Raw genomic sequence first — 57,048 nt, 5'->3', positions numbered from 1 at the left:
ACCGAACTGAACCCGCCCGAGCGCCAGGTGGCGAGCAGTTGGAGCAGTTGCGTGGACGAGGCGATGTACATCGTCACCGAGCTGACGAGGGCGCCCAGCATGATGCCCACGATCGGCACGATGACCTGCGACTTCAGTGCGATCCGGCCGAGGACGACCAGGAAGACGAGTGCACCGGTGAAGGCGAAGAGGCTGGCGGCGCCCATCTTCACCAAGGGGGACGCACCCGGGATGAGGATGGTGAGCAGCAGCACCCCCAACGCGGCCCATTCGCTGGTGCCGGTGGTGGTCGGCTCGACGAAGCGGTTCTGTACGAGCATCTGCATGATCACACCGGAGACGGCCATGGCCGCCGCGGCGAGGATCAGCGCGAGCGTGCGCGGCACCCGGGAGATGAAGAACATTTCACGGGCATCGGGATCCGTGAACAGGGAGCGCAGGTCGATGTCGTAGCCGCCGACGAAGAGGGAGGCGATGACCAGGGCCAGCACGACGAGGGCTGCCGGCACGAGCGTGAATCGGCGCATGGGACTTCCGGGACGGATGGGACGTGCGGCCCCGGCTCACGCCGGGGCCGGACGGAGGTGGAAGTGTCAGCCGGCCGCGGTGAAGGCGGTCGCAACCGCGCTGAAGGCGTCGGTGTACGCCTGTGCGCCCTCGGTCAGGTAGAAGTCGTTGGCCAGGTAGATGACCTGGTCCTGCTGGCGGAAGGTGGTCTTCTCCCACGCTTCCATGCCATTCACGATCTTCTTGGCGGCGACGGGCTCGGAACCGTCCTCGGTGCCCACGGCGGCGTCCCGGTCCAGCAGGATCACCCAGTCGGGGTTGAGCTTGGCGATCGTCTCGGGAGCGAGGCCCGAGTTGTCGTGGACGGACGTGCTCTTCTCGCCCTCGGCGCTGAGCACGTTCTTCAGGTTCAGGGGTTCGGTGAGGCGCCCGATCCGGCTCGCGCCGTTGGCGATCTTCCCGGCGCTGGAGACGCCGAGGAACACCTTCTCGCCCTGAGTCGCGGCAGCCGCCGAGGCCTTGGCCTTCTCCAGGGCGTCGACGATCCCCTTGGCCTTCTCCTCCTGGCCGAAGATCTTGCCGAGCGTCTCGGTCTGCGACTTCAGGGCGTTGACGTATCCACCCGCGGCCTCGTCGGACGGGGCGACGTCGATCGTGTCAGCGATCTTGGCCAGCTTGTCGTGGTGCTCGGCGAACCGGTAGCCACCGATGATCAGGTCGGGCTCACTGGCATTGACCGATTCGAGCTTGGGCTCGTGGTGGGTGCCCGCATCCTTGATTGAAGAATCGTTTTTCCAATCGTCGAAGCCCTCATTCGGCAACAGACCCTTGGGCACCGCGACCGGCTTGACGCCGAACGCCTTCAACGTCACGAAGGAGGTGCTGTCGAGCGCGACGACCCGAGCGGGCTCCTTGGGGACCGCAACATCACCCTTGGCCGTGGCGACCGTGATCTCACCCTTGCTCTTGGCCTTGCCCGCATCCGAGGCGGAACCGGACTCCCCGCAGGCACTCAGCAGGAGACCCGCACCCAGGACCGCACTGGTCGCAATGACGGCTTGACGAAAACGGACGGAACGCACGGCGGATGACTCCTAGGACTTGCGGGCGCACACCACCGCAGGGCGATGAGGCGCGAAGAACTCGAACTTTGCTTAGCCTAACCTAACCCGCTTCTCGCCCTTCCTCTGCGGGCCCCATGACCCCGCGGTTCGCTGAAGCCGGATCGGCAGCCCTGGGATAGCGTTTCTCGTGGCGGGTCGGCATCCGAACCCGCCACTATCCGCACCGGCATGCGCGGTGGCCATCGCGCACGGGTGGGGTGGGATCGGACGACACCCCAGCACAGGAGGCACGCCATGGGGTCGGCTCCCGAGTTCCGTGTGCGCCGCGTCTACGACCCGCCGGAACCGGCCGACGGCCAACGGATCCTGGTGGACCGTCTCTGGCCGCGCGGCCTGTCCAAAGAACGGGCCGCCGTGGACGCATGGCTGAAGGACCTGACGCCCTCGGGTGACCTCCGCTCCGCCTACCACGCAGGGCAGTTGGACTTCGCCACCTTCCGGGCCCGCTACCAGGAGGAACTGGCCGAGCCCGAGGCCGTAGCGGCGGTCGAGCGACTCCTCGGCCTCGCCCGCACATTCACCGTCACCCTCGTCACCGCCGTCAAGGAACCGGAACACAGCCACGTCCCGGTCCTCGTCGACCACCTCCAACGGCAACCACACGAACCGGGCCGCTGAACCCGGGCGTCACACCGGCCCGGCTCCGGACTCACGCACGCTCCGTCATGGCTATCCCTCCCGCAGTGGCACCCACATCCCACCGCACCTGTGACGACGACAGCCACTGCCTGGGCACAACTCCAGGATCATTTGCCGGACATCCCTTAACCTCACCCCATGTCTCTCACCGTTGATCAATTGACCGGGTATGTGGATCGCGATCTCCGCGGCGACCTGGCGCGTTGGTTCCCCAACGAGTCGCAGGTCGACATTCCGGCGTCGACCCGCCCAGTTGAACCATTCCTCACCAGACTCCCGGCCAACGCCGCAACCGCGTTGGCGGGCTTCGACCGCATGGTTCGCTCGGGATGCTTGCCGCAGTGCCTCGACATCTACGACTGGTCGTACGCCTTCGACTTCGAGGCCAACGACTGCCAAATCCTCGACTCCGACTACGAGACAGAGCTGTCCGACAGCGATGTGTGGTCCATAGGCGCCGACGGAGGAGGCAACTACTACGTGGTACTCACCAACGGTCGGGTGGCGGTGTGGTTCCACGAGGAAGAGGTCATCGAAGCGGGCACGCAGTTCGACAATCTGGACGTGTTCCTCTGGTCGATCGTCCGCTACCACGCCATACGCGCCGGCGTCCTCGACCTGGCAACGGTCGAGGCAGACTTCCACTCCCTCGGGCAACCCGGGATGCTGGCCCCGGAGGTCGGACTGCTCGCCACACTGACCTGACCCCGGAAGCCGGGTACTCAACCCCGGTACGTCTCCAGCAGCCGCAACCAAACCTCGCTGATCGTGGGATAGGCGGGCACGGCGTGCCAGAGGCGGTCGATGGGCACTTCCGCGACGACGGCCACCGTCGCCGAGTGGAGAAGTTCGCCCACGCCGGGACCGACGAACGTGACACCGAGCAGGATCTCCCGGTCCAGGTCCACGATCATGCGGGCCCGGCCTCGGTAACCGTCCGCGTAGAGTGCGGCGCCTGCCACCGAGCCGATCTCGTAGTCGACAGCGCGCACCCGATGACCTGCGGCTTCCGCCTCCGCGAGGGAGAGGCCCACGGCAGCTGCCTCCGGTTCGGTGAAGACCACCTGCGGTACGGCGAACCGGTCGGCGCTCGCGCTGTGCGCGCCCCAACGGTCGGTTTCCAGCAGGGGCACGCCCTGGGCCCGCGCGAGGATGGCCGCTCCTGCGATCCGGGCCTGGTACTTGCCCTGATGGGTGAGGAGGGCACGGTGGTTGACGTCGCCCACCGCATAGAGCCAGTCGCTGCCCTCCACTCGGCAACTGTCGTCCACCGACAGCCAGGAGCCCGGCTCCAGGCCCACGGTGTCCAGTCCCAGGTCCTCGGTACGCGGTGCCCTGCCGGTGGCGAAGAGGACCTCGTCGGCCTCGATGCGTTCACCGCCCTCGACCACGACGGTCACCGGGCCGGTGCCGCCCTCGCGCTCCACCGCGATCACCCCGGTGTTCATCAGCACACGCGCGCCGGCCTCGCTCAGCGCGTCCGCGACATGCGCCCCCACGAAGGGTTCCATCCGGGGAAGCAGCAGGTCACCGCGCGCCACCACGGTGACCTGGGAGCCGAGTGCCTGCCAGGCGGTCGCCATCTCGACGCCCACGACCCCGCCACCCACGACGACCAGGCGGGCCGGCACCTCGGTGGCGCTCGTCGCCTCGCGGCTGGTCCAGGGCTTGGCGGCCACCAGACCCGGTAGGTCGGGCAGCAGGGCTCGACTGCCCGTGCACACCGCCACGGCGTGTCGCGCCGTGAGCACGCGGCGCTGCGAGTCGGGCCCTTCGACCACGACCTGCTTGGGGCCCTGGAGCCGGCCCTGGCCGCGATAGAGATGGGCTCCGGTGGATTCCAGCCAGGAAACCTGGCCGTCGTCCTTCCAGTGGGACACCTCCTCGTCACGGTGAGCCAGGACCGCAGCCGCGTCGAGCGGTCCCTGCACCGACTGTCGCAGTCCTGGCACCCGGCGGGCCTCCGCCCGGGCGATCACCGGCCGTAGCAGCGCCTTGCTGGGCATGCACGCCCAGTACGAGCACTCGCCCCCGACCAGCTCGCTCTCCACGACCGCCGTGCTCAGGCCCCCGGCCCGTAGCCGGTCCGCCACGTTCTCCCCGGTGGGCCCTGCGCCCAGCACCACGACGTCGTACTCCACAGGTTCGGTCGTCATAGGGACAGTCTGGTGCCGGGTGTGGCTCCTGGCCACACGGGCAGGGGGTGGAATAGCGCGCCCCCGGGATCGGTTGTGCGGGGCGAGCCCACCGTATCCATCCGAGAGGTAAGAAATCATGAGCACTGTCGAGCTCACCAAGGAGAACTTCGACCAGGTGGTGTCGGAGAACGACTTCGTCCTGATCGATTTCTGGGCTTCGTGGTGCGGCCCTTGCCGGCAGTTCGCGCCCGTGTACGAGGGGGCGGCCGAGCGTCACCCCGACCTGGTCTTCGCCAAGGTCGACACCGAGGCGCAGCAGGAGTTGGCAGCGGCCTTCGACATCCGTTCCATCCCGACGCTGATGATCGTGCGCGAGAACATCGCGGTCTTCGCCCAGCCGGGCGCGCTGCCCGAGGCTGCGCTGGAGGACGTGATCGGTCAGGCACGCGGGCTTGACATGGATGAGGTGCGCAAGTCCGTGGAGGACGCGCAGGCCAAGGCGGCGGCTGCGGGCGAGGGCTCCGGCGCCACTGCGTGAGGCCGGTTGGGCGGCTGCGGGCTCGGGTCCGCAGCCGCCCACGCGCGGGTCACCGCAGTCAGGGTCGTCAGTGCCGCGTCGTGGGGATTGCCCGTGCGGACAGGCCGTAGTCCAACTCGGCACCGTCCACCAGCAGGGCCTCGACCGTTTGGGTGGCGGGGTCGATGTCGGCGACGACACCGTGGCCGGCGTACCGCGGATACCCGGAGGCTCCCCGCTCGCCGGTGACGGTGACGACAGCGGCACGGATCGCGGCCGTGGCGAGGTCGGCGTTCGCCAGGCCGGTGACGTGTTCCGGCACGATCAGGATCTCAAAGCGTTGCGGATGTGCTCCGCTGTCAGCCGCGTTCATGGAGCCGACGCTAGGCACCCGGGCGCGGCTGCGCATGTCGTCCTTCCGGCCGTCGATCTTCCTCCTGGCCCTGCTGGACGTGCCGGGCCTCGTCCGACCTCGTTTCGGTAGGTGCTAGCTGGACTCCCGATGGACCGCTCGTGCTCCCATCACCCAGTGCGTCCCCGGTCGGGAATCCGGCTCGCGGACGGCCCGGTCGACGAGTTCGGCCAATTGATGTCCTGTGATCATGTCGAGGTGCACCGTGCTGAGCCGCGGTCTGAGCAGCCTCCCGAGCAGGAGGTCGTCCGCTCCGATGACCGCGGTTTCGCGGGGGATGTCGATGCCCCGGTCCTGGAGCGCACGCATCAGCAGCATGGCGTAGTCGTCGTTGTAGGCGTACACCGCGTCGAGATCAAGCGTGCGCCAGCGGGCGGCCAGTTCGGTCGCCGATTCCTCGTCGTACGACAGTGGCAGCGGCTCGATCCGTGCCCCGCTGCCCGCTATCGCCTCGCGGGCGCCCTCGATGCGGTGTCGGGCGAGGGCGTCGAGCCCGGGTTCGCGCGGGAGCACGACGCCGATGGCGCGCCGGCCTCGTTGGAGGAGATGGGTCGCCGCGCAACGGCCGATGCCGCTCTGGTCGATGACGAGTGAGTGCGCACCGTCGACGGTTGCGGGGGCGAGGGTGATGACCGCCTTGGCGCCCGAACGACGGAGCAGCCCGACGCCCTGTGGTGTGAGTCCCGCCTCCCCCAGGGCCACCACCGCGACGGGTCGCAACTCCGCCCAGGCCCGGACCGCTTCGCCACCGTCGAGACCGAGACTGTCGTACTGGACCACCGTGTAGTCCAGGCGCCGCAACGCCCCTTGGAGTTCCTGGAGGAACCGACCGTGCAAGGGCCCCGCCGGAAAGGCGGCCGTGGGCAGCAGGACCATTCGGGTGTGACCGGCCCGCAGACTGCGCGCGGCGGCATGGGGGACGTAACCCAACTCTTCGGCTGCCGCACGGACCCGGCGTCGGGTCGCGTCGCTGATGCGCACGGCCGAGGCGTTGTTGAGGACGTAGGAGACGGTGGCCCGGGAGACTCCCGCTAACCGGGCGACATCGGCGCTGGTGGGAACGGAGTGCTCTGCGGACTGCTTGGGTGTCTGGCTCATCGCCCTGGGCATCTTTCCAGAACATCCTTTCAGATGTGACGGCGGATGGCTGGAATCAAACTCCCCGCGGAGTGCGGTCGGGGTGGGCCCGGACGGGGTGCTGGTGCGGCGTGAGGGCCCGGTGCCACTCGACGGGCCATCGGTCGGACTCAACGGCGACGGGTCCGGGGGGCGGTCCCTTCGGCAGCAGGGCGTCACGGAGTCGTCGAGCGGTGGGGGCGGTTGCCATGGCTAAGCGAAGGGGGGTGACGGTCGTCTCTTCCGCCTCTTCGAAGCGGTGTCGGCCGCCGGGCCCGTCCCCGGCGGGCCTACCGTGGCGGGGTGAGTCTTCTTCCGCGTCTCGTCCGTTGGTTCCGTTCGTCCACCGCCTCACGGCCGGTGCCTCCCGTTGCATCGGCGCCCCCGTCGGTACCGGGTCGAACGGGTCGGTCGGCCACCACGGAGGCCGATCCGGCTTCCGTCGGTCGGGTCCGTACCGCGTACGCACCCGATCGTGACGGCGATCCCGACCCGGGGGAGGTCGTCTGGACGTGGGTGCCCTATGAGGAGGGCGACGGGCGGGGCAAGGACCGTCCCGTGCTGATCGTGGCGCGGGAGCGGACCGGCACTCTCCTGGCGGTACAACTGTCCAGCAAACCGCACGATCGGGACCGGGACTGGGTGCCGATCGGTGCGGGCCCGTGGGACGGTGCGGGACGACCGTCCTGGGTCGGTTTGGAGCGGGTGCTCAGGGTGCATCCGGACGGGATGCGCCGTGAGGCGTCCGCGTTGGACCGGTCGCGGTTCGATCGGGTGGTGGCCGAACTGCGCGAGCGCTACGGCTGGAGCTGACGGCGGGGTGGGAAAGGTCCCGGCGAAGGTCGCGGGATCGTTGCGCAGGCCGCCCCCGGCTCGCCACACCGACCGTTGATGTCCGGCCACCGGCGCTGGTGACGTGGTGACCTGCCGCGACGATCTCGCTCGTTCGTTGGGCAACGGCCCGGGACCGAGCACCGTGGTGCCAGGCGTGGAGGACCCGTAACGCGGGAAGAATCATTTCTTCCAGGGAGGGGCAGGGCTGCACAACCGTCCCAGCGTTCACATATGCACTCTTGTGCGAAGCGGCGACCGTGGCTTTAGGTTGGGAGAGCCTTCGAAAGAGGAGCGGATCATGCAACCACCTGATGCCAGCGGATACGGCCGGCCGATCGAGGAACAGGAAGCAGAAGACCTCCTGCGGTGCATCTGCTTCAAGAACGGCCCGCCCCGCACGGTAGGAGTGGAACTGGAATGGCTTATTCATGATCAGCGCAACCCTCGGCAGCCCGTCGCCGCGGACCGTCTCGCCGCCGCCCACGACCGGGTGCGCACCCTGGCGCTGAACTCGGCGCTCACCTTCGAACCCGGTGGCCAACTGGAGCTCAGCTCCCCGCCCGCCGGCTCGCTGATGGAGTGTGTGGACTCCGTCGCCGCCGATCTCCACACCGTGCGCAGCGCACTGCGACGGGTCGACCTCACCCTGACCGGACTGGGCCTCGACCCCTGGCAGACCCCGCGCCGGGTGCTGCGGGCTCCCCGCTACGACGCCATGGAGGCGTACCTGGATCGCACGGGGCCGTCCGGACGGGCCATGATGTGCAACTCCGCGTCGGTCCAGGTGTGTCTGGACTCCGGCGAGGAGGAGCCGGGTCCGTTGGGACACGGCCGACGTTGGCAGTTGGCCCACCTCCTCGGTGCGGTGCTCATCGCAGCCTTCGCCAACTCTCCGGCCCGGGAGGGCCGCTGGACCGGCTGGCGCTCCACCCGACAGGCGGTCTGGGCCGATCTCGATGCGGTGCGTCCCGTCTCACCTCCCCTGCATCGGGAACCGCGGGCGGCCTGGGCCTCCCACGCCCTGGACGCACCGGTGATGTGCGTACGGGAGGATGGCGTGCCCTGGCACCGTCCCGCGGCACTCAGCTTCCGGGAGTGGATACGCACCGGTGCGCATCGACCACCGACCCGGGACGATCTCGACTACCATCTGACCACCCTCTTCCCACCGGTTCGGCCCCGCGGACATCTCGAACTGCGGATGATCGACGCCCAGTCGGGTCCTGACGGCTGGGTCGTGCCCCTCGCCGTGGTCACCGCACTGTTCGACGATCCGGAAGCCGCCGAGACGGTCTACCGCACCGTCAAGCCCCTGGCGGAGTACGCGGGTACGCAGCCGGCGCCGACCAATCCGTTGTGGCAGAACGCCGCACGGCTGGGTCTTGCCGATCCCGAGCTGCACGCGACCGCTGTGAGTTGTTTCGACACCGCGCTGGAGGCACTGCCGCGCATCGGCGCCTCCACCGCCGTGTGCGATGCGGTCGCCGCCTTCCACGAACGCTATGTCCGCCGGGGTCGATGTCCCGCGGACGATCTACGCATTCCCTCGTTGCGACCCGCCGCGGGGGTCTGCGGGAAGGAGCCGGGCCGATGACCGACGAACTGCGGCAGCGCGCACTCATCGCACTGACCGAGGCCAGGGCCCGCACCGCGACCCTGGTGGACTGCGTCGACGACGACGAGCTGACCGCCCAGCACTCGCCCCTGATGTCCCCCCTGGTCTGGGATCTGGCGCACATCGGCAACCAGGAGGAGCAGTGGTTGCTGCGCACGGTGGGCAAGCGGGAAGCGCTCCGCCCCGAGATCGACTCCATCTACGACGCCTTCGAGCATCCCCGTGCGTCCCGTCCCACCCTCCCACTGCTACCGCCATCGGAGGCCCGCGGATATGCCGCGGACGTGCGCGGCCGGGTGCTGGACGTGCTGGAGCGCACCCCGTTGGAGGGCGCACCGCTGACCGCGGCGGGTTTTGCGTTCGGGATGATCGCCCAACACGAGCAACAACACGACGAGACCATGCTGATCACCCATCAGCTGCGCACCGGACCTGCCGCGCTGATGGCTCCCGCGCCACCGAGTGACAACGCCGACGGGCTGCCACGCGAAGTGCTGGTGGCTTCGGGGCCCTTCACCATGGGCACCTCAACGGAGCCTTGGGCCCTGGACAACGAACGGCCGGCGCACCTGCGTGACCTGCCGGCCTTCTGGCTGGACACCACCCCTGTGACCTGCGGCGACTATCTCGCCTTCATGGCGGACGGCGGTTACGGCGATCCTCGTTGGTGGGCGGCCGAGGGGTTCGACCAGATCCAACGCCACCGCATCGACGCACCGCTGTTCTGGCGGTGTGAGGGCGGGCAGTGGTTGCGCCGCCGCTTCGGTGTGACCGAGCCGGTGCCCCACGACGAACCGGTGCTGCACGTGAGTTGGTACGAGGCCGACGCCTATGCCCGTTGGGCGGGGCGCCGGCTCCCCACCGAGGCGGAGTGGGAGAAGGCGGCCCGTCACGACGGGGCAGCAAACCGCTCACGCCGCTTCCCCTGGGGCGACGAGGACCCCACCCCCCTCCATGCCAATCTAGGACAGCGGCATTTGCGGCCGGCATCCGTCGGCAGCTATCCGAACGGCGCGTCCCCGCTCGGAGTGCGGCAGTTGATGGGCGACGTGTGGGAGTGGACGGCCAGCGATTTCCTCCCCTATCCCGGTTTTGTCGCCTTCCCCTACCGCGAGTACTCCGAGGTGTTCTTCGGACCGGAGCACAAGGTGCTGCGGGGAGGGTCCTTCGCGGTCGGCCCGGTGGCATGTCGGGGCACTTTCCGCAATTGGGACCTACCGGTCCGGCGCCAGATCTTCGCCGGTTTCCGCACCGCACGGGATGCGGGGCACGGGAGGGCGGGCACCTGATGTGTCGACACATCGCCTATCTCGGGCCGCCGATCGCCTGGGAGGAGCTCCTGATCCGACCGCCCCACGGACTGTTTCGCCAGTCCTGGGCGCCGCGCCGGCAGCGGTACGGAACGGTCAACGCGGACGGCTTCGGCGTGGGCTGGTACGCCGCCGACGATCCGACCCCCGCCCGTTATCGACGCCCTGGCCCGATCTGGGCCGATCTGTCCTTCGCCGATCTCGCGCGGGTGGTCCGCTCCGAAGCACTGCTCGCAGCCGTCCGCGATGCGACCGAAGCCGGAGCCGACGGAGAGGCGGCTGCGGCCCCCTTCGCGTCCGGCCCGTGGCTCTTCAGCCACAACGGGGTGGCCCGGGGGTGGCCGGACTCCCTGGCACCGCTCGCGGCGACGCTTCCGCCACGGGAACTGCTCCAGTTGGAGGCACGCTGTGACGCCGCCCTGCTCTGGGCACTCGTCCTCCACCGGCTGCGGGACGGGGATGAACTCGGCCAGGCCCTGGGCGACACCGTCACCGAAGTGGCGGAAGCAGCCCCCTCATCCCGGCTGAACTTCCTCCTCACCGACGGTACGGCGATCGCGGCAACCGCCTGGGGGGACTCACTGTGGTACCGGACCGGGCCGCAGCAGGGCACGGTGGTGGCTTCGGAGCCGTACGACGACGATCCTCGGTGGCGCGAGGTCTCCGACCGCACCCTGCTGGTCGCCACCCGTGCCGACGTCCTCCTCTCCCCCCTCAAGGAGCGCCCTGCGTGAGTCCGTTCCGGCTGACCCGAACCCTGCCCGAGGACGCGACCGGTGCCGCCCTGCGCGCCGACGTGCTCCACGGCCTGACCCGTACCCCCAAGGAGTTGCCGCCGAAGTGGTTCTACGACGCCCGCGGCAGCGAGCTGTTCGAAGAGATCACCCGGTTGCCCGAGTACTACCCCACCCGGGCCGAACGCGAGATCCTCATCGACCGGGCACCCGCCATCGCCTCGGCGACCGGCGCGAGGACCCTCGTCGAGCTGGGGTCCGGCTCCTCCGAGAAGACGCGCCACCTCCTGGACGCACTGCCCGACGTGCAGAGCTACGTTCCGGTCGACGTGAGCGAGAGCGCACTGACCGGAGCCGCCGAGTCGCTGCTGGCCCAGCGTCCGGGACTGCGGGTGCATGCGCTGATCGCGGACTTCACCCGGGGCCTGGCCCTGCCCGATGCGCCCGGACCACGGCTGGTCGCCTTCCTGGGCGGCACGATTGGCAATCTCCTCCCGGCGGAGCGGGCCCTGTTCCTCCGGGCGGTGCGCGCCCTCCTCGACCCGGGTGACGCCTTGCTGCTCGGCACGGACCTGGTCAAGGACGAAGAGGTGCTGGTGCGCGCGTACGACGACGCAGCCGGGGTGACCGCCGAGTTCAACAAGAACGTCCTACGGGTGTTGGCCCGGGAACTGGGCGCTGACGCCGACCCCGACGACTTCGACCACGTGGCGCTGTGGAACCGGGAGGAGGAGTGGATCGAAATGCGTCTGCGGGCGCGCTCCGATCTGACGGTGAAGATTCCGGAGCTGAACCTCGCGGTCTCCTTCGAGGAGGGCGAGGAACTGCGCACCGAGGTGTCCGCGAAGTTCCGACGGGAGGGGGTGCGGCGGGAGCTGGCGGCGGCGGGCATGGAACTGACCGAGTGGTGGACTGACTCCGCCGGCAGATTCGCCCTCTCCCTGGCCACCGCAACGGCCTGACACGGCACCGGGGAGGGTGCGCCCGTCAGGCCCGCCCTCCCCGTCTCTCCATGAGGTTCATGGAGTTGTCGACCCCTTCACCACGGCGCCTGACGGTCAGCCGGGCGTCAGCAGCGCAGTGATGGACTTCGATGCCTTCTCAGCCGCTTCCTTGGGGTCGCTGCCCGTGAGCACCGCCGTCATATACGCCTTGATCGGGTTATTCCCCTCGACATCGGCCCACTGCGGGGAGTTGGGAGTGGCCTTGCTGCCCCCTGCCCGCGCTCCGGCCGCCATGGCGGCGGCGCTCTCGGGACCGTCCGCCACCATCGCACCCAGCGACTTCTTGTTGGGCACGTAGTTCATCGTGCGAGCGAGGTCCTTCTGCCAGTGCTCGCTCGCCAGCGCGGCGACCACGTCGATGGCCGTGCCCCGCTCCTTGGACCGCTCCGGGATGATCAGGTCGGAGCCGCCGATGAACACCGCACTCGGTTTGTTGGCCTTGATGCCCGGAATGGAGAAGTAGCCGAGCTTGCCCTTCAGCTGAGGGTTGTTCTTCTCGATGACGGCCGCCGAACTCGGCGTCGAGATCATCTGGGCGACCTTGCCCGTGGCGAAGACACCCTCCTGCGCGGGCGTGCGCTCGTCCGAGGCCTTCGGGCCCTTGCCGTGGGACTGGAGCTTCTTGTAGAAGCTCATCGCCTTGAGCGCCTGCGGGGTGTGGAGCGTGCCCTCCCAGGAACCGGCGGTCTCCTCGGCGAGTTCCCCGCCGTCCTCCCAGATGAAGCCGGTCAGCGTGTACCAGTCCTGACCGGAGAGGTAGATGCCCTGGTTGCCGTCGCGGTTGAGGTTCTTGGAGAGCGTCAGCCACTCCTCACGGGTCTTGGGCAGCTTCTTGACGCCCGCCTCCGCGAAGATGTCCTTGTTGTAGATCACCACGCGATTGGCCGCGTACCAGGGAATACCGAACTGCGAGCCGTTGATGTTGCCCGGGGCGGCGAGACCCTCCAACCAGTCCTCGCTGCCGAGGTCGCGCACGGACTCCAACGTGAGGTCGGTGAGCGCCTTGCTCTCCGCGTACTGCGCGACCTGCGTGTTGCCGACCTCGATGATCTCCGGAGCGTCCTTGCTCTTGAGCGCGGCGTTGACCTTCTCACCGATGCCGTTCCACCCCTGGAAGGTGACTTCCAACTTCACCGAGGGGTGGTCCTTCTTGTACTGCTTGGTGAAGCGGTCCAGGAACTCGTCCGTGACGCTGTCCTTCATCAACCAGATCCGGACGGTGCGTGTATCAGATCCCGTGCCCGGTATGAGCCCGCAGCCAGTGAGCGCAGCGGCGCACAGCAGCGCGACGGACGGTTGGAGTGGGCGGATTTTCACAGCGTTCACCTAACGAAGGGCATGGAATCTGTACCCGGTGGGGGAAGCGTGCTCCAGGCTCGCACGGGTGTGGCTGGATTTTGGTCGTCCACCAAAGTGCCGGTCAAGCCCCGAGCTATTGACATCTCGCGCACACCCTCCAGGTGGGGCACGGTGGAGAGCGTGTGCAGAGAGTGTAGCGAGAGGAGAGAGAACGTCTATGTCGGATCACATCTATCGGGTAACAGAGATTGTCGGCACCTCTCACGAAGGGATCGATCAGGCCATCCGCAACGGGATCAGTCGGGCGAACCAGACAGTTCGCGGTCTCGACTGGTTTGAGGTCACACAGGTCAGGGGCCACATCGTCGACGGTCAGATCGAGCATTACCAGGTGGGTCTGAAGGTCGGCTTCCGACTGGAGGACGGCTCCTAGCGAGAAGGGCCCCGCCGAACACCACCGCTCGAAGAGCCGTCCTGACGACAGGGCGGTCGCGCACCACAGTCGGACAGTGGCCGTATGCCATGGGCATACGGCCGGGCGGAGCACCGGCCCTGTCGAACGCGAACACCAGGCGCCGGAACCGCAGCGGCTCACCGCGCCGTGCGGGCGCCTGCGCGCCGCGCCGAGACCGGAGTTGCCCGATCCCAACGTTCGGGTGGCTCAGGTGCGGCCCTGCTCACCCTGGGCCTGCCGCATGGCGTCGCCCGTGGCTCCGGGGGCCCAGGTGACGGGGACGACACGGAAACCGGCGCGCCGGGCGGCGATGCACACCAACACGTCGTCGTCCACGAGCATCCGCACCTCACGCCGACGGCCCAACCGGGTGAGGACCTCCAGTTTGGTGGTACGGGCGGGCCTGCGATCGCCGTTGCGGCGCATGTGGACCGCGCCCGTCGGCAGGCCCTGGGCAGCGAGCCAGACCACAGTGTCCTCGCGGCACCGATCCGGCCTGCCCGTGAGATACACCACCTCGCACTCCTCCGCGGCAGCGAGACAGAGCCGAACACCTTCGTCGAGCGGTGGGTCATCGGGTGCGGCGGCGAAGAAGGCGTCCCAGTCGCGCGGGGCGCGTTCCAGGAAGTGCTGCCGGTGCGCCGAGTCCGCAAGGGTGCCGTCGAGGTCGAAGATGGCCAGGGGTCTGCGGTCGTGTGTCACACCGACAGCCTAAGCACCCGGATTTCTCTGCTGCCCGCGCCGTACGCCCGGGGTGCCGGGGGACCCGCGGGCACCGACGCCCACCCGTGCGGGGGCTTCGACCGGGCCCGTCCCCGCATCGCCCCTCCATGCACGACCCCCGATCCGACCTGACCAGGGGCAACAACTAGAATGGGGCGATATGCACAACCCTTCTGGTGCGCCCGAGCCCTTGGACCCGTACGTCCGGGTACGCGGCGCCCGGGAGCACAACCTCCGCAACGTCGATGTGGACATTCCCCGCAACGCACTGGTCGTCTTCACCGGTGTCTCCGGATCGGGGAAGTCGTCGCTCGCCTTCGGCACGGTGTACGCGGAGGCCCAGCGCCGCTACTTCGAGTCCGTCGCGCCCTATGCACGTCGGCTGATCCACCAGGTGGGCGCGCCCGCGGTCGGGGAGATCTCCGGGCTTCCCCCGGCCGTCTCCCTGGAGCAGCGCCGCTCCTCCCCCACGTCCCGTTCGTCGGTGGGTACGGTCACCACGATCTCCAACTCGCTGCGCATGTTGTTCTCGCGGGCGGGCGACTACCCACCGGGCGCCGAACGACTGGACTCGGACGCCTTCTCCCCCAACACCGCCGCCGGCGCCTGCCCCGAGTGCCACGGGCTCGGCGTGGTCCACGACACCACCGAGGAGTTGTTGGTCCCGGACCCCTCGCTCTCCATCCGGGAGGGGGCCATCGCCGCATGGCCCGGTGCGTGGCAGGGCAAGAACCTGCGCGATGTGTTGGACGCGTTGGGGTACGACGTCGACCTGCCCTGGCACCGCTTGGACCGGAAGGACCGGGAGTGGATCCTCTTCACCCCGGAACAACCGGTGGTGACCGTGCACCCGGTTCGGGACGCCGGCCGCATCCAGCGCCCCTACCAGGGCACGTACACGAGCGCCCGTCGTCATGTGCTGCACACCTTCGCGGATTCGCGGAGCACGGCCCTACGGGCCCGTGCCGAGCGGTTCCTGAGCAGTTCACCGTGTCCCGGGTGCGGCGGTGCGCGGTTGCGTCCCGAATCGCTCGCCGTCACCGTCTCGGGGCGGACCATCACCGAACTGGCGGGGCTGCCGCTGACCGAACTGGCCGAGGTGCTCAAGGCCGCGGACGGCGGTGCGGCCGTGCGCGTCCTCACGGCGGACCTCCTTTCACGGATCGACCCGGTGGTCGAACTGGGACTCGACTACCTGAGTCTGGACCGCGCCGCCCCCACGCTCTCCAACGGGGAGCTCCAACGGCTACGGCTGGCGACCCAGTTGCGCTCGGGGCTGTTCGGGGTGGTGTACGTACTGGACGAGCCTTCCGCGGGGCTGCACCCCGCGGACACACGGGCGCTGCTGACGGTTCTGGAGCGGCTGAAGGCCGCGGGCAACTCGGTGTTCGTCGTGGAACACCACCTGGACGTGATGCGCGGCACGGACTGGCTCGTCGACGTGGGCCCCGGGGCCGGTGAGCACGGCGGGCGGGTGGTGCACAGCGGGCCGCCCGGGCAGTTGGCGGCCGTGGCCGATTCGGTGACCCGACGCTTCCTCTTCGACGACCACCCGGGGGTGGTCCCGGGTGCGCGGGCGCGCCGACCGTCGAAGTGGCTGCGGATCGGGCCGGTGACCCGACACAATCTGCGCTCGGTCACGGCCGGGCTGCCGCTGGGCACGCTGACGGCCATCACCGGTGTCTCCGGTTCGGGAAAGTCCACCCTGGTGTCGGCGATCACTGCGGACCTGCCCGGTGTCGGCAGGCTGGTGTTCGTGGACCAGAAGCCCATCGGGCGGACCCCGCGCTCCAATCTGGCGACCTACACCGGTCTGTTCGACGTGGTGCGCAAGCTCTTCGCCCAGACGGACGAGGCCCGCCGACGCGGCTACCGGGCGGGGCGCTTCTCGTTCAACGTGTCGGGCGGACGGTGCGAGACATGTCAGGGCGAGGGCTTCATCTCGGTCGAGTTGCTCTTCCTCCCCAGCACCTACGCGCCCTGCCCCGACTGCCGGGGAGCCCGGTACGCCCCGTCGACGTTGGAGGTCCGGTACCGGGGGCTGAGCATTGCGGACGTGTTGGACCTCTCCGTGGAGGAGGCGGCGGAGTTCTTCGGCGAGGTGCCCGCGGCAGCGCGCGCCCTCACCACCCTGCTGGACGTGGGACTCGGTCATCTGCGGTTGGGACAGCCCGCGACCGAACTGTCGGGCGGGGAGGCACAACGCATCAAACTGGCCACGGAGCTCCAACGGCTCCGGGGTGAGCACACCCTGTACGTACTGGACGAACCGACCACCGGACTGCATCCGGCCGATGTGTTGGTGTTGATGCGCCAGCTGAACGGGCTGGTCGACGCGGGGCATTCGGTCGTCGTGGTCGAACACGACATGGACGTGGTCGCCGGTGCCGACTGGGTCATCGATCTGGGGCCCGGCGGCGGTGACGCCGGCGGGCGGATCGTCGCCGAGGGGACGCCGGAGCAGGTGGCTGCCACCGACAGCCGCACCGCACCCCATCTCGCGGCCAGGTTGCGCACCTGACACCGTTCGGGCGACGAGCGGTGCCCGGCCGCGGGACGGGCGCCCATGCACCATCGGCCCGCTCCCGGCACCACGGCGACGGCTGCCGTTAGCGGCTACGAGCGGCGGCTCGCCCTGCGGTTGGCCCGCAACCACTCCTTGTTCATGGCGGCGATCGACGGCAGCGGAATGCCCTTGGGGCACGCCGTGGCGCACTCGCCGGTGAGGGTGCAGCCACCGAAGCCCTCCGCGTCCATGGTGGCCACCATGTCGAGGACGCGCGTCTCCCGTTCGGGCGCACCCTGCGGGAGGACGTTGAGGTGGTTGACCTTGGCGGAGGTGAAGAGCATCGCGGAGCCGTTGGGACAGGCGGCGACGCAGGCCCCGCACCCGATGCACTCCGCGTGCTCGAAGGCGAAGTCGGCATCGGGCTTGGGCACGGGCGTGGCGTGGGCGTCCGGTGCGGCGCCGGTGGGGACGCTGATGTAGCCGCCGGCCTGGATGATCCGGTCGAAGGCGGACCGGTCCACCACCAGGTCCTTGATCACGGGGAACGCCGATGCGCGCCAGGGCTCGACGTCGATGGTGTCGCCGTCCGCGAACGAGCGCATATGGAGTTGGCAGGTGGTGGTGCGCTCGGGGCCGTGCGCATCGCCGTTGATGACCAGGCTGCACGCACCGCAGATGCCTTCGCGGCAGTCGTGGTCGAAGGCCACCGGGTCCTCACCGCGCAGGATGAGTTCCTCGTTGAGGGTGTCGAGCATCTCCAGGAAGGACATGTCCTCGGAGATGTTGTCGACCTCGTACGTGGCCATGGCGCCGGGGTCATCGGCGCCGCGCTGGCGCCAGACGCGCAGATTGAGCTTCATGCGTAGCTCCGCTGGGTGGGGTGGACGTACTCGAAGACCAGGTCTTCCTTGTGCAGGACGGGCGGTTCGGCGGTGCCGGTGAACTCCCAGGCGGCGGCGTAGCCGAACTCCTCGTCCCTGCGGGCGGCCTCGCCGTCGGGGGTCTGGGACTCCTCGCGGAAGTGACCGCCGCAGGACTCGCTGCGGTGCAGGGCGTCGAGGCACATCAGCTCGGCGAGCTCCAGGTAGTCGACGATCCGGTTGGCCTTCTCCAACGACTGGTTGAACTCTTCGCCGACGCCGGGGACCTTGATGCGCCGCCAGAACTCCTCGCGGATCTGCGGAATGCGCTCCAGGGCCTTGCGCAACCCCTGCTCGGTGCGGGCCATGCCGCAGAACTCCCACATCACTTCGCCCAACTCGCGGTGGAACGAGTCGGGGGTGCGGTCGCCGTCGACGGCGAGCAGCAGATTGATGCGGTCCTCGGTTTCGGCGATGACCTCGGCCGCCTCGGGGTGGGAGGCGTCGGGTTGGTCGCTCAGGGGTGCCCGGGCCAGATAGTCGTTGATGGTGGACGGCAGCACGAAGTAGCCGTCGCCCAGGCCCTGCATCAGCGCGGAGGCTCCGAGGCGGTTGGCGCCGTGGTCGGAGAAGTTGGCCTCGCCGATGGCGAAGAGGCCCGGCACGGTGGTCTGGAGGTCGTAGTCGACCCAGAGGCCGCCCATGGTGTAGTGCACGGCGGGGTAGATCCGCATCGGCACTTCGTAGGGGTTCTCCGCGGTGATGCGCTCGTACATGTCGAAGAGGTTGCCGTACTTCTCCTCCACCTTGGCCCGGCCCAGGCGACGGATGGCATCGGCGAAGTCGAGGTAGACGCCCTGTCCGCCGGGGCCGACGCCGCGGCCCTCGTCGCAGACGTTCTTCGCCGCGCGGGAGGCGATGTCCCGGGGCACGAGGTTGCCGAAGGAGGGGTAGATGCGCTCCAGGTAGTAGTCGCGCTCCTCCTCGGGGATCTCGTTGGCCGGCCGCTGGTCACCGTGTGCCTTCGGCACCCAGATCCGTCCGTCGTTGCGGAGGGATTCGCTCATCAGGGTCAGCTTGGACTGGTGCTCGCCGGTGCGCGGGATGCACGTGGGGTGGATCTGGGTGAAGCAGGGGTTGGCGAAGTACGCACCGCGGCGGTGGGCCCGCCAGATCGCGGTGGCGTTGGAGTTCATGGCGTTGGTCGACAGGTAGAAGACATTGCCGTAGCCGCCGCTGGCCAGCACCACCGCATCGGCGAAGTGGCTGGAGATCTCGCCGGTCACCAGGTCGCGGGCGACGATCCCGCGGGCCCTGCCGTCGATGACGATCAGGTCCAGCATTTCGGTGCGCGGGTGGATGTTGACGTTGCCGGCGGCGATCTGCCGGGACAGCGCCTGGTAGGCACCGAGGAGCAGTTGCTGCCCCGTCTGGCCGCGGGCGTAGAAGGTGCGGGAGACCTGGACTCCGCCGAATGATCGAGTGTCGAGGAGCCCGCCATACTCCCGGGCGAAGGGCACGCCCTGGGCGACGCACTGGTCGATGATCTCGACGGAGATCTGGGCGAGCCGGTGGACATTGGACTCGCGGGCCCGGAAGTCGCCGCCCTTGACGGTGTCGTAGAAGAGGCGGTGGATCGAGTCGCCGTCGTTGCGGTAGTTCTTGGCCGCGTTGATACCGCCCTGGGCGGCGATGGAGTGGGCCCGGCGTGGCGAGTCCTGGTAGCAGAACTGCTCCACGTGGTAGCCCTGCTCGCCGAGGGTCGCACCCGCGGCGCCGCCGGCGAGGCCGGTGCCGATGACGATGACGGTGTGCTTGCGGCGGTTGGCGGGGTTGACGAGCTTCGCTTCGAAGCGGCGGCGGTCCCAGCGCTCGGCGATCGGCCCGTCGGGAGCCTTGCTGTCGAAGAGCGGCTCACCCGTCTCGTACTGGGCGTAGTCGAGGTTGTTCATTTAGCTCACCACTCCGGTCATGACGGCGACGGGTACGGCGATGAAGCCGGCGGTCAGCACCAGGGCGAGGCCATTGGCGACGGTCTTGAGGATGCGGTCGCGGGAGGCGCTGCCGACGCCGAGGGTCTGGGCGGCGCTCCAGAAGCCGTGGCGGACGTGGAGGCCGATGGCGAGCATCGCCGTGATGTAGATGACGTTGCCGTACCAGGTGGAGAAGGTGGCGACGACGTTCTCGTACGGGCGTCCGGGCTGCGCGTTCTCGTTCACCGTGAGGGTGGTGAGGTCGAGGATGTGCCAGACAATGAAGAGGGCGACGATGATGCCGCCCCAGCGCATGGTGCGGGTGGCGTAGCTGGCGCGCTTGCGGCGGTGGACGTACTTGCTGGGTCGGGCCTTGATGTCGCGCCTGCTGAGCTGGTACGCGGAGACCGCATGGGCCACCACCGCGGCGAGCAGCACGATGCGGACGATCCACAGGGCCCACTCCTCGTGGAGGATCGGGGCGCCCATGGTGCGCAGCCAGTGGCCGTACTCGTTGAATTCCGCGGGGCCGAAGAAGACCTTGAGGTTGCCCATCACATGGGCGACGAGGTAGCCGAGCATGATCAGACCGCTGACGGCCATGACCACTTTCTTGCCGACCGTCGATCCCCAGAAGGAGCGCTTGGGGGGCGGCTTGCGCACCGCGCTCCCCTTGTCCGTCCGTGTTGCCAGAGCCATGAGGGAAAGGTAGGGCTAGCGGAGTCAAGAGGTCCAAGACATGATCCGGCTTATCTCAATAGGCATCACCTATCGTAGGAGGATGCAGCTGCAACAGCTCCTCTACTTTGTGGCCGTGGCCGAGACACATCACTTCACCCGGGCCGCTGAACGTGTCCATGTCGCACAGCCCTCGCTGTCCCAGCAGATCCGCGCGCTGGAGACGGAACTGGGCGCGGAACTGTTCAGCAGGGCGCGTGGCAACATCTCGCTCACCGAGGCCGGCGAGACCCTGCTGCCGCTCGCCCGCCGCATCCTCGCGGACGCCGACACCGCACGGCACGAGGTACAGGAACTGGTCCAGCTCCGCCGGGGCCGGGTGCGGCTCGGGGCCACGCCGAGCCTCTGCACGGGGCTGCTGCCGGATGTCCTGCGCGTCTACCACGACCGGCACCCGGGGATCAGGCTGCTGATCGAGGAGGGCGGCTCGCACGACCTGGTGCGCCAGCTGGCGCGCGGTGCCCTCGACCTGGCGTTGATCGTGTTGCCGCTGCCCCCGGGATCACCCGCACTGACCACGGTGGAGTTGCTCCGGGAGGACCTGGTGGTGGTGTCTTCGGCATCGGCGAGGGCCCCTCGCAGACCGGTGCGGATCGCCGATCTGCGCGATCAGCCGCTGGTGATGTTCCGACACGGGTACGACCTGCGGGAGCTGACCGTCGCCGCCTGTCGGGCGGCGGGCTTCGAGCCGGGCTTCACCGTGGAGGGCGGGGAGATGGACGCCGTGCTGGGGTTCGTACGGGCCGGGCTCGGCATGGCGGTGGTGCCGAGCATGGTGGCGGGGCGGGCGGGGCCGGGGCTGCGGGTGACGCCACTGGCCCGACCGGGGCTGCGGCGGACGATCGCCCTGGCGCACCGCAGCGATGTGGCTCCGCCGCGGGCGGCCAGGGAGCTCCAACGGGTGCTCCTGGCGTCACCCGCGACCGGGTGACCCACGACCCGTGATCACCTGTCGTACGGGGGGTGTGCCGTGGGAGAGCCCGGGGCTTGGGGTGAGGGGTGTGGCCACCGTGGTCGGCGACCACACCTCACGGCAGGGCCGGGATCAGACCGCGTCCGCCAGGGACAGGGCGTGCAGCTTCTCGGGCGGGCCGGGTCTCGCGTAGTACCAGCCCTGGGCGGTGTCACAACCGAGCTCGCGCAACTGGTCCGCCTGCGCCCCCGTCTCCACGCCCTCGACGGTGACCGCTAGCTCCAGGCTGTGCGCCAGTGACACGATCCCCTCGACGATCTTCAGATCGACGGGGTCCACCGGCAGGTGCTGCATCCCCTTGGTGAAGGAGCGGTCCAGTTTGAGGACGCTCACCGGCAGCCTGCGCAGATTGGCCAGGTTGGAGTAACCGGTGCCGAAGTCGTCCAGGGCGATGTCGACGCCCAGCTCGGCGAGCTGGCGCAGGGGTTTTAGAAGCCCCTCGTCCGCGCCGATCAGGGCGGATTCCGTGACCTCAAGGCAGAGCGAGCCCGGCGCGAGGCCCGAGCCTTCGAGCACCGCAACGGTCTCGTTGACCAGGCCCGGGTGCTGGAGCTGGGTCGGCGAGAGGTTCACGTTGATCCGCACAGGACCGAGGTCCGCGTGGTGCTCCTGCCAGTACCGTGCCTGACGCACTGCCTCCTGGAGCACCCAGCGACCGAGCGGAATGATCAGTCCGGTGTGTTCGGCGAGCGGGATGAACTGGTCGGGTCCGAGGACACCGTGTTGTGGATGGCACCAACGGACGAGTGCCTCCGCGCCGTGGACCTTGCCGTCGCACATGTCCACCAGGGGCTGGTACTCGATGAAGAACTCACCGCGCTCCAACGCCGCGGGCAGGGCGGTGGTCAGACCGTGACGCGTGATGGCGCGCGCATCGGCTTCGGGGTCGGCGGTCTCGTAGCGGTTGCCGCCGGCGGACTTGGCCCGGTACATCGTGATGTCGGCGCTGCGGAGCACCTCGGCCGTGGTGCGCTCCCCCGCCGGCCCCTCCACGATGCCGATGGAGCCGCGGACGGTGAATTCCCGACCGTCGACCCGGATCGGCGAGGCGAGGGCGGAGAGGATGCGGGCGGCCAACTCGTCGACTTCGTGTTCGGTGTCGGGTCCTGTGGTCAGGGCCACGAACTCGTCACCGCCGAGGCGCGCCACCATCTCGCCCGGTGCCGTGGCACAACTCTGCAACCGGTCGGCGACCTCGACCAGCAGTCGATCGCCCGTCGCGTGTCCGAGGCTGTCGTTGACGGCCTTGAACCCGTCGAGGTCCAGGTAGCAGAGCCCGAAGCGGGAACCGTCTCCTGCGGAGAGCGCTTTCTCAAGACGCTCGAAGAAGAGCGTCCTGTTGGGCAGTCCCGTGAGCGCGTCGTGGGTGGCCTCGTAGCGCAGGCGCAGATGGAGGAGACGTCGTTCGGTGGTGTCCTCCAGCAGGGCCAGTTGGTATTGGGGGCGGCCGTCGGGGTCCCGGAGGAGGGAGACGGTGAGATTGGTCCACAACACCGTGCCGTCGTTGCGGAAGAAGGGCTTCTCGACCCGGAAGTGTTCCCGCTCGCCGCGGACGAGCTCGCGGTAGAGCTGCCAGACGTGGGGGCGGTCCTCGGGGTGCGACCACTCGGTGACCTTCTTGCCACGCACGTGGTGTTCCAGGCCCCCGAACATCCGGGTGAGGGTCTCGTTGACCTCCAGGATGTTGCCTTCGAGATCGGCTATCGCGATGCCGATCGCGGCCCCCTCGAAGACTGCCCGCAGTCGGGTCTCGGTGGCGTGCAGGGCGCTCACGGCTGCGTTGCGTGCGGCGAGGGAGGAGCGGGCGATGGACTCCTGCTCGGCGAGGGTGCGTTCGCGCAGTCCGTGGGCGTAGCCGGCGGCGAGCGCGTGTTGGAGCCTGGCGCAGCGGGCGCGACTGTCCTCGGCGGCCTGTTCGGCGCCGGGCCCTTCGATGCCGGGGTCACCGCAGTAGAGCACCAGATAGGCGTCGATCACACCGAGGGTGCGGCTGAGCGCCTCCGGGTCGGTGCAGTGCGCCTCGATGAGTGCGGCCCCGATGCCCTGCACGGCACGGGCGTCGAAGGTGCGGGAGTGCAGCGAGTCACTCAGGCGGCGGGCGAGCGGCAGCAGGTGCTGCTCTATCTCGGGGCGCGTGAGCGACGTCGCCGTCACGGGGAAGACGGCTCGGCTCCAGATGGTGGCGAACCGACGGAGTCTGTCCTCAAGGCCGTCCGGGTCCGCCGCGGAACCCGGTGCTTGCGACGGAGCCATCACGCCCTGCGCCCCACCCCGGCGAAGCCTGCGAAGGCATATGGGTCCTCCTGCTCGGTGGGGGCGTCCGGCCGCCACTGCGGCATGGACACCAGGCCGGGCTCGACCATCTCGTACCCCTCGAAGAAATCAGCAATTTGCTCACGCGAACGCGATATCAGTGGACTGCGGGTCCCGCGGTAGACGCCGACCACTCCCTCGGCCTTTTCCCTCGGTACCGGGACGGTGTCGTACGACATGTGCGTGACGGCGACGATGCTGCCCGGCACCGTCGCGTCCCGCAGTCGCCGCACGGCGGTGTACGGGTCTTCCTCGTCCTCGACGAAGTGGAGCACGGCGAGGAGGAGCAGCGCCACCGGCTGACTGAGGTCCAACACCGCTGCGACTTCCGGGCTTTCCAGGATTTGCTGCGGTCTGCGCAGGTCAGCGGCTACTACGGCCGCTTGGGGGTCGTCCCCGAGTACGGCTTGTCCATGGGCAACGGCAACCGGATCGTGATCGACGTACACAACGCGTGCATCCTTGCTCGCATTGCGTGCAACCTCGTGCACATTACCGAAGGTGGGAATTCCGGAACCGATGTCCAGGAACTGAGTTACGCCGTGAGCCACGGCGTAATTCACCACGCGGCGCATGAAAGCGCGGTTGGCCTGCATGGCCTTGGGAAGCCCCGGCATGAACTCCAAAACCTTGCGGGCAGCCTCACGATCGACCTCGAAGTTGTGCGAGCCGCCCAGGTAATAGTCGTACATTCGGGACACGCTCGGCACCGATATATCGATGCCGGGCGGGGCCCAGGCGGGACGCTCCATCGATGTCTCCAACCAAGTCGCCACGGGGAACCGGCCATGTGCATGGCCAGTGTTCGAGCCGAGGCTACTGATCGACCGCCAATTGAGCGAGCCCAAACGGAAATTAGCGGTCCGTTCTTGGTCACATGGCAAGGGATACGGCAAGCGGCCCGCCGTCACGCAGGGCGTGGGACGGGCCTACTCGGGCCTCGGTTGCAGTGGGGATCTACTTCGGCGCGCCGACCAGCTTGCCCTGCGGGGATACCGCGAACCAGGTGCCGCCCACGCCCTGGCCATTGGTGTCGCCCGGCTTGGTGTCACCCGAGAAGGTGTAGAGAGGCCAGCAGTCGATGGTCTGCTGTTTGATGCCGTCCGGCCGATTGAAGGTGACGAAGCCCTTCTTCAGGATTCCCTTGGTGTTGTTCTTGTCGACAGGGGCAACAACAGGCCATTTCTGGAGGCAGTCCCCGGTGCACGCCGTCTTCATCGGCCAGGCCGAGTCCTTCTTGAACCGATAGACGGTCATACCGTTCTTATCAATGACGATCTCGCCCAGCTGGGGGTCCTGCCGGGTGGTGAGACCAGCGGGGTCGACCGGCTGTGTCGGATTGGCCGCGCCCGCTCCTGCCTGGGCCTTCTTCCCGTCGGGTGCCGCGGCGAACCAGGTGCCACCGACACCCTGCCCCTTGATGTCACCGGCCTTGGTGTCCTTGGCGAATCGGTACATGGGCCAGCCGCCGATGGTCAGTTGCTTGGAACCGTCGGTACGGGTGACCTCGCCGAGTTGTGAGGCGTCGATGCCTGGCGCCGATGACGTACCGGGTGCGGAGACCACCGGCCACGCCTTCGCGCAGTCACCATCGCAATTGGACTTCGGTGGGGAGGCGGTGTCGTTGTCGAAGCGGTAGAGCGTGAAGCCGGCACTGTCGGTGACGACCTTGCCCAGCTCCGGGTCCTGGCGCACGGCGAGTTGCCCACCGGGCTTCGCTGCCACTCCCTGGGGGGTGGCGCCTGCGCCGGAGCCGTAGTCGTTTCCGTAGCCGCCGCCGGTGCCGGCGGGCTGTGCGGAGCGGGCGGCGCCGACGGCCTGGCTGTCGCCCCCATCCTTGGCCTGACCGCACGCCGTCGTCAGCACGAGCACGGCCGCTGCAGTCACCGCGAGCGAGGCGTTACGCCAGGTGTTCATGTCCACTCCCCAAGGTCCCAATGAGCCTGATGCGACGCCCGTCCGCGTCGCTCATGGCCCTAGGTACGGGCCGGGGGCAGGGGTGTGTTCAACGTCGCCGAAAAATTCTCGAAGAAGGTTTTCCGCTGCCCGGCGACCGCGGTGAGCGGGACCGGGATCACGGTGACGGGTGCACCGGTGCTGAACAGCGGTTCAGCATGGATCGGCGGGGCACCAGGGGCGTGCGGTATCGGCGAGCAGGGAGGGAGCCCACTTTCCTCGTCGATGCGGACCCCGCCACCGGGGGCGCCGGCACCTCGCGGTCCGTATCGGCGGATGACCATCCGCCCGGGACCGTCCGTCCCGGGCGGGCCGTCCCCGAGGCAACCGAGCCCTAGATCACCAGGGCGGATCCGGAGCGAACGACACGACGGCCGTCCTTCGTCCGGGCTAGCGGAATGACCCATTCGCCCGACACCGATCGCGGTCGCCGTACTGCGCTCCTAGCGTTTCGGTCATCGAGGGGCAATGTCCTGCCTTCTGTGGAAATCGGTTCCGCGCCTGCTCCTCGGGGACCCGGAGGAATGACCATGCGCGCGATACGCGCTGCGTCCGCCGCACTGCTGGGCGCCACTGCACTCGGTTGGGCCGCCGCTCCCCTCGCGGCTGCCGCCGACACCCAAACGACGACCTACTTCACCGTCAGCCCTTCGACCGTCGCACCGGGCGGGCGGGTGGCGCTCTCGGCGAGCGGCTGCAACACCACCGCGACCGCGTCGTCCGGAATCTTCGACGCCGTGACCATCAGGCCGGGCACGTCCGCCGTGGCCACGGTCGACCCGGCCGCACGGCCCGGGGCACAGTACTCGGTGCAGTTCACCTGCGGCAGCCAGCGGGGCAGCTTCAACCTGACGATCGCCGGCGGTCGATCGACGCCCACCACCAGTTCGACGGCGACCACGTCCACCACCCCCACCACCACGCCGTCTGGTGTCCTCGGCGGGCTCGGCGGAAGCGTCGAGGAGATGGACGCCGGCACGATCGCCCTCGGAGCGAGCCTCGTGCTCGCCGCCGCCGGCACGACGGTCTTCGTCGTGCGCAGACGTGTCTACGGTCACCGGCACTGATCCCGCCGGCCGCGCGACAGTGTCGCATCACACCCACCGGGTCCGCGTTCCTCGCCCGCCCGGGGACCGAAAGCCCGTTGTGCCGACTCCCTACCGAGTCGGCACAACGGGCTTTCATCACGACAACCAACGGTGGCGGGACAGTCAGATCCTGGCGCCGACCGTGCGCCGGCGACGGGCGATGAACAACGTGCCACCGATGGCAGCGGTGGCGACGAGAGAGGCGCCCACCGTCATCTCGGTCGAGCTCGGTCCCATCGAACCACCGAGACCGCCCTGTGCCCCTCGGCCCGACAGGACGGTGAACTGTGCGGTCGCCACATTGCGGTTGTTGTTGCAGCGGACCGCGAGGTTGTAGTGCCCGGGCGAGGCGTGGTCGTGGATCCGGGCCGTGGCGGTCGAGGTGTTCTCACGTTCGTCACCGCGGTTATCGCGGTTGTCACGGTTATCGCGGTTGTCGCGGTTGTCGCCGCGGTTGTTTCCGCTGTCGCCACGGTTGTTTCCGTTGTCGCCACGGCCCGCGGAGAGCGTGACCTGGGAGAAGGCGTTGGACGTGACCGTACCGCCGCGGTTGCAGCCGTGGACGGTGATCGTCAGGGTGCCGCCCTGGTGAACGGCGTGCGGATTGACGGAGACGTGGACCTGGCTGTTGTCCTGGCTGTCGCCGCCCGCAGCGGCCAGCGGGGCCGAGAGCCCGACGGCAGCACACGTGACCGCTGCCACTGCGAGAGCGCGTGAAGCACGCATCGTGAACCTCCAAGGGAAGACGCACCGAAGCGGCGCTCCGGGAAGTTCGACGAGTACGCCTTCCATGACGAACACTCACCGGGCCCACTGCCGACCGCATGTCGACACTGGTCCACATCGGTGAGAGCACCCGCCGGCGACACGCCGGGGCGATCTGATGGAGCCGCAGGTCACAGACCGTCAGAAGTTTTATCGGACCGGTTGACACGGATGGGCCACCCCCACTGGCGCAGCCACCCGTTCGCCCTTCTCTCCTCGCACCACCCGCCACGCTCACCTAGCGTGCGTACACGCACCGGGTAGATGTGACAAAAGGAGAGTCATGGGCGAGGGGTACAACGGCTCGGAGTCCCGCAGGCGCTCGCCTTGGGGTGTGATCGCCCTGGTGATGCTCACCGGGATCGCCCTGATGAAGAACGGCGTCGACGTGTCGTTGGGTCCACCGCAACCCGCTGCCGCCGCGTCACTCGCCCGCCCCGACGGCGAGACGTTCGCCCCACTCGTACCGCCCAAGGCCCTGGCGTTCGCACCCGCCGAGCGGGTGCGCATCCCCTCGATCGAGATCGACGCGCCACTGATGAACGTCGGTCTGGACCCCGACGGCTGGATCGAAGCCCCACCGGCAGAGGACCGCAACATCGCCGGCTGGTACCAGAACGGCGTCGCACCCGGCCAGCGCGGTACCGCGATCATCGTGGGTCACGTCGACAACCTCTCCGGCCCGGCCGTCTTCTACGGCCTCGGCTCGATCACCAAGGGCGAACGGGTCGAGGTGCCGCGCTTCGACGGCAAGACGGCCCTCTTCGAGGTGTACGGCGTCGAGGTCTTCGACAAGGACGACTTCCCCGCCGCCCAGGTGTACGGGGACACCGGTCATGCCGAACTACGGGTGATCACCTGCGGCGGGGGCTACTCCAAGTCGGACGGCTACGACGGCAACGTCGTGGTCTTCGCCCGGCTGGTCGACTCACGCTGAACCAGCTGGTCCCTGGGCCCCACCACCGTCGACGAGGGGAAGGCGCAGGGCACCCGGACGAGCGGTGGTGTCAACGCCGCGGCACCGTAATCTGATAGCCGTCGTCCAACAGCCGGGGCAGATAGCGCCGCAACGCCGCAACACTCTGGGAGCGGTCGCCGCCGGCATCGTGGGAGAGGACGACCACACCGGGCCCCGCGCCGTCGAGCACCCGACGCACGATCGTGCGGGTCCCCGGTTCGGTCCAGTCCAGTGTGTCCACCGTCCAGGCGAGCGGCTCCATCCCCAACTCGGCACCGATTTCGAATGAGTGCTTGTTCCACGCTCCGAAGGGGGCCCGGTACCAGAGCGGCGCCTCGCCGAGCACCTCGTCCACCACTTCGCTGGTGCGTCCCAACTCATCGCGGATGCGTGAGGGCGGCAGCCGGGGAATCAACGGGTGCGACCAGGAGTGGTTGCCCACCACGTGACCGTCGTCGGCCATCTCGCGCAGCAGGTCGCGGTTGTCGTCCGCCATCTCGCCGCAGACGAAGAACAGGGCCTGGACGTCGTACTGACGCAGGGTGCGCAGGATGCCGGGCGTGTACCGGGGGTCGGGTCCGTCGTCGAAGGTCAGCACCATGGCCCGGTCGGTGTCCGGCAACCGCAGGAACGGCTGGGTCCGTACGGGTGGCAGGACCCGGCGCAAGGGAGCGGGGCTGTACTCGGTCATCGGCCGCAGACGGTAGGACGATGCTCTGACGGGCGGTCCCTGGGCGGCCTGGGGGCCGCCCGCAGGCGCCGGTCCGCCACCCGCCGGAGCGCCGGACGCACCGACCGCTGGGGCCGCCGTACCCCTTCCCACGGCGTCGGTGCCCTCCGTCATCAACAGTCCCGCCGTGGCCACCGCACCCAGATAGGCACCGATCCGCAGCACCGACCGTCGATCGGGCGTCGTCTGATCCTTCTTCATGACCACACTGCTCGCACGGTCGGTGCGGCAAAACCCACTCCAACACGCCCCAGGGGACGAAAACACCCGATGGGAGCAGTGCAGCAGCGGGTCAGCCGCGCCGTACCAGGGGGAAGGGCAGGGTCTCCCGGATGGTGAGTCCGGTCAGGAACATCACCAGACGGTCGACTCCGATGCCCAACCCCCCGGTCGGCGGCATGGCGTACTCCAGGGCGTCGAGGAAGTCCTCGTCGATCTCCATCGCCTCCGGATCGCCACCGGCGGCGAGCAGCGACTGGGCGGTGAGCCTGCGGCGCTGCTCGACCGGGTCCGTGAGTTCGGAGTAGGCCGTGCCCAACTCCGTACCGAAGGCGACGAGGTCCCAGCGTTCCGCGAGGCGGGGGTCGCGGCGGTGTTGTCGGGTGAGCGGTGAGACGTCGGTGGGGAAGTCCCGGTAGAAGGTGGGCAGCTCGGTCCGTTCTTCGACCAGCCGCTCGTACATCTCCAGCACCACGTCACCGCGGGTGTCGTCGGGGACGTGGGGAACACCGGCCCGGTCGCAGAGCCGACGCAGCGTCTCCTCGTCGGTGTCCGCGTCGATCTCCTCGCCGAGCGCCGCCGAGATGGCACCGTAGACCGTCCGCACCGGCCACGGCCCGGAGATGTCATGGGCGACCAGCGTGCCGTCGGGGCCCTTGTGGTGGGCCACCGGCGAGCCGAACGCGGCGATCGCCGCCCCTTGGATCAGTTCCCGGGTGAGGTCGAGCATCGTGTCGTAGTCGGCGAACGCCTGGTACGCCTCCAACATCGTGAACTCGGGGTTGTGCTTGTAGGAGACGCCTTCGTTGCGGAAGGTGCGGCCCAGTTCGAAGACCTTCTCCAGCCCGCCGACGCAGAGCCGCTTGAGATAGAGCTCGGGGGCGATGCGTAGATAGAGGTCGAGGTCGTAGGCGTTGATGTGGGTGGTGAAGGGGCGTGCGTTGGCTCCGCCGTGGATCTGTTGCAGCATCGGCGTCTCGACTTCAAGGTAGCCGCGCTCCAGCAACCCCTGCCGCAGGGCCTGGACGGCCGCGGAGCGGTGGCGGACGACGTCACGGGCGCTGGGACTGACGACCAGATCGAGATAGCGCTGGCGGACGCGCGCCTCGGGATCGGCCAGGCCGTGCCTCTTGTCGGGCAGCGGGCGCAGGCATTTTCCGGTGAGCTGCCACTCGGTGACGAAGAGGGTGAGCTCGCCCCGGTCACTGGTGCCGATCACACCGGTGGCGCTGATGTGGTCGCCCAGGTCGACGGCCGCGGTGAACCCGGCCACCGTGCCCGGGCCGCTCTCGTCCCTCGTCAGCGCGATCTGGATGTCCGCGGACCAGTCGCGCAGGACCACGAACACCACACCGCCGAAGTCGCGCACGGCCATCACCCGACCGGCGACGGACTCCGTCTGCTCGGTGCGTCCCCCGGGGCGGGGAGGCGGTTGGTGGGCGGCCCTGATCTGGGCGACCGTGCCCGTCGGATGGACGATGGTCACCGGATAGGGGTCGATCCCGTCCGCTCGCAACCGCTCCAGTTTTCTGCGGCGGGTGCGCATCTGGTCGGGCAGGCGCTCCTGCTCGGCGGTGGTTTCGCCCGGTCCTGGCAGTCCCAAGGACGCGATGGCGGGCAGCCCCTCGGTGGTCGCCGGCCTCGGCGCACCCGCGTGTCCCCTGCCCCACAACTCCCGCAGGGAAGGTACGGAGACGAAGCCCTCGGCGATCGCGGACGCGAGCCCGATCCGGGCCAGGGAGCCGGCGTCCCCGAAGCAGAGGAAGCGCGGGTACCACTGCGGGTGGTACTTCACGTTGGACCGGTAGAGCGCTTCCAGTTGCCACCAGCGGGAGAAGAACAGCAGCAGGCGCCGCCAGACGCGCAGCACCGGGCCCGCGCCGATGCGGGCGCCTTCCTCGAAGGCGGAACGGAACACGGCGAAGTTCAGGGAGATGCGGCGCACCCCGACGCGGGCGGCCCCGGCACAGAGCCCGGCGACCATGAATTCGGTGACTCCGTTGGGTGCCGCGCGATCGCGGCGCATCAGGTCGAGCGAGACTCCGTCGCGGCCCCACGGCACGAACGAGAGCAGGGCCATCAGCCGGCCGTCCTCGTCGAGGGCCTCGACGAGGAGGCAGTCGCCGTCGGCCGCGTCGCCGAGGCGGTCGAGCGCCATGGAGAAGCCGCGCTCGGTCTCGGTGTCACGCCAGGCATCCGCCCGGTCGATGACCTGGTGCATCTCGTCTTCCGTGAGCGCGGAGTGGCGTCGTACCCGGACGGTGGCGCCGGTCCGCTTGACACGGTTCACCGCCTGGCGGGTCACCCTCATGTCCCGGCCGTCGAGATCGAAACGGGCGGCGTCCACGATCGCCTCGTCGCCGAGTTGGATCGCGCCGAGCCCGGAGCGGGCGTAGGCACGGGCGCCCTCTTCGGAAGCGCCCATGACCGCAGGCGCCCATGCGTAGTGCCGGGCGATGTCGAGCCAGGCGTCGACGGCCCCGGGCCAAGCGGCCCGGTCGCCGACGGGATCGCCGCTGGCGAGTGCGACGCCCGCTTCGACGCGGTAGGTGACGGCGGCCCGGCCGTTGGGTGCGAAGACGGCGGCCTTGTCGCGCCGAGTGGCGAAGTAGCCCAGGGAGTCCGTTGTGCCGTAGGCGGCCAGGAGTGCGCGGATGCGATCCTCCTCGTCGCCGTGGAGTGCCGCTCTCAGCCGCTGTGAGCGGAAGAGGGACGCCGCCGAGGCAAGCAGCGCGAACGCACCGAACGCGCCGAGGAGGAAGTCGAGGAACCTCGGGGGCCGGCCGTCGAACTGCCCGGCGGGTACGAGACCTCCGAACACCCGGTTGGCGGCCCAGCCCAGTTGCTGGGAGGTGGGCAGCGAGCCCGGGAACAGTGCGGTCAGCCCCCAGCCCACCAGCACTCCGAGCGCCAGGGACACGATCAGGACGAGGAACGCCCGCCGCACCGCGCCGGGTCGGGTGCGCGCGAAGAACTCGCCCCGCGCCAGCACCAGGACCGCGACCGCGCACGCGCAGACCACGAAACTCGGGACCCAGCGCCACGACGTGTCGAACACCAGGTCCAGCAGATCGGCGAGGAGCAGCAGCGCCAGATAGCCGGTGACGAGCCACCAGGCGGTCCGTTTGCGGGCACCGACGGCGGTGGCGAGCAGCAGCAGGAAGGCCGCGTAGGCGAGGTTGGCGCTGACGGGCACGGTGAGGAGGTCGAGGAAGCGGGTGACGGGTCGCAGCAGGGTGCGCAGTGGGGGGATGACGGCGATGAGCGCGCAGTAGACGCCGAGCACCGCGAAGAACGCCGCGAAGGCGGCGGGTACCCCGCTCCAGGAGAGGGCGCGGGCCCAGCCGCGGGTCTGTCGGGCTCGGTCCGCGGTGCTGCTCATGATCGCACTGTAAGGAGGCGTACGCTCATGCGCCTGTCGAGGCGGGTGGGGACGGACCGACCGGGACGCCCCTAGCGCCGGGCCGGTGCGACCGGCGGTGATCAGCGGTGATCAGCAGTGCAGGGGCTGCCGGGTGTGTGCGGCGGTCGTTTCCGTGGCGGCGCGGCCGTGTCGGTCCCGGTCGGTCGAGGGGCCACCGGGTGGAACCGCCTACTCTCGAAGCTGTGACACAGCAGCGCCCTTCCCAGTTCGAACGCGGCACGGACGGCCCCAAGGTCATCGTGGCCGGGGTGGACGGTTCGCCCTCGTCGCTCCGGGCGGTGGCGTACGCGAGTGGGCTGGCGCGTCGGCAGAACGCCCTGCTCGCCGTGGTCTACATCCAACCCGTGATGTCGATGGGCGTGGCGTTGGGCGTACCGGTGGTGGGCACGACGGAGGAGATCCCGGAGGGGCTGGTCACGGAGATCCGGGCGGCGATCGAGCGGGTGCGGGACCTGTGGGACGTGCGTTGGGAGTTCCACACGTTTCCGGGTGACCCGTACGGGGGGCTGGTCACCGCGGCGGACGATCTCAAGGCGGATGCGGTGGTGGTGGGTGCTTCGGAGTCGGCGGGTCACCGTTTGGCGGGGTCGGTGGCGGTGCGTCTGGTGAAGGCGGGGCGCTGGCCGGTGACGGTGGTGCCGTGAGGGGCGCTCGGGGTGTCGGGGTCGGGTGGGGGGCGGGAGAACGGTCCGCCGGCACAGGGCCCGGCCCTGCGTCGCGGCAGCGGATTGCCGGGGCTCAGCGGCCCATGGTGAGTCCGTCCGCTTCGGCGTTGCGGCTGAGCACGGCCGCCCTGATCGACGTCTGGGCCTCCTCGTAGTCGTCCCGGTCGACTCCCCGTGCAAGGGCGTCGGGGAGGTTGACGACCCTGCCTTCGGCCGTGTCCATCCACTGGGGGATGAACTCGGCCCGGGTCACTTCCCAGCGTCCGCCGGGGGATCGGGGCGGGGTGAAGGTGAAGCGTCCGATGGAGCCCTGGTTGCCGCGTGCGTCGAAGGAGCCCGAGTAGTTGGTCATCGGGCCCGCGATCTGGTCGCCCATGCCGTAGACCACCCAGGTGCCGTTGACCTTCTCGTACGGCTGGGGGACGTGGGCGTGCGTCCCGATGATCAGGTCGATGTCCGGTCGCCCTGCGGTACGGGACGCGGTGAGGGCCTTGGCCAGGGAGAGCTGGGTGGCGTCGGGTTCGGTCTGCCACTCGGTGCCCCAGTGGAGGCTGAGGACGACCACGTCGGCACCCGCCCTACGGGCCGCGCGGGCATCGGCGATGATCCTGTCCTGGTCCAGCAGGCTGACCGCCCACGGCTGCCCCTCGGGCAGGGGGTAGCCGTTGGTGCCGTACGTGTAGGCCAATTGGGCGACCTTGGCGCCGGCTGACTTCAGCCAGGCGGGAGTGGTGGCTTCGGCTGCGCTGCGGGCCGATCCGGTGTGGCGTACGCCGGCCGTGTCCAGGGCGTCCAGGGTCCGCCGAATGCCTGCGGCGCCGTCGTCGAGCGAGTGGTTGGAGGCGGTGGAGCAGGAGTCGTAGCCGGTCGCGGCCAGCCCCTTGGCGATCTGCGGGGGCGATTTGAAGGCGGGGTAGCCGCTGTAGTCACCGTGTGCGCCGTACACCGTCTCCATGTGACAGATCGCCAGGTCGGCCGAGGAGATGACCGGTCTGACGCCCGCGAGCATGGGACGGAAGTCGTAGCTCCCGTCAGCGGGCGGACCGGCGTCGGCGCCGGCCTGTCGGATGACGGAGTCGTGCGGCAGGACATCACCCGTCGCCACGAGGGTGAAGGGGCGGGTTTGCTGGGCGGGCGCGGCTCGGGTGGAGGTCACCGGTGGTTCGTCCGCTCGGGAGCGCGGGCCGTCACCGCCGGGGGGCGCACAGGCGACGGCGGTTCCGCACAGGACGACCCCGAGGGCCGCCATTCCTCGTCGGGCGTGCTGTGGCATGGGGCGGCTCCCAAGCAGTCCATCACGGAATTAATATGACAATCTGAATGCACCGCGCCAGGGTGTGACCCGTCAAGTGACAGGGCCGTCCCATCGCCGAAATGCCCCCTTCCGCACATTCCTTTCGGCCGCCCCCGGGCCCGCACCCACGCCGTGTGATGCCCTCCGGTGGCCCTGGGTGTCGACCGCCGCTTCCCCGGCCGACCCGCCCCGGCCGCCCGTTCACCGCACCACTCGCCGCTCCAGGCGACCGCTCGTCGACGCTCGCGGCCCACCATCTGTCTCCGGACCCGGGCATGGGTTCGGATACGCCACGCAACGGTGTGACCCACACGACAGACGCTCCCGCACGAAAGGGTGTTGGCCATGGCGACCGCGACCGCTTCCACGACGACCGACGAGGGGGCCCTCGCGGACCTGCAACGCGAACACGGCCCCGCGCTCCTCACCTTCCTCCAAGGGCTGACCTACGGGGACCAGCAGCGGGCGGAGGACCTGCTCCAGGAGACGCTGGTGCGCGCCTGGCAGCACCCCGAGGCGTTCGACGGACCGTACGAGTCGATGCGGCCGTGGCTGTTCACCGTCGGCAGACGGCTGGCGATCGACGCCCGCCGGTCGCGGCTCGCCCGCCCCACCGAGATCGGTGACGGAGTCCTCGCCACCACCGCAGATCCGGCCGATCTCACCGAGGCCACCGTGGCGGCCCTCGACGTCCGCGCGGCGGTGGGGTCGCTCAGTCCCGAACACCGCGCGGTCCTGATCCGGCTCTACTACCAGGGGCTGAACGTCAACGAGACCGCACAGGCCCTGGGCATTCCCGCGGGCACGGTGAAGTCCCGCTCGTACTACGCCCTCCGCGCCCTCTCCCGCTGCCTCCCCGGCTACGCCCGCGCCCGCACCGCACTCGGCCACCGGGGCGCGTGACACCTCTCGCGGAGAGCCCCCCGACTGCATCCCCTCGACCGCACCGCCTTCGCCTCCGCTTCTGACTGGCATGGCCACCACAGATCGATCGCCCACGTCTCGGAGACCCCACCGGTACCTCCCTTCCTCTGGGGCCACGACGAGGGATCACGGATATGCCAAACGTCACGGTGAAGTTGAGTAAAGAGCCGCCCGCAACCGTCTCACTCGGTAGAGGCTCGTCTCCGAGTCGGCACACGCAGTCGTCCGGAAGAAGGTGGGAAGGGTGCAGCCAGAGAGTACGAACGGAACCAGTGGGCGCGCGCTGGCGATTCCAATGGCGTGGCTCTGCGCCGAGTACATCGCCGACGAAATGCTCCGCACCAGTTCCCTGGTCGAGAGCGGCTCGCTGGAGTACCGGGCGGGGCGCGAGACCCTCGCCCTGACCATCTGCCTGGCCGACGGCTCCGACGAAGCCGCCGGACTGCGCTCCCTGTCCCGCATCGAGGAGTGGCTCAACCTCACGACGTACGGCCACCCCTGGTCCGAGTGGGTGATGGAACGCCTGGCCGATCGTGAGGATCGCGAGGAGGGCATCGGCGGCCGACCGGATCCTGACCTGGTGCTCGCCCGGAACTCCTGGGGGTGGCTCAGACGGACCGAACTGCTCGCCGCGGACCTCGGTGACAGCGAACCCTGGCACCCCGCCGGCCCCACGGAATCCGTCGTGGACGAGTGCACGCAGATATGGACTCCGGCCTGGCAGTTGGGGCTGCCGCTGAGCCATCTGGCCATCCACCTCTACTGATCCCGTTCACCTTCGACTCCAGGGGCGCCGCACGAGGTCGAACCGACCCGGCGCACCGGCTCTCGAACCGAACCGCCCCCATGAGTGCCCACCAGGGCTCAGCCCGTGATCCGATGTCCGGGGGACGAGTGCACGCCCGCCCGGTACTTGGGGATCCGAACAGTGATCTTCATCCCGGCTCCGACCCCCGTCTCGATGACGAGCCCGTGATCGTCCCCGTACACCTGGCGCAAGCGCTCGTCCACATTGCATAGGCCCATCCCCGCCGACCCGGTCCGCTCCCCCGCCAGGATGCGGCGCAGTACGGCCGGGTCCATCCCCACCCCGTCGTCCTCGATCGTCACCATCGCCTCGGCGCCGGCGTCCTGGGCCGCGATGGTCACGCGGCACTCCTCGGGCGAATCCTCCAGCCCGTGCTTGACCGCGTTCTCGACGAGCGGTTGGAGGCAGAGGAAGGGCAGGGCCACCGGGAGCACCTCGGGCGCGACCTGGAGCGTCACCTTGAGCCGGTCGCCGAAGCGGGCACCCGCGAGGGCCAGGTACTGCTCGATCGAGCGCAGTTCGTCGGCGAGGGTGGTGAACTCTCCGTGCCGGCGGAAGGAGTACCGGGTGAAGTCGGCGAACTCCAACAGCAACTCGCGGGCGCGGGCGGGGTCGGTACGGACGAACGAGGCGATCGCGGCCAGCGAGTTGAAGATGAAGTGGGGCGATATCTGGGCACGCAGGGCGCGGATCTCCGCCTCGATCAACCGGGTCCGGGAGCGGTCGAGTTCGGCGAGTTCCAGTTGTACGGAGACCCAGCGGGCGACTTCGGTGGCCGCCCGCACCAGGACCGCCGACTCGCGCGAACCGTAGGCGACCAGGGCGCCGAGCACTCCTTCTTCGTCGGTCAGCGGGGCGATGACGGCCCAGCGCAGCGGGCAGTGGAGGTCGTCGCACTCGGTGTGGACGCAGCGGCTGCGCCCCGAGTCGAGCATGGCCGTCACGTGCCCCATGACCCGCCGCTCGTGGTGGTCCTCGCCGGGTCCGTCCCAGGCGAGGACCCGTTCGCGGTCGGTGAGGCACAGGGCCTCCGTGCCCAGCAGGGAGCGCAGGTGCTTGGCCGCCTTGCGGGCGGTCTCCTCGGTGAGCCCGGCACGCAGGGGTGGCGCGGCGAGCGATGCGGTGTGCAGGGTGTGGAAGGTGGCCCGCTCCACGGGCGTGCCCAGATCGAGATCGGGGCGGCTGCCGCGGCGAGCGCTGAACCGTCCGACGACGATGCCCACCACCAGCAGGACGACCCCCGTCGCAGCCAGCGCGGCCATTCCCGTTCCGGTCATCGTTCCGCTCCTTCTCCCGGGTGCCTGGTCGAGATGGAGTCCGGCGGTCTGCTCGCCAGGTCCTCGGGCAGGTGCAACCGGGCGAGGATGGCGGTCGCACCGGCGGGTACGTGGCGCCGGGTGGCCAGCGACACCAGGGTCATGGTGAGGAAGCCGAGGGGCACCGACCAGACGGCGGGCCAGGCGAGGAGCGTATGGACCCAGCCCTGGGGGGCGAGTCCGGCGCGGGTCGTCATCACCGCGGTGAGCGCGGACCCGCCGCCGATGACGAGTCCCGCCACCGCTCCCGGTGGAGTGAGGCCGCGCCACCAGATGCCGAGGACGAGGAGCGGGCAGAACGAGGAGGCGGAGACGGCGAACGCGAGGCCCACGGCGTCGGCGATCGGTACCTGGGCGGTGAGGGTGCTCACCACGGCCGGAACGGCGATGGCCAGGAGGGTCGCGAGCCGGAAGTGGCGCACGCCGCGGGAGGGCAGCACGTCCTGGGAGATGACACCCGCGACGGACATGGTCAGCCCGGACGCGGTGGACAGGAACGCGGCGAACGCACCGCCGGCCAACAGTGCGCCCAGCAGATCGCCCGCCACCCCGCCGATGATCCGATCGGGGAGCACCAGGACGGCCGCGTCCGCATCGCCGGTGAGGGCGAGTTCGGGGGCGTAGATGCGGCCGAGGGCCCCGTAGACCGGCGGGAGGAGGTAGAAGGCGCCGACGAGCCCGAGCACCACCAGGGTGGTGCGGCGGGCGGCGCGGCCGTCCGGACTGGTGTAGAAGCGGACCGCGACGTGCGGCAGCCCCATGGTGCCGAGGAAGGTGGCGAGGATCAGCCCGTAGGTGGCGTAGAGGTGGTAGCCGTCGCGTCCACCGGCCAGGGGCTGGGACCAACTCGACGGGTCGGCGCCCGATGAGATCCGGTCGGGGACCTCGGTGCCTTCGGCCAGGCCCAGCAGCGTTCCCCTCTCGATGCGGTGGGCCCCCTCGTCGAGGGTCAGGGTGCTGCCCTCGTACGCCCGCCCGTCGACCTCGCCGCTCACGGTGATGGTCAGCGGTTTCGCCAACTCCATGCGGACGGTGTCGTCGACGCGGACCTCGGTGTGCTCGCGCAGGACGGCCGGGGCGTCGAAGCGTGCGCGGGGGGCGTCGTCGTCGGCCCACGCCACCAGGAGGAACAGCGCGGGCACCAGGAGCGCGGTGAGCTTGAGCCAGTACTGGAACGCCTGGACGAAGGTGATGCTGCGCATCCCGCCGGCGGCGACCGCGCCGGCGACGACCAGGGCGACGATCAGCCCCCCGAGCCAGCCGGGCGCACCGGTGAGTATCTCCAGGGTGAGCCCGGCCCCCTGGAGTTGGGGCAGCAGGTAGAGCCATCCGATGCCGACCACGAAGAGACTGGCGAGTCGGCGCACGGCTGCGGATTCGAGCCGGGCTTCGGCGAAGTCGGAGAGGGTGTACGCGCCCGAGCGGCGCAGCGGTGCGGCGACCAGGACCAGGAGGACGAGATAGCCGGCGGTGTATCCCACCGGGTACCAGAGCATGTCCGGGCCCTGGAGGAGTATCAGCCCGGCGATGCCGAGGAAGGAGGCGGCGGAGAGGTACTCACCGCTGATGGCTGCGGCGTTGAGGCCGGGGTTGACGGTGCGGGAGGCGACGTAGAAGTCGGAGGTGGTGCGCGATATCCGCAGCCCGAGGCCGCCGATGAGCAGCGTGGCGAGGACCACGACGGTGACCGCGGTCACCGCGTACGCCTGGTTCACCGGTGTTCCCCCGCCCGCACGGTTCAGCGTCCTTCGACGAGCCTGAGGAAGTCACGCTCGTTGCGTTCGGCACGGCGTACGTACCGGCGTGCGGTGAGCCACATGATCGGGTGGACGGCGAACCCGAGTGTGCCCCACACGACCGGCCCCGGGGACAGGGGTTCGCCGTCGAAGGCCGCGGGGAGCGCGAAGAGGAGCGGAAGGGTGGCGACGCAGAGCACGAGGGTGGTCAGGGCCAGCAGCGCGGCGCGGAGCTGGCTGCGCATGAGGGAGCGCACGTAGGTGGCGCCGAGGGTGGTGTGTTCGCTGATCTCGGACCGGGCGTGGGTGTGGCCGGGCGGTCTTCTTGCGCTGCGGGGTACGCCGGTGACCACCTCGCGGCGGGGGCGTTGTTCTGACGACATGGCCGTCCGCTCCAGCGTCTGTGGGTGAAGTTCTCGCGGAGGTGTGGAGTCTACGCACGCCGGGTTTTTGACGGTAGCCGCCTCTCGTCGACGGGGTTGGCTCCGGCTCCCGGTGTCAGGGAGGCGGTCGGCCGCCGGGAGATCTGGTGTGTTGCATCAGCAGGTCGCGGAGTTGGCGGGCATGTCGCCGACTGACGGCGAGTTCGGCGGTGCCGACCCGGACGGTGGTGGTGCCGGCGTCGAGGCGCAGTTCGTCGATGCGGGAGAGCGAGACGAGGTGGCTGCGGTGGATGCGGACGAAGCCCCGCGCCGCCCACCGCTCCTCCAGTGTGGAGAGCGGCACGCGCACCAGATGGCTGCCCTCGTCGGTGTGGAGTCGGGCGTAGTCGCCCTGGGCTTCGACGTAGGCGATGTCGTGGATCTGGATGAAGCGCGTGATGCCCGCGAGTTCCACGGCGATCTGGTCGGAGCTGCTCTGGACGGGAGCGGTGGGGACGGGTGGGTTCGCGAGCTGGGCGGCTTGCGCTGCCTGGTCCCGGACGCGTCGCACCGCTTCGGCGAGCCGTTCCCTTCGCACCGGTTTGAGGACGTAGTCGACGGCTTTGAGGTCGAATGCCTGGACGGCGAAGCCCTCGTGCGCGGTGACGAAGACGATCAGTGGGGGGCGGGTGAAGTTGGCGAGGAGCTTGGCGACGTCGAGACCGGTCAGTCCTGCCATGTGGATGTCGAGGAAGACGACGTCGATGCCGTCGGTGTCATCGGGTCCGGCGTCGAGGGCGCGGCTGATGCGGCGCAGCGCGCCGGTCGCGTCGGTGGCCCCTTCGGCGCTGGTGATGTGCGGGTCGGAACGCAGCAGATAGAGCAGCTCCTCCAGTGCTGGTCTCTCGTCGTCGACGGCCAGTGCACGCAGCATGGTGCGGAGTCTAGGGCTTTCGACGGCTCTCGGCCGGGGGTTGCTGGGCACTGGGGGCGGCAGGTCATCGGGCCGGCGCGGCCCGGAGAGCGGGTTCCCCGCCGGCAGCGACTTCGGAACCTCACCGTCCGCAGGGGGACCGTCACTGTTTCGGGGGTGGTTGAGCACAGCGGGTGTGCGGTGCGTATGGAACGGTGACCGATCGCACCGCATGCACCATCAGGAATCGAGGGGCCCATGGACATCCGGCAGCACCATCAGGATGTGGCGGCCTATGCGCTGGGGGTCTTGGAACCCGGCGATGCGTATCGGTTCGAAGACCACCTCGCGGAGTGTGGCATGTGTGTCCTGGAACTCTCCGGCTTCGCGTCGGTGGCCACGGCGATGGCGGACCTGAACGCACCCGGAATGCCCGTGGTGCAGGCGTCACCCGGGCTGCTCGACCGGCTCACCCGGGACGTGGCGCTGTCGCTGCGCCGCAGCAGGCACCGGCGGCTGCGGCTGACGGCGGCTGCCGTGGCGCTGATCGTCGCCCTGCCGGTTGCGGTGTGGATGCTACGAGCGGGTCAGGAAGCGGACGGCCCGGGGTTACGGGTCACATCGACGGACGCCTCGACCGGTGTGACCGCGTCGGCGGTGGTGGAGGACCGGTCCTGGGGCACGGCGGTGACGCTGCGCTTGAGCGGGGTCGAGGGGCCCGGCTCCTGTCGGTTGATCGCCGTCGGCGCCGACGGTGTGGAGCGCCCGGTGCTGAGTTGGCGGGTTCCGGCGAAGGGCCACGGGACGGCTTCCGGCGGTGCGCCGCTGCTCATCGAGGGCGGCACCGACCTGCCGAGCCATCTGATCGGACGGTGGGAAGTGCGGGATCGGGACGGCAGGACCCTGGTGACCCTGGGGGGCTGAGCAGCCCGCGTCGTCCGTGGGCGGGGCGCACTCACTTGAGGAGCCGGGACAGCCTGCGGTCGGCCAGCGGTTTGCCACCCGTCTGGCAGGTGGGGCAGTACTGGAGCGAAGAATCGCTGAACGACACCTGTCTGATGGTGTCTCCGCAGACCGGGCAGGGCTCGCCGGTGCGGCCGTGGACCCTGAGCCCGCTCTTCTTCTCCGCCTTGAGCCGACCGGCGGCGATGGGTCGGGCGCGTTCCACGGCGTCCCCGAGGGTGGTGCGCAGGGCTTCGTACAGGGCGGTGATCTCGTCCTCGTCCAACCGGTGCACCAGTTGGAAGGGGGACATCTTCGCCGCGTGCAGGATCTCGTCGCTGTAGGCGTTGCCGACGCCAGCGATCAGGCTCTGGTCGCGCAGTGCGCCCTTGAGCTGGCGCCGCTCACCCGCGAGGAGCGCGGCGAACGCGGCCCGGTCGAAGTCCGCCGCGAGGGGGTCGGGTCCGAGCCGGGCGATGGCGGGCACCTCGGCGACATCGCGGACCAGGTGGACGGCGAGCCGCTTGGTCGTGCCCGCTTCGGTGAGGTCGAAGCCACCGCCCGATGCGAGCACGGTACGGAGCGCGAGGGGGCCCTTGCCGGGGCGCGGCGGGGTCGCCGGGTACTCGTCGTGCCAGCGCAGCCAGCCCGCCCGGGCCAGGTGCACCACCAGATGGAGTCCGCCCGCACTGATGTCGAGCCATTTGCCGTGCCGGTCGACGGCGGTGACCTCGGCGCCCTCGACCGCGCTCAGCGGCGGATCGTAGGTCTTCAGGACGTTGATGGCCAGCGGCAGGACTCGGCCGATCTCCTCACCGACAAGTCGATCGCCGAGGAACCCTCGCAGAGATTCCACTTCAGGCAGTTCCGGCATATGTCCAGGGTGCCGCAGCCCGCAGCGAAGTGCAGGATCATGCAGGCAGCAGAGGCATATGGCATTTCGGTAGAGGCACGATGAAGGGCCCGGTCGGCTCCTGCGTTCAGGCTCCGTTTCCGGCTGTGAAGCCTTGGGTTCGAGGCGGCCGGTCCCACGACGAAGGGCCCGCCGGGCGTCGTACCGGCCCGCTCCTCACGGGGCCAGTTGCCGCAGTTCCGCCAACTCGTCCCGCAGTCCCTGTGCGAGGAGGTCGAGGTCCGGCACCGCCTTGCCGTCCGCCACCAGTCCCACGTGCACGTTGCCGCCGTACGTGCTCAACGCCACGGCCAGCGCCTGCCCCCGGGGCAGCGGAGCCATCGGATAGATCTCCTGAAGCGGCCTGCCCCCCACGGAAAGGGCCGATCGGGGCAGCGGCACGCTGGTCACGAGGACGTCGAACAGCATCCGGGCCGCGCCTTGGGCGAAGGGTGCGCCGAAGCGGTGGGCGAGGGGTGGCAACTGGTCCGCGAGTACGGCGAGAGCGCCTGGGCCGCGCGAGGGGCCGGCCGCCTTGTTGCGGTCCATGGCGGTGCGTACGGCGGCCAGCCGCAGCCGTGGGTCGGGTTCGGCGACCGGGAGTTCCAGCAGATAGGCGGAGAGCTTGTTGCCCGAGCCGGGCGGGCTGCCGGGGCGGCGGCGGGAGACGGGCACGAGGGCCCGCGGCCCGCTGGCGGGCAGTTGCTCACCGCGGAGGTGGGCCCAGCGCCGCAGCCCACCTGCGACGACCGCGAGGAGCACGTCGTTGGCCGTGCCGCCCGTCTCCCGGCGGACGCTGCGCACGTCCTCCAGGTCCAGGATCACCGTGCCGAGCCGCCTGGTGCCGCTGGAACCGGCGGTGAGCGCGGGCAGCCCGCGGGGATCGAAGCGGCTGGCGCGGACGACGGAGGCGCTGACCCCCACGGCACGCCCGAAGTCGTCGATGCGGTCACGGGCGAAGCCGATGAGCCGGGCGGGGTCGCTGAACCACGGGCGCTCGGGCGCCGGTCCGGTCCGGGCGGCACGCGACCGTCCGTGGTTCAGCGCCCCGGCGATCTCGTCGAAGATTCCGGCGCCGATGGCGACCGCCCGCATGCCGTCCGCGAGGGCGTGGTGGAGTTTGACCAGCACCGCGAAGGGGCCGTCCGGCTCCGCGGTGAGGAGGTACATCTCCCACGGCGGCAGCCCCCGGGCGAGCGGGCGCTCCATGAGTTCGCCGGCGACGGCCGCGGCTTCGGCCCGGAAGTCCCCTACGGGCAGCCGCACATGGTGGACGTGGCGCTGCACGTCGAAGTCCTTGTCCACGGCCCAGACCGCCCCGCCGACGGGCACGAGCACGTCCTGGACCCGCATCCGAAGTCGGCGGATCGCCGAGGCGCGCTGGGCGAGGAGCTCCCGTACCTCTTCGTCGAAGGGCCCGCCGGTACGGGGGGCTCCTTCGGCCGGTGCGAAGAGTGCGAGCGCGCCGAGGTGCATGGGGTGGCCATCGGACTCAAGGTGCCAGAAAGCCAGGTCGAGGGGGGCGAGAAGCTCGCTGCTCACGGTGTCCTCATGTCCTAGAAGGAAGACCTACAGGCCAGGCGAAATGCGACGTCCCGCACACAATCGCAGTCATCGCAGTCAATCGCCCTTATTCGGTTACGGTCAAGTACGATCAATTTACGGACAGTTAACAACCGACTGAGGGAGGACGCCCACTCAAGCTGGTCCGGTCGACGGGCTCCGGACGGCTCCCTCACCCCGAACGCACAATGTCACTGTCCGTCATCACCCCGACGGGCCCGATCCCCCCTCCACTCCCGCCCCGCCCGTCGAAGGGGGGCTCAGTCGAGCCGGTCGGGCACGGTGAACTCGCACCACACGCATTTGCCCGTACCGCGGGACTCCACTCCCCAGGAGTCCGCCAGCTGGTCCACGAGCAGCAGGCCGCGGCCGGACACTCCGGATAGATCGGCCTCCCGGCGCCGCGGCAGTGCGCTGGAGCGGTCCTCGACCTCCACCCTCAGCCGCCTTTCGGGACCCACCAGCACCCTGACGGTCACGATCGCTCCGCCGTCGGTGTGCATCAACGCATTGGTGATCAACTCGTCGGCCGCGAGTTCGATCTCGTCCGAACGCTCGCGAGCTCCCCAGGCGCGTACCGCCGAGAGGACCATGTGCCGGGCGGAGCGCAACGCCTCCGGGTCGTTCTGGGCCACGCTCTGTTGGAGCCGTCCGCCCGACCGGGGCGTGACGGTCCCCCGGCGGCGCAGCAACAGGATCGCCACGTCGTCTTCACCGCCACGCTCGTCGACGACCTCGCACAAGTGGTCGGCCAGCCGTTGGAGGTCACTCGGACCGCTGCGCACCAGCGCCGTCAACATCTGCATCCCGTCGTCGAGGTCGGCACCCGGCTGTTCGACCAGGCCGTCCGTGTAGAGGATCAGCGTCTGCCCGGGGTCCAACTCGACGGTGCTGACGGGGTACTCCAGCCGCCCGAACTCGGCCGAGAGCCCCAGCGGGAGCCCTCCTTCGACCGGGATCCTGCGGCAACTGCCGTCCGTGTCCCGCAGCAGGGGGTCGACATGGCCGGCGCGCACCACCTGGACGACTCCGGTCGCCGGGTCCGCTTCGGCATAGAGGCAGGTCGCGAAGCGGTCGGTGTCGAGTTCGTCGAGGAAGATCGAGGCCCGGGCCATCACAGTGGCCGGAGTGTGCCCCTCGGCCGCATAGGCGCGCAGGACGATGCGCAGTTGCCCCATGACGGCCGCCGCGTCGGTGTCGTGGCCCTGGACGTCGCCGATGACCGCGCCGACCCGACCGCCGGGGAGGGTGATGATGTCGTACCAATCCCCTCCGATGTCCCGACCGATCCGAGCCGATCGGTAGCGCACCGCGATCTGTGCGCCGGGTACATCGGGGATCCGGCGCGGCAGCATGGCCTGCTGGAGTCCTTCGGCGAGATCGTGCTCCTGGTCGTAGAGGACGGCGCGCTGAACGCTCTGGGCGATGCTGCTGCCCAGGGCGACCAGGACGTTGCGGTCCTCGGCGCTGAAGCCGGTGCGGTCGCTGTAGAGCAGGCCGAGCGCGCCGATCGGGCGGGCTTGGGCGATGAGCGGCAGATAGGCGGCCGATACGATGCCCAGCCCGTCGAGGTGCGGCCAGAGGATCGGGTAGGACGCGGCGAAGTCCGCCCGGGACTCGATGAAGAGGGGGGCGAGCGTCCGCACCACCTTGCTCATCGGGTACTCGTCCTCGACCCTGGTCCACCGGGTGCCGGGGATGAAGGCGTGCGTCGGCCCCTCGGCCACCAGGTGGATGCGTCCGCCCGACTCCAGCAGGCCCATCACGAGGCTGGCCGCTCCGAAGTGCTCCAGACCGTGGGAGGCGGTGAGGACGTCGATGACGTCCTGGACCGTTCGGGCGTGCGCGAGTGCCGCCGTGGTGGACTCGACCACGCTGGTCTGCCGTCTGCGATGGACGTCGGCGCTGGTCCGGGCTGCGGAGTCGGCGAGTTCCTCCGTGGCGTCGCGGACGATGCCGATGATCCGCTCGGGGCGACCGCTCTCGTCCCGGCGTACGCAGCCCTGGGTGTGGGTCCACCGCAGCCCGCCGTCACGGCGACGGATGCGGAAGTAGACGCCGTAGTTCTCGTTGCCGTTCTTGAGCGCCTGGGCCACCTGTGAGTCCAGCCGGACGGCGTCCTCCGCCGGCATCCGGTCGGTGAGGCTCGCCCGGTAGCCGTCGTACTCACCGGGCAGCAGTTCCAGCACCCGGAGCGCCGAATCGTCCAGATGCATGAGCCCGCTGGCCAGGTCCCAGTCGAAGCTGCCCATGCGGTTGAAGGACAGGCTCCGATCAGGGCCGACCGGCCAGTCGTCGGGAAGCGACAGGGCACCCGCTGCCCGATCAACCATGAAGCCACTCTGTCATCATTTATCGGATTCTTCGACTGATTGGGCAATTAAATTAGTTTGCCCATTTTGTTGATATTTATCACTTCGAACTGTTCGGAGGTCACCGAGCACGGCCCGCTCACATCGCGTCGTCACCCGGTGAAGGTGTCAGGTGCCACCAACTGCTCCACCGGCAGCAGCGACTCCGGATCGGTCGGGACGTCTTCCGACGGCACGTCCGGATCGACCGGTGGCGGCTGTAGCTCGCTCGGCAGTTCATCCGGCTCCGATGGTTGCTGATCCGGGCAGAGCGACGGTTGTGCCGGTGTCACCTGGTCGAGGGTGTCGGGAACGGGAGGGCAGTCCGTGGCCGTGGGACTGTCCGGCACGGTCCCCTCGTCGGAGGCGGACGGCTCGTCCGGCTGTGCCGCGGATGCGGAATCGGAGGGATCGGGAACGGGAGCCGGCGGATAGGTGTAGATGTCGTCCGGGGTCACAGGCGGCAACACCTCGGGGCTCTTGTCCGACTCCCCGTCGCTCCCCGTCTTCCGATCGATCCAGGTGCTGGTCACCACGTCGACGATGACCAGGCTGGCGATGCTCTGCGCCGCGGGCTTCACCACCACCACCCGTTCCGGTTCGTAGCCGGCCCACGGCCGACCCTTGTGCACCACGGCGCCCTTCGCCGCGACCGGCGGACGCAGCGGGTTGCCGCACGCGCACCGCACGCGCGGGGTTCCTCGGCGATCCACGAGCACCGCCGTCCCCGCCTGGAGCACGGCCTGGTAGCGAACGGCAGCGCCGCCCCGATAGCCATGGCTGGTGACCCGGGTGTCAGCGCGCAGGACCACCGGGGTGAGTTCGCTCATGAACCCCGGCAGGGCGGTCCGTGAGATCCCCGCGCCGCGCGCCCACGACCGGGCCTTCCCGTCGTCGGTGTCGAGGAGGCTGGTCTGTCGGGCGGCGTCGCAGTTGCCGATGGACTGGATGCCTCCGTAGAGGCCGGGAGTGGCGCCGGACAGGGTGCGCAGGGTCTGCCCCTTCAGCCGCGTCTCACCGCCGCCCCCCGGAGCCGGCGGCCGGGGCGCGGGGGACGAGATCGCCCGCGCGATCGAATCCGTGTACGGGTCGGGCCCCCGGGCCGATGCGGCCTGGAGGAACACCTCTTCGTCCGGCTCCGAGGCGGCGATCGTGTCCCCGCCGCACCCGGCGATCAGCAATCCGCAGGAGAGTGCGACGGACAGGACAACGGCCGCGGACCATCGACGACGCACGGAACGCACGGACATCTCCCACCACTAGACCCTCGCTGTACTCACCAGTTCTGCCGGACGACCGACGAGAGCGCTACCGGAACGCGATCAAACGGGTGGGTGGTCCCTTCGGACGGGCCCGCCACCCCGAAGGCTGCACTCCGTCGGTGCAGTTCAACGGCCTCCACACATGCGCGGTCGGGCGACCGAGGCGGGGCGCGGCGCGGTCGCGAGGTCCGGCGATCGCTCGGGAGAGCCACGACTGGTGGGCACGGAGTTCGCCCGTCCGGCCGACGCGCCCGCGCCGCGCCCCGGTACCCCGGGCCGATACTGAACGATGGAGTGGTTCGTCGACGGTGACTACTGGTGGAGCCGGCTGCTCTTCCAACGCGTGCTGGCAGCGGTGTACCTGGTGGCGTTCCTCACCGCGGCCCGGCAGTTCCGCGCCCTGATCGGAACACACGGAATGCTCCCCGCGCCCGCCCACCTCCGGGTGACCTCATGGCGGAGCGCCCCCGGTCTGTTCCGGCTGCACTACTCGGACCGGTTGTTCGCCCTGTGCTCCTGGAGCGGAGTCGTCCTCTCCGCAGCGCTCGTGGCCGGTGCGGCGGACCGGCTCCCCCTGCCCGTGGCGATGGTCTGGTGGGCCGTGCTGTGGCTGCTCTATCTCTCGATCGTCAACATCGGTCAGACCTGGTACGCCTTCGGCTGGGAATCGCTCCTGCTGGAGACCGGATTCCTCGCCGTTTTCCTGGGCAACGAGCGGACCGGACCGCCCGTTCTCATCCTCTTCCTGCTGCGGTGGGTCCTGTTCCGGGTGGAGTTCGGAGCGGGGCTGATCAAACTGCGCGGAGATCGCTGCTGGCGTGATCTGACCTGCCTCTACTACCACCACGAGACCCAGCCGATGCCCGGTCCGCTCAGCTGGTTCTTCCACCGGCTCCCACGGCCCCTCCACCGGATGGAGGTCGCGGCCAACCACTTCGCCCAGCTCGTCCTGCCCGTGCTCCTCTTCACCCCGCAGCCCGTGGCGACCGCAGCCGCCGCCGGAATCGCGATCACCCAGCTCTGGCTGGTCCTCTCGGGCAACTTCGCCTGGCTGAACTGGCTGACGATCGCGCTCGCGCTCACCGCCCTCGACGGCTCACTCCTGGAACCCGCCCCGAAACCCCTGCCGACCGCACCGCTCTGGTACGAGATCACGGTGATCGCCGTCACCGCGTTCCTACTGGTGCTGAGCTACCGCCCGGCGCTGAACCTGCTCTCCCGACGTCAGCAGATGAACCGGTCGTACGACTCGCTCCACCTGGTCAACGCCTACGGCGCCTTCGGCTCGGTGAGCCGGGTACGTCACGAGGTGGTGATGGAGGGCACGACCGAAGCCACTCTGCGGCCGGGTACGCAGTGGCGCGCGTACGGCTTCCGGGGCAAGCCCACGGACGTGCACCGACTGCCCCGGCAGTTCGCCCCGTACCATCTGCGACTCGACTGGATGATGTGGTTCGCCGCCCTCTCCCCCGCCTACGCCCGGCCCTGGTTCGGCCCCTTCGTCGAACGGCTGCTGGCGGGCGACCGGGACACCGTGCGACTCCTCGGACACGATCCCTTTCCCGCCGCGCCTCCGGCGTGGGTACGGGCCCGTCTGTACCGCTACCGGCTGACGACCCGGGCGGAGCGCAGGGCTACGGGGGCCTGGTGGCACCGGGACTTCGTCCGGGAGTACCTGCCTCCGACGCGCCTGGACTGACCTGCCGTACGGGCCCCGACACCAGCGTGTCCCCCTGCCCGATCGGGCAGGGGGACACGCTGCGGGCGATTCGATCAGTCGATGCCCTGGAGGATGTGCGGCTCCGCGAGGTCTTCCTCGTAGCCAGCGAGCCGGATCGGGGCGGATCGCGCCCAGACTTCGAGGTTGCCGAGCTCATCGGGCCGCACTGCCCGGTCGGCCGTTCGTTCCGGCGGACGCTTGTCGTAATTGGAGTTCTTCAGATCAGCTGTCACCGCGCACTCCTCTGTGTCGCGTAACTGGGACGGGGGCGGTTCGGTCGCGGTGGCGCCGGCACGAGGGCGGGACCGCGGCCTGGTTGCAGACCTGTCCCAGGACGGTCAAGGGGCTTTTGTGAGCCCTTTGGTGGCGTCCGTGCCCATCAGAGTAACCAAATGAGCGAACCGCCGCTCTATGGGGCTCACCTCACTCCTCATTTCAGGCCAACAAACCACATGGCTAGGGAACTTGCGGCCATGGTGACGTGGGCCACTAAAACCCGGATGGAGTAACCGGGATCGCCGCCGGCCGGCCCAGTACTGGGCCGTGTCCCGCGCCGACGCCGAGGAGGGGACATCGGCCAGTGGAGTGAAAGACCCGGCCCCTCCCGCACGGGGATGGACCGGGCCTCTTGAGCGCTTCGATCGGAGTCGGAGCGAGTCCCCCGCAGGACCGCGGAGTCGATCCGACTACCAGTTGGCCGGGGCGTAGTCCTTGAGGAAGCAGCCGTAGAGCTCCTCGCCCGCCTCGCCCCGGACGATGGGGTCATAGACCCGGGCAGCGCCGTCGATCAGATCGAGAGGGGCGTGGAAACCCTCGTCGGCCAGCCGCATCTTGTCGGGGTGCGGGCGCTCGTCGGTGATCCAGCCGGTGTCCACGGCGGTCATCAGGATGCCGTCGGACTCGAACATCTCCTGGGCACTGGTGCGGGTGAGCATGTTCAAGGCGGCCTTGGCCATGTTGGTGTGCGGGTGGCCGGCGCCCTTGTAGCCGCGGCTGAAGACGCCTTCCATCGCGGAGACGTTCACGACGTAGGTCCGCTCGGCGGTCGCCGCGGCCATGGCCGGTCGCAGCCGACTGATCAGGATGAACGGCGCGGTCGAATTGCAGAGCTGGACCTCCAGCAGCTCGACCGGGTCGACCTCGGAGACGGTCTGCACCCAACTGTTGGTGTCGTGGAGGTCGGGCACGAGACCGCCCGCGTCGATCGCGGTGCCCGCCTCGATCCGGGCGGGCGTCGCGGACCCGGACACCAGGGCGAGCCCGGTGACGTCCGCGGCGGTCAGCCCCTCACCGGCCGCGGAGGGCAGCGCGGCCACGGACTCCACCGCGCCGCTGCCGAAGGTGCCGATCACCTCGGCGGGCGGCAGAACACCGGCGGGCAACGGGGCGCTCTCGGCGACGACGAGCTCCCGGTACGCCTGCGGTGAGCGGCGTACGGTCTGCGCGGCATTGTTGATCAGGATGTCCAGCGGACCCTCGGCGGCCACGGAGTCGGCGAGCGCCACGACCTGCGCCGGGTCACGGAGGTCAATGCCGACGATTCTGAGCCGATGGATCCACTCGTCGCTGTCCGGCATGGCCTTGAAACGACGGATGGCGTCGTTCGGGAAGCGCGTGGTGATCGTGGTGTGGGCGCCGTCCCGCAGCAGCCGCAGGGCGATGTACATGCCGATCTTGGCCCGACCACCGGTGAGCAGGGCGCGCTTGCCGCTCAGGTCCGTCCGGGCATCGCGACGGGCGCGGTTCTCAGCCGCGCAGACCTGGCACAGCTGGTGGTAGAAGGCGTCGACCTCGGTGTAGCGGGTCTTGCAGATGTAACAGGACCGCGGGCGCTGGAGTATCCCCGCGATCTCACCCGTGGTGGACGACGAGGGCAACAGCCCCTCGGTCTCGTCGTCGATGCGGTCAGCGGAACCGGTGGCGGTGGCCTCGGTCACCGCCTTGTCGTGAGCGGTCTTGGCCGCCCTGCGCTCCTGGCGGCGACGCTGCTTGACCGTGCGGTAGATGCCGGCCGTCGCGCGCCGCACGACGATGGCGTCCGGATGGTCGACGTCCAGTTTGTCCAGCTCGTCGAGCACGCTGAGGCAGACGGAAAGCCGCTCGGGGTCGATGCCCGGTCCGTACACCGGGCTGTCCTCTGTCACCGTCATGACCGCAGTCGTTCCTCAATCGCTCAATACGCTGGGGGTTTCAAAAGCGCAACTTTACTGAGCAGAAGGGTGACGGCAAAATGGGCTCTTCGCCCGGTCCCGCGGCCGGCCCGGGGTTCAGCGCACCACTCGGGCGGGAGGGTGATCGAAGACACAGTCACCGCAGAGCCCGCCACCCGGAACGCGGTAGTAGAGGCAGCACGTGGCACGGCGCAGTCCGGGCTCACGGACCGTGCCGGCGAGCTCGGGATCGCGCAGCAACTCCCGGACCAGCGCGGCGGCTCGTTCAGCGACCTCGCCCCTTCCCTCCCGGCGGGCCCAGGCGTCGAGTTGGCGCCCGGCCCCGGCGAGCGCCGAGCCCGCGTTGCCCCACAGGAGCCCGCGCGAGACGGAGGTGTCCCGGCGGAACGCTTCGGCGAGGGGCACGAGATGGGCAGCCTGGACCGTGGCGTGGATCTGGGCTGCGGTGCCCGGCAGGGTCTGTAGCCCGTCCGAAGGGTTCGGGGTCCGCAGCCAGAGGTCGTCGGGGGTACTGCGGTCCGGTGCCCAGTACAGCTGTTCAGCGTCCAGCGCGGGTAGTTCGCCGAAGAGGGCGGCGGAGCCCAGGGCGATGGACCACAGACGGGCCGCGAGACCCAGATGAGCGATGGAGACCGCGATCCGGCGCTCGGGCGCGCCCAGTCGGCCTTCGACCGCATCGACACGCAGGGTGAGCGGCCGATCGTCGCCCGCGTAGAGCCCGGCCAGCGGCGCCCCGGGCCCGTCGGACGTCACCGTCCCCGGGGAGGGCGCCCCGGACGTCTCGTCGCCTCGCCGTCGCAGGGCGAAGAATCCACCGATCGAACTGAGTTCCCCGAGATCCACGCGCCCCGTATGCAATCCGTCACCCCTTAGTGGTTACCCGTGGTCATGCTCGGCGCGCCGAAGGATTTTCGGACATATCCCCACCCCCTCTGACCTGCTCAACCATCGCACATGGGACTTTTGGCCTACGCTCGTACTCCGTCGGCAGTACGTCCAATTGCCTGCTCAAGGACGACGCGGTGAGCGCCGAACAGAGAGATCGTGGTCTCTATGAGTTCCCTCATGCTGGCCGTGCTCCTCTCGCTGGTCTCCGCGGTCGCCTACGCGGCCGGGGCGATCATGCAGGAGCATGTCGCCGCAGCCACACCTGCCCGGCCGTACGCCCCCCTGCACCACGCGGGGTGGTGGTTCGCCGTCGCCCTGAACGGGTTCGGGGCGCTGTTGCACGTGGTGGCTCTGGCCTACGGCCCGCTGAGCCTGGTCCAGCCGCTGGGCGCATTGACGATCGTCTTCGCCCTCCCGATGGCGGCCCTCTTCGTCCGGCGCAAGGCGGGGGCCACCGCCTGGCGGGGCGCCCTGATGGCGACGGTCGGACTCGCCGGTCTCCTGGCACTGGCCGGGGACGCCGGATCGCACACTCTCGGCACCGGCCAGCGCGGGGTGCTCGCCGCGGCCACCCTCGGAGCCATCGCCCTGATCTTCCTGGTCGCCCAGACCATTCACCGCCCGGTGCTGCGCAGTGTTCTGCTGGCCGCGGCGGCCGGCGTGGCCTTCGGCATCGCCTCGGTCTTCACCAAGACGGTCGCGATGAGCTGGGAGTGGGCCAGACCGCTGGTCCAGTGGCCGACCCTGGCGCTGATCGGCGTCCTGGCCATCGGCGGTCTGCTGCTGTCCCAGGCGTCCTACCGGGGTGCGGGCCTCGCCGCCCCACTGGCCACCGTGACGGTCGTCAACCCGGTGGTGGCAGCCGCCGTGGGCATCACCATGTTCGGCGAGGGCTTCCGTTACGGCGCGCTCGGCACGGTCCTGGCGCTGGGCTTCGGCGCACTGGCCGCGAGCGGTCTGATCCTGCTGACGACCGAGCGGCTGTGCGCGGCGCGCAAGAACGACCGCTCGACCGGGTCAGAGACGCCCGAGGGCCCTCTGTCGCAGAACGATCCCGAGGCGGACCCGGTCGAGCAGACCGCGGTGTTCGGTCAGCCCGCCGGGCCCCTGCCCCCTACCCAGTTGGTCTCAGAGCGAGACTCCGCCCGCTCTGAGGTAGGCGAGGGGGTCGATGTCGGAGCCGTACCCAGGACCCGTACGAACCTCGAAGTGGAGATGCGGTCCCGAGCTGTTGCCGGTGGATCCTGAGCGGGCGATCCGCTGGCCGCTGCCGACCTCCTGTCCCGCGCGCACGCTGAGCGCGGACAGATGGGCGTACTGGCTGTACTTGCCGTCGTGGTGCCGAATGACCACCTGATAGCCGTAGGACCCGGCCCAGCCCGCCGAGATGACCCGGCCCGATGCGACGGCCTTCACCGAAGTGCCGGTGGCGACGGGGAAGTCCACGCCCGTGTGATAGCCGCTCGACCAGGCCGAACCCGATTTGCGGTAGGGCGTTCCTGTGGGTGCGTCGACGGGCGAGCTCAAGGTGGAGGTACGGGTCGGCTTGCTGGCGCTGGCCGGCCGGGTCTCCTGCTTCTTGACCTTCACCGCCTGCTTCTTGGGCGGTTGCTGCTTCGGCGTCTGCTGCTTGGGCGCCGGCCTCGGAGTGGTCTGCCGCTTCTCCTCGGCCTTCTCGGGCGCGGCCTTGTCGGGCCGTGGGGACTGCTGGCGCTCCTTGGCCGGGGCCTGGATGCGCAGCACGAGGCGCTGCCCCGGGTGGATCATGTCCGGGTCCGAACCGATGACGGGCCGGTTCTGGCTGTAGAGCCGCTGCCAGCCGCCTCTGACCTCTTCCTTCTTGGCGATCTTGGAGAGGGAGTCCCCCTGGGTGACGGTGTAGCCCTCGCGCTGTGTGGGAACCGTCGTCGGCGTGGCCTTGGGCTGGGCGGCGGGTGCTGAGCCCGCTCGCTTGGGCGTGGCCTGTTGGGGCGAAGTGCGTTCGCTCTGAGCGCCCGCGCGGTCGCCGCGCTCGGACGACTGACGGCGCTCGGGCGTCGTCTGCGGTGCATCACCGCCGCGGGTGAGTCCGGCCCGGACCGAGCAGGTGGGCCATGCCCCGGGACCCTGTCCCTTGAGGACCCGCTCGGCGACGGCGATCTGCTGGTCCTTGCTGGCGAGATCGGCGCGCGGCGCGTACTCCCGGCCCCCGTACGCCTCCCAGGTCGACTGCGAGAACTGAAGGCCGCCGTAGTAGCCGTTGCCGGTGTTGATCGTCCACTGGTTGGTGGACTCGCAGGCGGCGACCTTCTCCCAGACGTCGACTGAGGCGGCTTCCGCGGTGCCCGCTCCCATCAGCGGGATCGCCATCCCCGCACCACTCGCGGTCACGGTGAGGGAGGCTCGGTTGATACGGCTCGGCTGGTATCGGCGGTGCCGACCGGTTGCGGCCATGGACAGGACTCCCCCACTGAACAGTTGGTCAGGTCACGAAAAGATCACGTTCAAATGGTCAACTTAAGTGCTCCATATGGGTGATGACAAGGGCTCAGTCCGGGCGCACCGAGGCAGAGGGGGCGGGAGAGCATCAAGCACCCGCGAGGAACGGGCTCGGACGAGTGGCGACGGGCGCCTCCCGGCAGGCTGTCGCCTCGCCGCGAAGAGTACTGGTCAGGCGTTCCCGTACCGCCGCGGCGAGCAGTCGGAGGGCCGTCGTTCCATGAGGTGCGAGGGGTTCGGAAGCCGTGCGGGCCCGGAGTGCGGCCACGGCCCGCGTCCCGGAGGATCGATCCGTGACCGAAGTGGCGTACCCGGCCGACATGATCGCCGACGGAGATCGAGGAGCGCACACATGAGTGGAACGGCCCAGATCGGCGTCACCGGACTCGCGGTGATGGGGCGCAATCTCGCCCGGAACTTCGCGCGCAACGGCCTGACCGTCGCCGTTCACAACAGGACGGCGGCGAGGACCCGCGAGTTGGTCGATTCCTTCGGCAGCGAGGGGGCCTTCGTCCCCGCCGAGTCGCCCGAGGACTTCGTCGCGGCCCTGGAGCGTCCACGACGACTGGTCATCATGGTCAAGGCGGGTGGGCCCACGGACGCGGTGATCGAGGAGTTCGCGCCGCTGCTGGAGGAGGGCGACGTCATCATCGACGGCGGCAACGCCCACTTCGCCGACACCAGACGCAGGGAACAGGAGTTGCGCCGACGCGGCATCCATTTCGTCGGCACCGGAATCTCGGGTGGCGAAGAAGGGGCCCTCCACGGCCCGAGCATCATGCCGGGCGGATCGGTCGAGTCGTACGCCTCCCTCGGACCGCTCCTGGAGCTGATCGCGGCCAAGGCACCCGACGGCGAACCCACGGTGGCGCACATCGGACCGGACGGTGCGGGCCACTTCGTGAAGATGGTCCACAACGGCATCGAGTACGCGGACATGCAGCTGATCGGCGAGGCGTACCATCTGCTGCGCTCGGTCGCGGGCTACTCCCCCGCCCGCATCGCCGAGACATTCCGGTCCTGGAACACCGGCCGGCTCGACTCCTATCTGATCGAGATCACCGCGGAGGTCCTCGCCCACACGGACGCCGCAACGGGCAAGCCGTTCGTCGATATCGTCCTCGATCAGGCCGAGCAGAAGGGCACGGGCCGCTGGACCGTGCAGATCGCCCTGGACCTCGGGGTCCCCGTCTCGGGCATCGCGGAGGCCGTCTTCGCCCGGTCGCTCTCCGGTCACGCGGACCTCAGATCTGCGTCGAAGGACCTACCGGGTCCCACACCGGAAGCGCTGAGCGGTGACGATGCCGAACGGTTCGCCGACCGCGTCGAGCAGGCGCTGTACGCCTCGAAGATCGTCTCGTACACCCAGGGGTTCCAGCAGGTCAGAGCAGGCAGTGACACCTACGACTGGGACATCGACCTCGGTACGGTCGCCGCCATCTGGCGTGCGGGGTGCATCATCAGGGCCGCGTTCCTCGACCGTATCCGCGCCGCGTACGACGCACGGCCCGATCTGCCGAGCCTGCTGTCCGACGGTGAGTTCGCCGGCGAGATCGGAGCCGCGCAGGACGACTGGCGGGAAGTGGTGGCGACGGCTGCCCGGCAGGGCGTGCCCACGCCCGGGTTCTCCGCGGCGCTTGCCTACTACGACGCTCTGCGGGCCGATCGGCTGCCTGCCGCCCTCACCCAGGGCCAGCGCGACTTCTTCGGGGCCCACACCTACCGGCGGACCGATCGGGACGGCGTCCATCACACGTTGTGGGGCGGCGATCGCTCGGAGGTTTCGGTGCAGTGAGCGAAGGGGTGGTGTCCGGACCGCTCGGTCCGGACA

The 57,048-nt window shown here is 69.6% G+C and carries 49 protein-coding genes (1 of these 49 only partly in view); 20 read left to right on the top strand and 29 right to left on the bottom strand.

Translation table 11 applies throughout. From position 1 onward, the window contains the following. A protein-coding gene (locus ABZ348_RS30185) for an iron chelate uptake ABC transporter family permease subunit (RefSeq protein WP_358938408.1) crosses the window boundary here: on the bottom strand, positions 1-527 show its 5' portion. The gene continues 436 nt to the left of window position 1, outside the view; the window shows 527 of its 963 coding nt (coding positions 1-527); its start codon is at positions 525-527; the stop codon falls past the left edge of the window. A 66-nt stretch (positions 528-593) separates the two neighbouring features. Further along, the gene (locus ABZ348_RS30180; RefSeq protein ID WP_358938406.1) at positions 594-1,589 is read right to left on the bottom strand and encodes an ABC transporter substrate-binding protein; all 996 of its coding nucleotides are present in this window, start codon (positions 1,587-1,589) and stop codon (positions 594-596) included. 276 nt (positions 1,590-1,865) lie between these two features. On the opposite strand from ABZ348_RS30180, the gene ABZ348_RS30175 reads away from it, so the two are divergent. Both ABZ348_RS30175 and ABZ348_RS30170 read left to right on the top strand, forming a co-directional pair. Beyond that, positions 1,866-2,249, top strand: coding sequence for a DUF488 family protein (locus tag ABZ348_RS30175; RefSeq protein WP_358938404.1), 384 nt, complete (start codon positions 1,866-1,868; stop codon positions 2,247-2,249). Positions 2,250-2,408: 159 nt separating this feature from the next. Continuing rightward, positions 2,409-2,975, top strand: coding sequence for a hypothetical protein (locus ABZ348_RS30170; protein ID WP_358938402.1), 567 nt, complete (start codon positions 2,409-2,411; stop codon positions 2,973-2,975). 17 nt (positions 2,976-2,992) lie between these two features. Here the strand turns inward: ABZ348_RS30170 and ABZ348_RS30165 are convergent, their stop codons facing one another. Beyond that, positions 2,993-4,426, bottom strand: coding sequence for an NAD(P)/FAD-dependent oxidoreductase (locus tag ABZ348_RS30165; RefSeq protein ID WP_358938400.1), 1,434 nt, complete (start codon positions 4,424-4,426; stop codon positions 2,993-2,995). A 118-nt stretch (positions 4,427-4,544) separates the two neighbouring features. Here ABZ348_RS30165 and trxA point away from each other — a divergent pair, with 118 nt between their 5' ends. Next, complete coding sequence (trxA, locus tag ABZ348_RS30160) at positions 4,545-4,946, top strand: thioredoxin (protein WP_358938398.1); 402 nt, start codon at positions 4,545-4,547, stop codon at positions 4,944-4,946. A gap of 67 nt (positions 4,947-5,013) precedes the next feature. On the opposite strand, the gene ABZ348_RS30155 is transcribed toward trxA, so the two are convergent. Beyond that, the gene (locus tag ABZ348_RS30155; RefSeq protein WP_358938396.1) at positions 5,014-5,298 is read right to left on the bottom strand and encodes a hypothetical protein; all 285 of its coding nucleotides are present in this window, start codon (positions 5,296-5,298) and stop codon (positions 5,014-5,016) included. Positions 5,299-5,412: 114 nt separating this feature from the next. Then, the gene (locus ABZ348_RS30150; protein WP_358938394.1) at positions 5,413-6,435 is read right to left on the bottom strand and encodes a LacI family DNA-binding transcriptional regulator; all 1,023 of its coding nucleotides are present in this window, start codon (positions 6,433-6,435) and stop codon (positions 5,413-5,415) included. A gap of 378 nt (positions 6,436-6,813) precedes the next feature. Between ABZ348_RS30150 and ABZ348_RS30145 the strand changes: the two genes are divergently transcribed. The 5 genes from ABZ348_RS30145 (at position 6,814) to egtD (ending at position 11,908) form a co-directional block, all read left to right on the top strand. Next, positions 6,814-7,266 (top strand): type II toxin-antitoxin system PemK/MazF family toxin, encoded by a 453-nt coding sequence (locus ABZ348_RS30145; RefSeq protein ID WP_358938444.1) that lies wholly within the window; start codon positions 6,814-6,816, stop codon positions 7,264-7,266. A gap of 319 nt (positions 7,267-7,585) precedes the next feature. After that, positions 7,586-8,881, top strand: a complete 1,296-nt coding sequence (gene egtA / locus ABZ348_RS30140; protein ID WP_358938392.1) for an ergothioneine biosynthesis glutamate--cysteine ligase EgtA — start codon at positions 7,586-7,588, stop codon at positions 8,879-8,881. After that, positions 8,878-10,191, top strand: a complete 1,314-nt coding sequence (gene egtB / locus ABZ348_RS30135; RefSeq protein ID WP_358938390.1) for an ergothioneine biosynthesis protein EgtB — start codon at positions 8,878-8,880, stop codon at positions 10,189-10,191. Before egtA ends, egtB begins: the two co-directional genes overlap by 4 nt. Next, positions 10,191-10,946 (top strand): ergothioneine biosynthesis protein EgtC, encoded by a 756-nt coding sequence (gene egtC / locus ABZ348_RS30130; RefSeq protein ID WP_358938388.1) that lies wholly within the window; start codon positions 10,191-10,193, stop codon positions 10,944-10,946. Before egtB ends, egtC begins: the two co-directional genes overlap by 1 nt. Then, the gene (gene egtD, locus ABZ348_RS30125; RefSeq protein WP_358938387.1) at positions 10,943-11,908 is read left to right on the top strand and encodes an L-histidine N(alpha)-methyltransferase; all 966 of its coding nucleotides are present in this window, start codon (positions 10,943-10,945) and stop codon (positions 11,906-11,908) included. The genes egtC and egtD overlap by 4 nt, the downstream gene beginning before the upstream one ends. 96 nt (positions 11,909-12,004) lie before the next feature. Here the strand turns inward: egtD and ABZ348_RS30120 are convergent, their stop codons facing one another. Continuing rightward, complete coding sequence (locus tag ABZ348_RS30120) at positions 12,005-13,267, bottom strand: extracellular solute-binding protein (RefSeq protein ID WP_358938385.1); 1,263 nt, start codon at positions 13,265-13,267, stop codon at positions 12,005-12,007. 199 nt (positions 13,268-13,466) lie between these two features. Between ABZ348_RS30120 and ABZ348_RS30115 the strand changes: the two genes are divergently transcribed. Then, on the top strand, positions 13,467-13,682 hold the full coding sequence (locus tag ABZ348_RS30115; RefSeq protein WP_358938383.1) for a dodecin: 216 nt from the start codon (positions 13,467-13,469) through the stop codon (positions 13,680-13,682). Positions 13,683-13,910: 228 nt separating this feature from the next. Here the strand turns inward: ABZ348_RS30115 and ABZ348_RS30110 are convergent, their stop codons facing one another. Further along, positions 13,911-14,405, bottom strand: coding sequence for a hypothetical protein (locus ABZ348_RS30110; RefSeq protein ID WP_358938381.1), 495 nt, complete (start codon positions 14,403-14,405; stop codon positions 13,911-13,913). A 181-nt stretch (positions 14,406-14,586) separates the two neighbouring features. On the opposite strand from ABZ348_RS30110, the gene ABZ348_RS30105 reads away from it, so the two are divergent. Continuing rightward, the gene (locus ABZ348_RS30105) at positions 14,587-16,947 is read left to right on the top strand and encodes an excinuclease ABC subunit UvrA (protein WP_358938379.1); all 2,361 of its coding nucleotides are present in this window, start codon (positions 14,587-14,589) and stop codon (positions 16,945-16,947) included. Positions 16,948-17,042: 95 nt separating this feature from the next. Here ABZ348_RS30105 and ABZ348_RS30100 read toward each other — a convergent pair whose 3' ends face one another. The 3 genes from ABZ348_RS30100 to ABZ348_RS30090 are packed head-to-tail and all read right to left on the bottom strand — an operon-like array spanning position 17,043 to position 20,467. Continuing rightward, a complete protein-coding gene (locus tag ABZ348_RS30100) occupies positions 17,043-17,795 on the bottom strand; it encodes a succinate dehydrogenase/fumarate reductase iron-sulfur subunit (RefSeq protein ID WP_358938377.1) in 753 nt (250 codons plus the stop codon). Next, positions 17,792-19,747, bottom strand: a complete 1,956-nt coding sequence (locus ABZ348_RS30095; protein WP_358938375.1) for a fumarate reductase/succinate dehydrogenase flavoprotein subunit — start codon at positions 19,745-19,747, stop codon at positions 17,792-17,794. Before ABZ348_RS30095 ends, ABZ348_RS30100 begins: the two co-directional genes overlap by 4 nt. Further along, complete coding sequence (locus ABZ348_RS30090; protein ID WP_358938374.1) at positions 19,748-20,467, bottom strand: succinate dehydrogenase; 720 nt, start codon at positions 20,465-20,467, stop codon at positions 19,748-19,750. A gap of 82 nt (positions 20,468-20,549) precedes the next feature. On the opposite strand from ABZ348_RS30090, the gene ABZ348_RS30085 reads away from it, so the two are divergent. Further along, positions 20,550-21,437, top strand: a complete 888-nt coding sequence (locus ABZ348_RS30085) for a LysR substrate-binding domain-containing protein (protein WP_358938372.1) — start codon at positions 20,550-20,552, stop codon at positions 21,435-21,437. A gap of 114 nt (positions 21,438-21,551) precedes the next feature. Here the strand turns inward: ABZ348_RS30085 and ABZ348_RS30080 are convergent, their stop codons facing one another. The 3 genes from ABZ348_RS30080 to ABZ348_RS30070 form a co-directional block, all read right to left on the bottom strand. Then, positions 21,552-23,735, bottom strand: coding sequence for an EAL domain-containing protein (locus ABZ348_RS30080; RefSeq protein WP_358938370.1), 2,184 nt, complete (start codon positions 23,733-23,735; stop codon positions 21,552-21,554). After that, entirely contained in the window at positions 23,732-24,544 is an 813-nt protein-coding gene (locus ABZ348_RS30075; RefSeq protein WP_358938368.1) for an SAM-dependent methyltransferase, read from the bottom strand. Before ABZ348_RS30075 ends, ABZ348_RS30080 begins: the two co-directional genes overlap by 4 nt. Positions 24,545-24,749: 205 nt before the next feature. Beyond that, entirely contained in the window at positions 24,750-25,709 is a 960-nt protein-coding gene (locus ABZ348_RS30070; protein ID WP_358938366.1) for an SCO0930 family lipoprotein, read from the bottom strand. A 569-nt stretch (positions 25,710-26,278) separates the two neighbouring features. On the opposite strand from ABZ348_RS30070, the gene ABZ348_RS30065 reads away from it, so the two are divergent. Continuing rightward, entirely contained in the window at positions 26,279-26,815 is a 537-nt protein-coding gene (locus ABZ348_RS30065; protein ID WP_358938365.1) for a hypothetical protein, read from the top strand. Positions 26,816-26,959: 144 nt separating this feature from the next. On the opposite strand, the gene ABZ348_RS30060 is transcribed toward ABZ348_RS30065, so the two are convergent. Further along, positions 26,960-27,562: a hypothetical protein gene (locus ABZ348_RS30060; protein WP_358938363.1), complete on the bottom strand. Its 603-nt coding sequence runs from the start codon at positions 27,560-27,562 to the stop codon at positions 26,960-26,962. A 322-nt stretch (positions 27,563-27,884) separates the two neighbouring features. On the opposite strand from ABZ348_RS30060, the gene ABZ348_RS30055 reads away from it, so the two are divergent. After that, entirely contained in the window at positions 27,885-28,538 is a 654-nt protein-coding gene (locus ABZ348_RS30055) for a class F sortase (protein WP_358938362.1), read from the top strand. Between the two features lie 70 nt (positions 28,539-28,608). Here the strand turns inward: ABZ348_RS30055 and ABZ348_RS30050 are convergent, their stop codons facing one another. Together ABZ348_RS30050 and lysX are read right to left on the bottom strand one after the other, a co-directional pair. Beyond that, positions 28,609-29,490: a polysaccharide deacetylase family protein gene (locus ABZ348_RS30050; RefSeq protein WP_358938361.1), complete on the bottom strand. Its 882-nt coding sequence runs from the start codon at positions 29,488-29,490 to the stop codon at positions 28,609-28,611. A 91-nt stretch (positions 29,491-29,581) separates the two neighbouring features. Beyond that, complete coding sequence (gene lysX, locus ABZ348_RS30045; protein ID WP_358938359.1) at positions 29,582-32,890, bottom strand: bifunctional lysylphosphatidylglycerol synthetase/lysine--tRNA ligase LysX; 3,309 nt, start codon at positions 32,888-32,890, stop codon at positions 29,582-29,584. 224 nt (positions 32,891-33,114) lie between these two features. On the opposite strand from lysX, the gene ABZ348_RS30040 reads away from it, so the two are divergent. Then, positions 33,115-33,576 (top strand): universal stress protein, encoded by a 462-nt coding sequence (locus ABZ348_RS30040; protein WP_358938357.1) that lies wholly within the window; start codon positions 33,115-33,117, stop codon positions 33,574-33,576. A 94-nt stretch (positions 33,577-33,670) separates the two neighbouring features. Here ABZ348_RS30040 and ABZ348_RS30035 read toward each other — a convergent pair whose 3' ends face one another. Continuing rightward, positions 33,671-34,870, bottom strand: a complete 1,200-nt coding sequence (locus tag ABZ348_RS30035) for a CapA family protein (RefSeq protein ID WP_358938355.1) — start codon at positions 34,868-34,870, stop codon at positions 33,671-33,673. A gap of 366 nt (positions 34,871-35,236) precedes the next feature. Here ABZ348_RS30035 and ABZ348_RS30030 point away from each other — a divergent pair, with 366 nt between their 5' ends. Then, positions 35,237-35,794: a sigma-70 family RNA polymerase sigma factor gene (locus ABZ348_RS30030; protein WP_358938353.1), complete on the top strand. Its 558-nt coding sequence runs from the start codon at positions 35,237-35,239 to the stop codon at positions 35,792-35,794. Between the two features lie 265 nt (positions 35,795-36,059). Then, positions 36,060-36,581 (top strand): hypothetical protein, encoded by a 522-nt coding sequence (locus ABZ348_RS30025; protein WP_358938351.1) that lies wholly within the window; start codon positions 36,060-36,062, stop codon positions 36,579-36,581. 98 nt (positions 36,582-36,679) lie between these two features. On the opposite strand, the gene ABZ348_RS30020 is transcribed toward ABZ348_RS30025, so the two are convergent. The 4 genes from ABZ348_RS30020 to ABZ348_RS30005 all read right to left on the bottom strand — a co-directional run bounded on the left by ABZ348_RS30020 (position 36,680) and on the right by ABZ348_RS30005 (position 40,971). Further along, on the bottom strand, positions 36,680-37,900 hold the full coding sequence (locus ABZ348_RS30020; RefSeq protein WP_358938349.1) for a histidine kinase: 1,221 nt from the start codon (positions 37,898-37,900) through the stop codon (positions 36,680-36,682). Further along, the gene (locus tag ABZ348_RS30015; protein ID WP_358938347.1) at positions 37,897-39,654 is read right to left on the bottom strand and encodes a cation acetate symporter; all 1,758 of its coding nucleotides are present in this window, start codon (positions 39,652-39,654) and stop codon (positions 37,897-37,899) included. The genes ABZ348_RS30020 and ABZ348_RS30015 overlap by 4 nt, the downstream gene beginning before the upstream one ends. A gap of 23 nt (positions 39,655-39,677) precedes the next feature. Continuing rightward, complete coding sequence (locus tag ABZ348_RS30010) at positions 39,678-40,058, bottom strand: hypothetical protein (RefSeq protein WP_358938345.1); 381 nt, start codon at positions 40,056-40,058, stop codon at positions 39,678-39,680. A gap of 115 nt (positions 40,059-40,173) precedes the next feature. Continuing rightward, on the bottom strand, positions 40,174-40,971 hold the full coding sequence (locus ABZ348_RS30005) for a LytTR family DNA-binding domain-containing protein (protein ID WP_358938343.1): 798 nt from the start codon (positions 40,969-40,971) through the stop codon (positions 40,174-40,176). Positions 40,972-41,208: 237 nt separating this feature from the next. On the opposite strand from ABZ348_RS30005, the gene ABZ348_RS30000 reads away from it, so the two are divergent. Continuing rightward, on the top strand, positions 41,209-41,874 hold the full coding sequence (locus ABZ348_RS30000) for a hypothetical protein (protein ID WP_358938342.1): 666 nt from the start codon (positions 41,209-41,211) through the stop codon (positions 41,872-41,874). Positions 41,875-41,905: 31 nt separating this feature from the next. Here the strand turns inward: ABZ348_RS30000 and ABZ348_RS29995 are convergent, their stop codons facing one another. The 4 genes from ABZ348_RS29995 to ABZ348_RS29980 all read right to left on the bottom strand — a co-directional run bounded on the left by ABZ348_RS29995 (position 41,906) and on the right by ABZ348_RS29980 (position 47,942). Further along, positions 41,906-42,766: a DNA-formamidopyrimidine glycosylase family protein gene (locus ABZ348_RS29995; RefSeq protein ID WP_358938340.1), complete on the bottom strand. Its 861-nt coding sequence runs from the start codon at positions 42,764-42,766 to the stop codon at positions 41,906-41,908. A gap of 195 nt (positions 42,767-42,961) precedes the next feature. Continuing rightward, positions 42,962-44,326, bottom strand: coding sequence for a wax ester/triacylglycerol synthase family O-acyltransferase (locus ABZ348_RS29990; RefSeq protein WP_358938338.1), 1,365 nt, complete (start codon positions 44,324-44,326; stop codon positions 42,962-42,964). Positions 44,327-44,607: 281 nt separating this feature from the next. Further along, positions 44,608-46,680, bottom strand: coding sequence for a SpoIIE family protein phosphatase (locus ABZ348_RS29985; protein WP_358938336.1), 2,073 nt, complete (start codon positions 46,678-46,680; stop codon positions 44,608-44,610). A 131-nt stretch (positions 46,681-46,811) separates the two neighbouring features. Continuing rightward, a complete protein-coding gene (locus tag ABZ348_RS29980) occupies positions 46,812-47,942 on the bottom strand; it encodes a DUF6777 domain-containing protein (protein ID WP_358938334.1) in 1,131 nt (376 codons plus the stop codon). A 307-nt stretch (positions 47,943-48,249) separates the two neighbouring features. Between ABZ348_RS29980 and ABZ348_RS29975 the strand changes: the two genes are divergently transcribed. Further along, positions 48,250-49,659, top strand: a complete 1,410-nt coding sequence (locus ABZ348_RS29975; RefSeq protein ID WP_358938332.1) for a lipase maturation factor family protein — start codon at positions 48,250-48,252, stop codon at positions 49,657-49,659. Between the two features lie 74 nt (positions 49,660-49,733). Here ABZ348_RS29975 and ABZ348_RS29970 read toward each other — a convergent pair whose 3' ends face one another. The 3 genes from ABZ348_RS29970 to ABZ348_RS29960 all read right to left on the bottom strand — a co-directional run bounded on the left by ABZ348_RS29970 (position 49,734) and on the right by ABZ348_RS29960 (position 52,694). Then, positions 49,734-49,913: a hypothetical protein gene (locus tag ABZ348_RS29970; RefSeq protein WP_358938331.1), complete on the bottom strand. Its 180-nt coding sequence runs from the start codon at positions 49,911-49,913 to the stop codon at positions 49,734-49,736. A 453-nt stretch (positions 49,914-50,366) separates the two neighbouring features. Next, positions 50,367-51,830, bottom strand: coding sequence for an SDR family NAD(P)-dependent oxidoreductase (locus tag ABZ348_RS29965; protein ID WP_358938329.1), 1,464 nt, complete (start codon positions 51,828-51,830; stop codon positions 50,367-50,369). A gap of 117 nt (positions 51,831-51,947) precedes the next feature. Beyond that, entirely contained in the window at positions 51,948-52,694 is a 747-nt protein-coding gene (locus tag ABZ348_RS29960) for a (2Fe-2S)-binding protein (protein WP_358938327.1), read from the bottom strand. Positions 52,695-52,904: 210 nt separating this feature from the next. On the opposite strand from ABZ348_RS29960, the gene ABZ348_RS29955 reads away from it, so the two are divergent. Continuing rightward, positions 52,905-53,987: a DMT family transporter gene (locus ABZ348_RS29955; RefSeq protein ID WP_358938325.1), complete on the top strand. Its 1,083-nt coding sequence runs from the start codon at positions 52,905-52,907 to the stop codon at positions 53,985-53,987. Here ABZ348_RS29955 and ABZ348_RS29950 read toward each other — a convergent pair. Next, positions 53,868-55,172: a transglycosylase family protein gene (locus tag ABZ348_RS29950; RefSeq protein ID WP_358938323.1), complete on the bottom strand. Its 1,305-nt coding sequence runs from the start codon at positions 55,170-55,172 to the stop codon at positions 53,868-53,870. The two genes, ABZ348_RS29955 and ABZ348_RS29950, sit on opposite strands and share 120 nt — an antisense overlap. 397 nt (positions 55,173-55,569) lie before the next feature. On the opposite strand from ABZ348_RS29950, the gene gndA reads away from it, so the two are divergent. After that, the gene (gene gndA / locus ABZ348_RS29945) at positions 55,570-57,012 is read left to right on the top strand and encodes an NADP-dependent phosphogluconate dehydrogenase (RefSeq protein WP_358938321.1); all 1,443 of its coding nucleotides are present in this window, start codon (positions 55,570-55,572) and stop codon (positions 57,010-57,012) included. The last annotated feature ends 36 nt before the right edge of the window (positions 57,013-57,048 follow it).

It is taken from the genome of Streptomyces sp. NPDC005963, from assembly GCF_040638655.1.
GTDB lineage: Bacteria > Actinomycetota > Actinomycetes > Streptomycetales > Streptomycetaceae > Streptomyces.
The sequence above is the reverse complement of the archived record's forward strand: the minus strand, read 5'-3'. Positions and strand labels throughout refer to the sequence as shown.

Excerpts from the sequence above, each read along its gene's own strand:
- ABZ348_RS30095 (WP_358938375.1), bottom strand. The coding sequence starts at position 19,747 with ATGAACAACCTCGACTACGCCCAGTACGAGACGGGTGAGCCGCTCTTC.
- ABZ348_RS30055 (WP_358938362.1), top strand. The coding sequence starts at position 27,885 with ATGGGCGAGGGGTACAACGGCTCGGAGTCCCGCAGGCGCTCGCCTTGG.
- ABZ348_RS30150 (WP_358938394.1), bottom strand. The coding sequence starts at position 6,435 with ATGAGCCAGACACCCAAGCAGTCCGCAGAGCACTCCGTTCCCACCAGC.
- ABZ348_RS30100 (WP_358938377.1), bottom strand. The coding sequence starts at position 17,795 with ATGAAGCTCAATCTGCGCGTCTGGCGCCAGCGCGGCGCCGATGACCCC.
- ABZ348_RS30050 (WP_358938361.1), bottom strand. The coding sequence starts at position 29,490 with ATGAAGAAGGATCAGACGACGCCCGATCGACGGTCGGTGCTGCGGATC.
- ABZ348_RS29975 (WP_358938332.1), top strand. The coding sequence starts at position 48,250 with ATGGAGTGGTTCGTCGACGGTGACTACTGGTGGAGCCGGCTGCTCTTC.
- ABZ348_RS30020 (WP_358938349.1), bottom strand. The coding sequence starts at position 37,900 with ATGACCGGAACGGGAATGGCCGCGCTGGCTGCGACGGGGGTCGTCCTG.
- ABZ348_RS29985 (WP_358938336.1), bottom strand. The coding sequence starts at position 46,680 with ATGGTTGATCGGGCAGCGGGTGCCCTGTCGCTTCCCGACGACTGGCCG.
- ABZ348_RS30105 (WP_358938379.1), top strand. The coding sequence starts at position 14,587 with ATGCACAACCCTTCTGGTGCGCCCGAGCCCTTGGACCCGTACGTCCGG.
- ABZ348_RS30175 (WP_358938404.1), top strand. The coding sequence starts at position 1,866 with ATGGGGTCGGCTCCCGAGTTCCGTGTGCGCCGCGTCTACGACCCGCCG.
- ABZ348_RS30060 (WP_358938363.1), bottom strand. The coding sequence starts at position 27,562 with ATGCGTGCTTCACGCGCTCTCGCAGTGGCAGCGGTCACGTGTGCTGCC.
- ABZ348_RS29950 (WP_358938323.1), bottom strand. The coding sequence starts at position 55,172 with ATGGCCGCAACCGGTCGGCACCGCCGATACCAGCCGAGCCGTATCAAC.
- ABZ348_RS29955 (WP_358938325.1), top strand. The coding sequence starts at position 52,905 with ATGAGTTCCCTCATGCTGGCCGTGCTCCTCTCGCTGGTCTCCGCGGTC.
- ABZ348_RS30005 (WP_358938343.1), bottom strand. The coding sequence starts at position 40,971 with ATGCTGCGTGCACTGGCCGTCGACGACGAGAGACCAGCACTGGAGGAG.
- gndA (WP_358938321.1), top strand. The coding sequence starts at position 55,570 with ATGAGTGGAACGGCCCAGATCGGCGTCACCGGACTCGCGGTGATGGGG.
- ABZ348_RS30165 (WP_358938400.1), bottom strand. The coding sequence starts at position 4,426 with ATGACGACCGAACCTGTGGAGTACGACGTCGTGGTGCTGGGCGCAGGG.
- lysX (WP_358938359.1), bottom strand. The coding sequence starts at position 32,890 with ATGAGCAGCACCGCGGACCGAGCCCGACAGACCCGCGGCTGGGCCCGC.
- trxA (WP_358938398.1), top strand. The coding sequence starts at position 4,545 with ATGAGCACTGTCGAGCTCACCAAGGAGAACTTCGACCAGGTGGTGTCG.
- ABZ348_RS30035 (WP_358938355.1), bottom strand. The coding sequence starts at position 34,870 with ATGCCACAGCACGCCCGACGAGGAATGGCGGCCCTCGGGGTCGTCCTG.
- ABZ348_RS30010 (WP_358938345.1), bottom strand. The coding sequence starts at position 40,058 with ATGTCGTCAGAACAACGCCCCCGCCGCGAGGTGGTCACCGGCGTACCC.
- ABZ348_RS30155 (WP_358938396.1), bottom strand. The coding sequence starts at position 5,298 with ATGAACGCGGCTGACAGCGGAGCACATCCGCAACGCTTTGAGATCCTG.
- ABZ348_RS29995 (WP_358938340.1), bottom strand. The coding sequence starts at position 42,766 with ATGCCGGAACTGCCTGAAGTGGAATCTCTGCGAGGGTTCCTCGGCGAT.
- ABZ348_RS30075 (WP_358938368.1), bottom strand. The coding sequence starts at position 24,544 with ATGGAGCGTCCCGCCTGGGCCCCGCCCGGCATCGATATATCGGTGCCG.
- egtA (WP_358938392.1), top strand. The coding sequence starts at position 7,586 with ATGCAACCACCTGATGCCAGCGGATACGGCCGGCCGATCGAGGAACAG.
- egtB (WP_358938390.1), top strand. The coding sequence starts at position 8,878 with ATGACCGACGAACTGCGGCAGCGCGCACTCATCGCACTGACCGAGGCC.
- ABZ348_RS30000 (WP_358938342.1), top strand. The coding sequence starts at position 41,209 with ATGGACATCCGGCAGCACCATCAGGATGTGGCGGCCTATGCGCTGGGG.
- ABZ348_RS29965 (WP_358938329.1), bottom strand. The coding sequence starts at position 51,830 with ATGACGGTGACAGAGGACAGCCCGGTGTACGGACCGGGCATCGACCCC.
- egtC (WP_358938388.1), top strand. The coding sequence starts at position 10,191 with ATGTGTCGACACATCGCCTATCTCGGGCCGCCGATCGCCTGGGAGGAG.
- ABZ348_RS30115 (WP_358938383.1), top strand. The coding sequence starts at position 13,467 with ATGTCGGATCACATCTATCGGGTAACAGAGATTGTCGGCACCTCTCAC.
- ABZ348_RS30085 (WP_358938372.1), top strand. The coding sequence starts at position 20,550 with ATGCAGCTGCAACAGCTCCTCTACTTTGTGGCCGTGGCCGAGACACAT.
- ABZ348_RS30070 (WP_358938366.1), bottom strand. The coding sequence starts at position 25,709 with ATGAACACCTGGCGTAACGCCTCGCTCGCGGTGACTGCAGCGGCCGTG.
- ABZ348_RS30170 (WP_358938402.1), top strand. The coding sequence starts at position 2,409 with ATGTCTCTCACCGTTGATCAATTGACCGGGTATGTGGATCGCGATCTC.
- ABZ348_RS30090 (WP_358938374.1), bottom strand. The coding sequence starts at position 20,467 with ATGGCTCTGGCAACACGGACGGACAAGGGGAGCGCGGTGCGCAAGCCG.
- ABZ348_RS30065 (WP_358938365.1), top strand. The coding sequence starts at position 26,279 with ATGCGCGCGATACGCGCTGCGTCCGCCGCACTGCTGGGCGCCACTGCA.
- ABZ348_RS30030 (WP_358938353.1), top strand. The coding sequence starts at position 35,237 with ATGGCGACCGCGACCGCTTCCACGACGACCGACGAGGGGGCCCTCGCG.